A 48,746-nucleotide genomic window follows, 5' to 3' on the forward strand; every position below is an offset into this window, starting at 1 on the left:
TGCGAGAAATTCAGCGAGGGGAGGATCGGCATGACGTCGACTTCGCTGAAATCGGCCCGGCTCATCTCGTTCATGTGAACGTTCCTTGATGATCCCTGCTCCGCCGAAGTGCGACCGGATCAGCCGTTCTTCCTCTCGGCATTGCGTTGCCAGCGGGGCGCAGGAAAATTGATGACTACTGCGTCACCCGAGGGCGACCAGCGAGACATGGGCGCATTGGGTCGCTCATGCAAGCCCGGCAGTTTCACAATCTCGGCACTGTGTTGCAAGTTTGTGTCAGCAGCGGCAAGCCGCTCGAGAAGCTCCGGTATAAGTCCGTCCCCGTTCTGCTGTGCCAGCTTGTGCAGTCCGGTCATAAAATGCTTCTCGTCACTCATTGTTCGCACCTCGGTCATTCAGGGTCTGCAGCGCTCGCTCCAGACTGGATTTGCTGCCATTGCGGAGCGGTATGAAGGTCTTTCCGAACTTCTTGCAGCCGGACTTAACCCTCAGACACGCATCGTGGCTGATACAGTCGATAGGGCAGAACACGCAGTCGACCGATGGCAGCACGGTGTCGATACGCGATACCGCCTCCCTCAAACCCCCGTCGTGGTGAATGAGTTCCGCCCCGTGATTGCTTGCAATCTGGCGAAGGTGCGCGACCTGGCAGTCCCGGCCGCCGACATAGAGGAAGCTGCGGATTGTCCGCGACGTCGGTTCGTTGACCGCTACATCCTCCGTCCTGCCCGCAAGCTTCTGCGCCGCCTGCTTCTTACCCTTCTTCGCCATGAATGCTCCCGATGCTGGCCACACGATCACGGCAATCGCCGATCCTCACGAGTCGGGACCATAATAAACTTGATTTTTCGAGTAAAGATTAAACATGACTTTTCAGGTCATATTTTCACGTCACAACGCCGGCCCGTTCAAGGACCGGCGTTGCCGAGATGAATTTCCATGATCAATAAGGAAGACCGACATAGTTTTCGGCCATGGCCGTTTGCGCCGGTACCGAAGAAGCGAGGTAGTCCAGTTCAGCCTCCTGGACCTTTTGACCGAACTCTCCATCGTCGGGAAAGCGGTGCATCAGCATCGTCATAGACCAGGAGAACCGCTCCGCCTTCCAGATCCGCCGCAGCGCCCGCGCGGAATAGGCATCAATTCCGGCCTTCGATTTCTCGCCGTAGAACTCCTCAAGGCCGGCAAACAGGTAATGGACGTCCGAGGCGGCGAGGTTCAACCCCTTGGCCCCGGTCGGCGGCACGATATGACCGGCGTCGCCGACCAGGAACAGCCGCCCGAAGCGCAGCGGTTCGGCGACGAACGACCTGAGCGGCGCGATGGACTTTTCGATCGACGGACCTGTTACCATGCTCTGCGCCACATCCTCCGGAACCCGTCTGCGGATCTCATCCCAGAAGGCGTCGTCGGACCATTCCTCCACCTTGTCCGTCAGCGGCACCTGTACGTAGTAACGGCTGCGGGTCGGAGACCGCTGTGAGCAGAGCGCAAAGCCACGCGCATGGTTTGCATAGATCAGTTCATGATGAACGGGTGGAACGTCGGCGAGCACGCCCAGCCAGCCGAAGGGATAGACCTTTTCGTAGGTTTGCAGCCCCTTTCCCTGGACGGCGGAACGAGACGGTCCATGATAGCCGTCGCAGCCGGCGATGAAGTCGCAGTCGATACGATGCGTCACGCCGTCCCTTTCGTAGGTCACATAGGGCTTTTCGCCGTCGAATTCGTGCGGGGTGACGTTCCCGGCGTTGTAGATCGTCTTCGCGCCGCTTTGCTCACGGTGATCCATGAGGTCCCGTGTCAACTCGGTCTGGCCGTAAACCATGACCGAGGTGCCGGTGAGTTCCTTCAGCGCAATCCGGTGCCGCCGACCCGAAAACGACAGGCTGAACCCGTCGTGCAGGAGACCCTCCCGGTGCATCCGCTCCCCGGCACCGATCCTGTCCATGAGTCCGATCGCGCCGACCTCCAGCACCCCTGCCCTGATCCGGCCCAGGATATAGTCTCGATCGACCCGGTCGATAATGATGTTGTCGATGCCGGACTTGGACAACAGCGCGCCGAGCATAAGACCAGACGGCCCGGAGCCGATGATGACGACCTGAGTACGCATGCGAAATCCTCCCAATTTCATGACGAATGATAAGAGAAGCCGCATGGCGAACAATGGAGGATTCAGCCACAGACTTGGACAAATCAAACATGGCGAGATAAACTGAGGTCATGCGCAATGTGCCCACCTACAACCTCTATGGGGAAAACAGCGACGGCAGGCCGGAGTTCTGGCTGCACGCGGAATCGATCGCCAGCCGCAGCAGCCTCCACCGGTGGGAGATAAAGCCACACCGGCACGGCTCGTTGTTCCAGATCCTGCACATCCGCGCCGGAACGGGAGAGGTTCTGTTCGACAACCGCTGGCGTCCGCTGGCGGCACCGTGCGTGGTGGTCGTCCCGGAAAAGCACGAACATGGCTTCCGTTTCTCGCGAGATATAGACGGCGCCGTAATGACCATGGTCACCGACAGGTTTCCCGCCTGCCGGCCGGGTTATTATGGGAATGACGACTGGCTCGCCGCCCCGCACCACCTGCATGTTCCCGCCGGTCACCCGGACGGCACCTTCCTGATCGCGACGCTGGATCGCATCGAGCGGGAAATCCTGCTCGGGACCGCCGGCCCGGTTGCCCTGATCGAAAGCCTCCTCACGAGCGCCCTGCTCCTCATCCCCCGCATACTGGGTGAAAGCCCCGGAAGCGCCCTCGATCGCGATCGCACCCGCTTCGCCGAACTGGAACGGATGATCCGGGACGGATTTCGAATGCATCTTCCTGTCGAGACCTATGCACGTCGACTCGGCATGACCGCCACCCATCTTAATCGCCTCACCAATGCAGTTGCCGGCAAGCCGGTAAGCCGGCTGATCGACGAGCGGATTATGACCGAAGCCAAGCGCGACCTCGCCTTCACAGCGATCAGCATCAGGCAGATCGCCGAGAGCCTCGGCTTCGATGACCAGGCCTATTTCAGCCGCTTCTTCACCCGTCATGCAGGCGTCTCGCCACGTGCCTGGCGCGATCGGGAACGTGCGGACTGATGCCCGCAGAAACCCCGGCGCCACAGGCAATCTGGTGCGAAAAACTCCAAAATTTTACCGTTTGATAAAATTTTTATCCTGAGTTACCGTGTGTGCAATCGCACCTAAAAAAACAGAGGGAACTCAGATGCGACGACTGGAACCGGGCCTGAAGGCCGGGCGGCTCGATGCTGCCGACTATGCAAGAAATTTTTCCGATCTTCATCCACCCTTGGGTGATCACGAGGCACTGGTTGCATCCGACCGGTGCTACTTCTGTTACGACGCGCCGTGCATGACGGCCTGTCCGACCTCGATCGACATTCCGCTCTTCATCCGGCAGATCTCGACTGGCAATCCGCTGGGTTCGGCGAAGACGATCTTCGACCAGAACATTCTTGGCGGCATGTGCGCCCGCGTCTGTCCGACCGAGCAACTCTGCGAGGAAGTCTGCGTCCGCAATACCGCCGAGGAACGCCCCGTCGAGATCGGCCGTCTTCAGCGCTATGCGACTGACGTGGCGATCGCCGAGGGCCGGCAGTTCTACACGGCAGGCCCCGAAACCGGCAAAAAAGTCGCTGTGGTCGGCGCCGGTCCCGCCGGCCTCGCCTGCGCCCACCGGCTCGCCATGGCCGGCCATTTCGTCACGATCTACGACCATAGGGAGAAAGCCGGCGGTCTGAACGAATACGGCATCGCCGCGTACAAGACGACCAACGACTTTGCCCAGCGGGAAGTCGATTACATCCTGTCGATCGGCAATATCGATGTCGTCAACGGCGAGATGCTGGGGCGGGATTTCACGCTTCCGGATCTGCAGGCAAAGTTCGACGCGGTGTTCCTCGGCGCTGGTCTCGGCAACGTCAACGCGCTGAACATCCCGGGCGCGCAGATCAATGGCGTGGTCGATGCGGTCGAGTTCATCGCGAACCTGCGCGAAGCCAATGACAAGGCCGATGTTCCCGTCGGCCGCGACGTGGTGGTGATCGGCGGCGGGATGACCGCGATCGACGCGGCCGTTCAATGCAAGCTGCTCGGAGCAGAAAACGTCACCATCTGCTATCGCCGCGGCAAGGAACACATGAACGCCTCGGAGTTCGAGCAGGACCTCGCTGCCTCGAAGGGCGTTCACATTCGCCACTGGCTGCAGCCGAAGGAGATCGCCCACCATCACGGACACTGCTCGGCGATCACCTTCGAATACACCCATCTCGAAAACGGGGTGATGAAGGGCACGGGGCATACGGCAGAGATCAAGGCCGACCAGATCCTCGTCGCGATCGGCCAGAAGCTCGATCCGCTCGGCCTGGACAGCCTTCGCCTTGAAGGCGGCAAGATCGCGATCGATGGCGAGGGACGCACCTCCATTGCGGGCGTGTGGGCCGGCGGCGACTGCGCCACCGGCGGCAAGGACCTCACCGTCTCCGCCGTCGCCATGGGCCGCGACGCGGCCAAAAGCATCAACCGCTCTCTCGCCGCATCTGCGGCGGGCGTGACCGCTGTCGCCTAACCGATCGGGAGAGACACATGGCTGATATCAGAAACAATTTCGTCGGCATCAAATCGCCCAATCCCTTCTGGCTCGCCTCGGCACCGCCCACCGATAAGGCCTACAACGTCGAGCGTGCCTTTAAGGCGGGCTGGGGCGGCGTCGTCTGGAAGACGCTGGGCGAGGACGGCCCGCCGGTCGTCAACGTCAACGGACCGCGCTACGGCGCGATCTGGGGCGCAGACCGACGCCTGCTCGGCCTGAACAACATCGAACTCATCACCGACCGCCCCCTGCAGATCAACCTGCAGGAGATGAAGATGGTGAAGAAGAACTGGCCGGACCGGGCGCTGATCGCCTCGATCATGGTGCCATGCGAGGAGAATGCCTGGAAAGCGATCCTGCCTCTCGTCGAGGAGACAGGCGCCGACGGCATCGAGCTCAACTTCGGCTGTCCCCACGGCATGTCCGAACGCGGCATGGGCGCCGCCGTCGGACAGGTGCCGGAATACATCGAGATGGTTGTGCGCTGGTGCAAGCAATATACCCGCATGCCGGTGATAACCAAGCTCACCCCAAACATCACCGACATCCGCAAGCCCGCCCGCGCCGCCAAAGCCGGCGGCACAGACGCAGTGTCGCTGATCAACACGATCAACTCGATCGTTTCCGTCGATCTCGACAATTTCGCACCCAATCCCACGGTCGGCGGCAAGGGCACCCACGGCGGCTATTGCGGCCCGGCGGTCAAGCCGATCGCCCTTAACATGGTGGCAGAGATCGCCCGCGATCCGGAAACCCAAGGCCTGCCGATTTCCGGCATCGGCGGCGTGACCACCTGGCGTGACGCGGCCGAGTTCCTTGTCCTGGGAGCCGGCAACGTCCAGGTCTGCACAGCGGCCATGACGTATGGCTTCAAGATCGTTCAGGAGATGATTACCGGCCTGTCGGACTGGATGGACGCCAAGGGCCACCGGACTCTTGACGACATCACAGGCCGCGCGGTGCCTAACGTCACCGACTGGCAGTACCTGAACCTCAACTACATCGCCAAGGCGCGCATCGACCAGGACGCCTGCATCAAGTGCGGACGCTGTCACATCGCCTGCGAGGACACCTCGCACCAGGCGATCACTAGCATGGTGGATGGAGTGCGAAAGTTCGAGGTCATGGAAGACGAGTGCGTCGGCTGCAATCTCTGCGTCAACGTCTGTCCCGTGGAGAACTGTATCACGATGGTCGGGCTGGAGCCCGGCACGCTCGATCAGCGCACTGGCCGCCCTGTTGACCCTGATTACGCCAACTGGACGACGCATCCCAATAATCCAATGGCCGTTCAGGCCGCCGAATAATAACCTCCCGTCAAAACTGGCCCTCTTCGGAGGGCCTTTTCTTTGCCCGTTTCAGTACGGTCGCGCGCGTTTCCGATTCAGGAAATATTCAACTGTTGCTGCAAATTTAGGCTGCTTGGAGATGCTGTACGCATTTTCAACCCGATTTGAATGACGTTCGCGATACGCAGGGTTACGGGGAGCCGCAATGGCGGGACACGGCGGTCTATCAGCGCGCTGGGCTGAATTGCGTGCAATTCTGCAGTACTATTTTCCTGCGCTCATCGTCATAGCCGCGGTTGCGGTATCGATCGTCTACGCTGACACCCAGAAAAAGTTGGTCCATCTCGACAATACCCGAAATCAGGTTGCCGAGCAGTTGGGGGCGCTGCGCACCAATCTCGAGACCAACATAAACTCCAACGTGCAACTTATCAGGGGTTTCGTCGCCGCGCTGGAGACCGAGCCGAGCATGGACCGCGAGAGATTTTCGGCGCTCGCCGCCCGGATCTTCGACACCACCACACAGCTCCGCTCGCTGGCCGCCGCTCCGGATATGCGTGTCTCCTACGTCTATCCGACGATCGGCAACGAAGGCGTGATGGGCCTCGACTACCGAACCAACGAGATTCAGCGCAAGGGCGCGGAGCGAGCCCGAGACACAGGTCGCTACGTCATCACGGGTCCGCTCGATCTCGTCCAGGGCGGTCGCGGCGTGATCGTCCGCTACCCCGTCGTCTACGAGACGCGGAAGGCTGGCCGCAATTTCTGGGGCATCCTCTCTGCCGTGATCGACATCGAGCGACTCTACGAGGAAAGCGGCCTCAAGAACCCGGATCTGCCGATCGATATCGCCATTTCGACCGAGCTAGAGGATGGTCGACTGGGCAACACCTTCTTTGGAAATGCGACGATCGAGACCGAGCGTCCCGTCAGGATGACGGTGTCCATCGGCGAACTGCGTTGGCGGGTATCCGCCGTCCCGAAGGGTGGCTGGACGGACAGCGCCCCGGACATGTGGCTTTTCCGTGCCTTGATGTTGACCGTTGGGGTGCTGATCATGGCGCCTGTTCTCTGGGTCGCCAGCCTTCTGCGCGAGCGCCACGGCAACATCACCGTGCTGCGGCAGAGGGAAGAAGAGCTTCGGGCGCTGTCCCACCGCCTGGAAATCGCTCTAGAAGCCTCGAAAATCGGTGTCTGGGAACTCGATATCGCCTCCGGTGAACTGAACTGGGATGCGCGGATGCGCTCTCTCTACGGCGTCGAAAACGCGACGGTCGCCGAATACGCCACGTGGCGAAATATCCTGCATCCCGACGACGTCGAGGAAGCGGAGCGACAATTCGCCGAGTCCGTGGCATCCGGACGTGACTACTCGACCGAATTCCGCGTGATCTGCCCGTCCGGCGAAATCCGGCACATCCGCTCCTATGGCACGATGTACCGCGACTCCCGGTTCCGCAAGAAAATGGTCGGCATCAACTGGAACGTCACGGGCGATGTGAAGCTTCAGCAAGCGTTGATCGAAGCCAAGCGCCAGGCTGAAATCCAGAACCAGGAACTGGAGCGCGCCAGACAGCACATGGAGTACAACTCGCTCCACGACGCGCTGACGGACCTGCCCAATCGCCGCTTCCTCGACCAGCGTCTCAAGGAAATGGACGAGACGCCGGGTGTAAAAGGTCGCTACGCCCTCCTGCATATCGACCTAGATCGCTTCAAGGAAATCAACGACACGCTCGGCCATGGTGCCGGCGACGTTATCCTTAGGCACGCTGCGGCGAGGCTTCGGGAGAACATCCGCCGCGGCGACTTCGCAGCGCGTATCGGCGGTGACGAATTCGTCGTGGTCTGCGCGGGAACCGCCACCGAGAGCGACTATACCGAACTCGCCAAGCGCCTGATTGATGCGATCAATGCATCTGTCACCTATCACGGCCACGACTGCCGGGTGGGCGCAAGTATTGGTATAGCCGTCAAGCGCGGTCCGGAAGAGCGGGCCGACCAGTTGCTGGTCAATGCCGATATCGCGCTCTATGACGCGAAGCGGCGCGGCCGCAACCGCGTGGAACACTATACCGAGGCGATGAAGTCACTGGCCGTTGCGACCAAGCAGACGGCCGACGCCATTCTCAAGTCTGTGGAGCAGAACGGCTTCATTGCCTATTATCAGCCCCAGTTCGACGCCAGCACGCTGGCCATCTGCGGTGTCGAGGCACTCGCCCGCTGGGATCATCCAGAGCGCGGACTGCTGGGTCCCGCAACATTCCTTGCCGCCGCCGAGGACCTGAACGTCGTCTCGCAGATCGACGCGGCAATCCTCGACCAGACGCTCTTCCAGGCCACCCGCTGGGAAGCCAACGGTCTTGTCATCCCCAAGGTGTCCGTCAACATCTCGGCCCAGCGCCTGTTTGACGAAGGCCTGCTTGAGCATCTCGAACGCATCAATATCCCGAAAGGGCGCGTGTCGTTCGAACTCCTGGAATCGATCTCCTTCGACGACAAGAACGAAGCGGCGATCGTCGCGATCGAAAGGATTCGCCAGCACGGCATCGACATCGAAATAGACGACTTCGGCACCGGTTACGCTTCAATCCTCAGCCTGCTGAAGCTCTCGCCTCGCCGGCTCAAGATCGACCGCCAACTGACCCGTCCGGTGATCGAGTCGGAGGCCCAGCGGCGTCTGATCGGTTCGATCGTCGAGATCGGCCGGTCGTTGTCGATAGACATCGTCGCCGAAGGCGTGGAAACGATGGAGCACGCGACCATCCTTCGCGAACTCGGCTGCCAGACGCTCCAGGGATATGCGCTCGCACGGCCGATGTCGGCGAACGACTTCATGGAGTTCGCGCTCGACTACCAGAAGACCATGAAACCGCCGATCAAATCTGTCGGCTGACCACACTCTCGGATTTGCGGCGACATGGGCTTAGCCGCCGAGCACGCCAAAGCTTTGCGTGGCTGCGAATGCGCCGTAGGCCAGTCCGCCGAAATAGAGCACTGTCAACACCACCAGCAGGTATCCCGCCGCCACCACGGCGCCGTCGCGCTGCGAGATGCCCGCCGATAGCAGCAGGATCGCGACACCTGGCAAGGTGTTGGAGAACGGAATGAAACTCAACGGCATCATCAACAGAAAGCCGGAGAAAGTCAGGACGAGACCGTTGACACGATTGACGGGCGTGCCAGTCGTCAGCACGGAAAGGCGCGGCTTGATATAGCCGTCCATGCGACGCAGCACGCCGACGCCGCGCTCTAGCACCGGAACAAGCTTCTTGCTGTCGAGACGCCGGTCGGCCAATCGTTCGGGCAGCCAGGGCATCTGGTTGAGCGTGATCGCAATACCGATCAGGACGATGCCGGCGCCGAACACGGTTGAGACGCCTGGGATGGAGACCGGGAAAAGAAAGGGCAACGACAGCAACCCGCAGAGCAGCAAGAGGCCGCTCTCCCCCATCTCGCTGAGAATTTCCCGCAAGGTGACGTCCTCGCCGTGCATGGACGCGATGACGTCTTGAAGGACGTCGCTGGTCTTCTTCTCGGTGTCTTGAAAACCGATCGTCGTTGTCATGGGAGCCACATTCGGGTAACAGGCGGGGGAATTCGGCAATGAGAAGCCGACGATGAATCGAGAACGGCTTTGCGGTCAAGCTGGATCGTGGAGACGACGCCGATCGAAACGCAGCACAGAGATGGCCGACCTAACTGAAAGAGCCGCTTCTCCGAACAGCCATGTCATTCATGCCACGGGCCGGGAAAAGCTCCTGGCTCACGGAGCCATGCTGCTTTTCGCTGCACTGATCGCGGGTTCATTCTCATTCGGCGGCATCGCCGCGCAGTCGATGGAGGCGGGCCCCCTGACGCTGTGGCGGTACCTGCTGACCGTCGTCGTCATGGGCGTCATGGCCTTTGGCATCTTCAAGGCGCCGCTCGTTCTGCCAAAGCAGCCGTGGCGCTTTGCGATTCTTGGCGGCCTGATCGCTTTCTATATGCTGACGATGTTCACGGCGCTGGAGTTCACGAGCCCCGTACAGACGGGCGCGGTTTTCACTCTGATGCCGCTTTTGAGCGCCGGATTCGCACTGGTCCTGATCCGCCAGCCGACCCGTCCGGGCGTTCTGGCCGCACTTGTCATCGCCGCCCTTGGAGCCGTCTGGGTGATCTTCAGGGCAGATCTACAGGCCATTCTGTCCTTTGACGTCGGCACCGGCGAAATCATCTACTTCTTCGGCGTGATCGCCCATGCGGCTTATGTGCCGCTGATACGAAAATTCGGGCGCGGCGAAAATCCGGTCGCGTTCGGCTTCTGGGTCACCGTTTACAGCATCCCTTGGCTGCTACCGACCGGCCTGCTGCCGCTGGTCAGGACGGACTTCTCCGCCCTCCCCATCTCGGTCTGGGCGACAGTGGCCTACCTGTCCATCGTGACCACGGCCGTTACCTTCATGCTCCTCCAATATGCCTCGACGCGCCTGCCTGCCGCAAAGGTCCTCGGCTACGGCTATCTAACACCCACCACCGTCATCATCCTCGAGGGCATGATCGGGCACGGCTGGGCGAGCCCCGCTGTTTTCATGGGCGCTCTCGTCACGGCCGGCGGTTTGCTGGTGATGGGGCTATTGAGGGACTGACGGCCGCCGTTCACGTCTGCGGCTGAACCAGCAGGCCGCGGACGAACAGCTCTTCCAGATAACGCGCCGCATCCTCGAACCGGCTTTGCTGCTTTGCCTCCGCACCCAGCACCGCCTGCACCTGCACGTCGAAATCGGCATAGTGCTGTGTGGTCGACCAGATCGAGAATATGAGGTGGTAGGGGTCGCTATCGGCGACCTTTCCCGCCCTGGCCCAGCTGCGGATGACCTCAACCTTCTCGTCCACGAGTTCCTTCAGCGGCCCCCTCAGCACATCGATGATACGAGGCGCACCCTGGAGGATTTCGTTGGCAAAGAGTCGGCTTTCGCGCGGATAGTCTCGCGCCATCTCTAGCTTGCGACGAATATAGGAGCGTATTTCCTCCTCGGGATCACCTGCGGCGTCGAAAGCGCGAAGCGGTTCCAGCCAGTTTTCGAGCACCCTGTCGATCAACGCCCGGTGCATCGCGTCTTTCGTGCGAAAATAGTAGAGCAGATTCGGCTTCGACATACCCGCCACCTCGGCGATCTGGTCGATCGTGGAACCGTGGAAACCGCGAGACGAAAAGACGTCTAATGCCGCCTCCAGGATCAGCTCCTCCTTCTCCTCCTGAATGCGTGTCCGCCGCAAAGTCTTCGCCGCCCTCGGAATTGCCATGAAGCCTCTCGTAAGTGTCAGTTGCCAACCTTTAACCGGTTGATCTTTATCAAGATTACCCTGCATCTTTTTGCGGCAAATGCACGCGATTTCCGCTACGTTTTTTCGAGTTTTTCGTCTTGAGTACGCCGGTGGAAGCTGTAATGTTTACCAGTCGGTCAAATTATCCGGCAGATGCCTTCCGAAGGCAACCGCCGAGATGAAAACCTCCGAAAAGACCATCAAGGCAGCGGAGATGACCAGGGGAACGTAAAGGGAGAGACCACGCGCCGTCTCCCCCGCAAAGACAGGTGAGGATGAAGTCATGGTGGCAGCACCCGGCGAGAACATGCGCATCAACGGCGATCGCCTGTGGGATTCGCTGATGGAGATGGCGAAGATCGGCCCCGGCATTGCTGGCGGCAACAACCGCCAGACTCTGACGGACGAAGACGGTGAAGGCCGTCATCTGTTCAAACGGTGGTGCGACGAAGCCGGAATGACCATGGGTGTCGACAAGATGGGCACGATGTTCATGACCCGGCCCGGTACGGACCCTGATGCCCTGCCCGTCTATGTCGGCTCGCACCTCGACACCCAGCCGACCGGCGGCAAATATGACGGCGTGCTCGGCGTGCTGGCGGCTCTGGAAGTGGTTCGTTCGATGAACGACCTCGGCATCACGACCAAACATCCGATCGTTGTCACCAACTGGGCCAACGAAGAAGGTGCGCGGTTTGCCCCGGCCATGCTGGCCTCCGGCGTCTTCGCCGGCGTGCATTCTCTCGACTACGCGTATGCGCGCAAGGATCCGGACGGCAAGACCTATGGCGAGGAGCTGAAACGTATCGGCTGGCTAGGCGTGGAAGAGGTCGGTGCCCGCAAGATGCACGCCTATTTCGAGTACCACATCGAGCAGGGGCCGATCCTCGAGGCGGAGAAAAAGCAGATCGGCGTCGTCACGCACTGTCAGGGCCTCTGGTGGCTGGAGTTCACCTTGACCGGGAAGGAAGCGCACACCGGGTCCACCCCGATGAGCATGCGCGTCAATGCCGGCCTTGCGATGGCGCGCATCATGGAAATGGTGCAGGCTGTCGCCATGGAAAACCAGCCGGGCGCCGTCGGCGGCGTCGGACAGGTGAAGTTTTCGCCGAATTCAAGAAACGTGCTGCCGGGCACCGTCGTCTTCACGGTCGATATCCGAACACCGGACCTCGACAAGCTCAACCGCATGCGTTCCAAGATCGAGGCGGAAGCGGCAAAGATTTGCGACACGCTCGGCGTTGGATGTTCGGTCGAGGCGGTCGGCCACTTCGACCCGGTGACCTTCGACCCGACGCTCGTCGAGCGGGTGCGAAACGCCGCCGAACGCCTTGGCTACAGCCACATGAATCTCATTTCCGGCGCCGGCCACGACGCCTGTTGGGCCGCCAAGGTCGCACCGTCGACAATGGTCATGTGCCCCTGCGTCGGCGGTCTTTCCCACAACGAGGCCGAGGAAATCTCGAAGGAATGGGCCACCGCCGGTGCCGATGTATTGCTGCATGCCGTGCTGGAAACCGCTGAAATCGTAGCCTAGAGTGAACCCGTCGATGCAACAGCGGAACCCGGGGGATCAAGATGGCAGAGCGAAGCGGACCACGGGCGGCGATCTACCTTCTGCTCCTTCTCCCGTATCTGCTCCTGTGGTGGGTCCGCGATGCCCTGACGGAGAAGGCCACCCTCGTCTTCTGCGACGCTGGGGCCCTGACCGGACTGCGGGACGCGACCGCGACATGCGGCGTGGAGCCGACCACGACGGCCATCGCGGTTTCCGCAGCGATCGTGTTTCTTGCCATCGCAACGCTGCTTTTGCGTTACGCCGGCAACAGACACCGTGCCGGCGAACGCGAACGGCTGCTGCAGGAGAGAAGTGAACTGACGGCCCGCGTCATCCAGCTGGAGACGCGAATGGTCCATAACGCCACCGCCGATGAGGAGATGATCCCCTAGGCGGCCTTACCCGAACGACAAAACGACACGAGGCGAACAACCGCCCGCAAGACGAACAAGGGGAACGACATGAGCACAGTCATCAAGAACGGCACCATCGTGACCGCCGATCTCACTTACAAGGCCGACGTGAAGATCGACGGCGGCGTGATCGTTGAGATCGGCCCCAACCTGTCGGGCGACGACGTCCTGGACGCTACGGGTTGCTACGTGATGCCCGGCGGTATCGACCCTCACGTCCACCTCGAAATGCCGTTCATGGGCACCTATTCGGCCGACGACTTCGAAAGCGGCACGCGCGCCGGCCTTTCCGGCGGCACGACCATGGTCGTCGATTTCTGTCTGCCCGCCCCCGACCAGTCGCTGCTCGAAGCCCTCCAGATGTGGGACAACAAGTCGGGACGAGCGACCGCCGACTATTCATTCCACATGGCAATCACGGGCTGGAACGAGCGCGTCTTCGACGAGATGAAGACTGTCGTGCAGGACAAGGGCATCAACACCTTCAAGCACTTCATGGCCTACAAGGGTGCGCTGATGGTGAACGACGACGAGATGTTCGCCTCGTTCCAGCGGTGCGCCGAGCTTGGCGCCCTGCCGATGGTGCATGCCGAAAACGGCGACGTCGTCGCCTCGATGACGGCAAAGCTGCTCGCTGAAGGCAATAACGGTCCGGAAGCCCATGCCTATTCCCGTCCGCCGGAGGTCGAGGGCGAGGCCACCAACCGCGCCATCATGCTGGCCGACATGGCGGGTGTTCCGCTCTATGTCGTGCACACCTCCTGTGAACAGGCCCATGAAGCCATCCGCCGCGCCCGGCAGAAGGGCATGCGCGTCTATGGCGAGCCGCTGATCCAGCATCTGACGCTCGACGAGAGCGAGTACTTCAACAAGGACTGGGACCATGCCGCCCGCCGCGTCATGTCGCCCCCCTTCCGCAACAAGCAGCACCAGGACTCGCTGTGGGCGGGCCTGCAGTCGGGCTCGCTCTCGGTCGTCGCCACCGACCACTGCGCCTTCACCACCGACCAGAAACGCTTCGGCGTCGGCAACTTCGCCAAAATCCCGAACGGCACGGGCGGACTTGAGGATCGCATGCCGATGCTCTGGACCTATGGTGTGGCGACGGGCCGCCTGACGATGAACGAGTTCGTCGCGGTGACGTCGACCAACATCGCCAAGATCCTCAACGTCTATCCGAAGAAAGGTGCCGTCCTCGTCGGTGCCGATGCGGACCTCGTCGTCTGGGATCCGAAGCGCTCGAAGACGATCTCGGCCAAGTCCCAGCAATCCTCGATTGACTATAATGTCTTCGAGGGCAAGGAAGTCACCGGCCTGCCCCGCTACACGCTGACACGCGGCTATGTCGCGATCGAGGAATCCTCGGTGAAGACCCGCGAGGGCCACGGCCAGTTCGTCAAGCGCGAGCCGTTCACGGCAGTGAACAAGGCGCTGTCGACGTGGAAGGAACTCGTCGCACCGCGCAAGGTGGAGCGCACGGGCATTCCGGCGACGGGTGTGTAATGCTTACAATGTCAGCGGTGCCCGCCAGCCTGACGTCAAATCTGCACCAGCGCGTCCAGCTCCGGCAGCAGGACGACGCTCTCCTGCTCGTTGGGATCGGTGCGCGCGATGATCGCCGAGCAAGGTGCGTTCGACAGGTTGGCCGGCAGATGCGGAACACCGGCCGGGATGTAGAACATCTCGCCGGCGTGCAGGATGATGTGGTTCTCCAGCCGGTCGCCGTACCAGGTATGCGCCTGGCCGGAGAGGCAGTAGATCGCCGTTTCGTGGCTCTCGTGCAGATGCGCCTTGGCGCGCGCGCCGGGCGGCATGGTCAAGAGGTGCATGCAGATGCCCTTCGAGCCGACGGTCTCCGCCGCAATCCCCTCGAAGTAGCTGAGCCCCTGCTTGCCGTCATAGGTATGGCCGGGCTTCACGACCCGGCAGGTGGGTTTCGATGCTAGGTCCATGCGCGTCATCCTCCATGGCGGGATCTCCTCCCGCAAAACCTGATAGGCCGGATCCCGCCGGCGCAGCAATATTATCATCAATCGGGCGTTTCGCCTCAAAAACAAAAACGATCGGCTCCAGGCAATGACTGCTCCAGGCTTCTCCGTCGTGTCCGCCAAGGACCTCTGTCTTACCTTCCAGACCGGCGATGGTCCCGTCCATGCGCTCTCCAATGTCGACCTCGATGTCAGGAAGGGTGATTTCGTCTCCTTCATCGGCCCGTCGGGCTGCGGCAAGACAACGTTTCTGCGCGTGATCGCCGATCTGGAAAAACACACATCCGGCACGATCACAGTCAACGGCATGACGCCGGAAAACGCCCGCAAGGACCGGTCCTATGGCTATGTCTTCCAGGCAGCCGCACTTTATCCATGGCGCACGATCGAGAAGAACATAGCCCTCCCGCTCGAAATCATGGGCTTCACGAAGGAGGAGCAGAAGCGCCGGATCGAGCAGACCCTCGACCTCGTCAATCTCTCCGGTTTCGGCAAGAAGTATCCCTGGCAGCTGTCGGGCGGAATGCAGCAGCGCGCCTCAATCGCCCGCGCGCTGGCCTTCGACGCTGACCTGCTCCTGATGGACGAACCCTTCGGCGCGCTTGACGAGATCGTTCGCGACCACCTGAACGAACAACTCCTGAAGCTCTGGGCCCGCACCAACAAGACGATCTGCTTCGTCACCCACTCAATCCCCGAGGCCGTCTACCTCTCGACCAAGATCGTCGTCATGAGCCCCCGCCCCGGCCGTGTCACCGACATCATCGAGTCGACGTTGCCGAAGGAGCGGCCATTGGAGATTCGCGAGAGCGAGGAATTCCTGAAGATCGCCCACAGGGTACGGGAAGGGCTGAAGGCGGGGCATAGCTATGAGGAGTAGCAATCGATTTTCTACCAAGTTGCCCCTCATCCGCCTGCCGGCACCTTCTCCCCGCTGGCGGGGAGAAGAGACATGGAGCGCCGGCGGTGCCACGAGTCCCTTCTCCCCGTTCCAACGGGGAGAAGGTGGCGGCAGCCGGATGAGGGGCAAAGTTACTTTCCCGGAGCGCCGCCCATGAACCCGGCCTTCCTCCTCTGGCTCGGCGCCGCCATGGTCGTATTTCTCTCTGCGGCCACAGCGTCGCGGGCCTACATCGCCAGCGGCGACAGGCTCTGGGTTCTCCTTCTGTCTCTCGCCCTTTACTGCATCGGCAACCTGATGATGGTGAAGCTGATGCGCGAAGGCGGGCTGGGGCTCGCGATCTCCGCGTCTTCCGTGGCGCAACTCCTGCTGATCAACGTCATCGCCTTCCTCGTCTTCGGCGAACGTCTGTCGGCCACGCAAATGGCGGGCGTCGCGCTCGGCATTGTCTCGATGGCGCTGATGCTCTTCCCGCAGAAGGGAGGCGTCTGATGGGGACAACGTCTTCCTTTGTGCGTGACCGTCTCTTTCCGATCCTGACCGTCATAGCCGTCATCCTGGTGATCTGGCATCTGTTCGTTATCTATCTCAACGCGCCCTTCGTGCGCGACCAGGCGGCCCGTGCCGGCGAGGAGATCTCGTTCGGCCAGATCATGGAACGGACGTTCGCTCAGGAAAGGCCCGTGCTGCCGGCGCCGCACCAGATCATCGCCGAACTCTGGGACACCACGGTCAACAAGGCTGTCACCTCCAAGCGCAGCCTCGTCTACCACGCGTGGATCACGCTCTCCGCCACCCTGCTCGGCTTCGGCATCGGCACCGCGCTCGGTATCCTGCTGGCGATCGGCATCGTCCACAACCGGGCCATGGATCGCTCGCTGATGCCGTGGGTCATCGCCAGCCAGACCATCCCGATCCTCGCCGTCGCGCCGATGATCATCGTCGTCCTGAACGCGATCGGGATTTCCGGCGTGCTGCCGAAGGCATTGATCTCGACTTATCTCTCCTTCTTCCCGATCGTCGTCGGCATGGTGAAGGGCTTGAGAAGTCCTGACATCATCCTGCTGGACCTGATGCACACGTATCACGCCAGCCCCTCGCAGATTTTCTGGAAACTGCGCTGGCCATCATCGATGCCTTATCTTTTCACCTCGCTGAAGGTCGCGATCGCCATTTCGCTCGTCGGAGCCATCGTCGGGGAACTGCCAACCGGCGCCGTCGCGGGCCTCGGCGCCCGGCTGTTGTCCGGGTCGTATTATGGCCAGACGATCCAGATATGGGCCGCGCTTTTCATGGCAGCGGGCCTCGCCGCGATCCTGGTTTCGATCGTCGGGATGGCGCACACCCAGGTTCTCAAGCGCATGGGGGTCAAGCCATGAACGGTTATTTGACCTTTGCCGTCGTCTTCTGGCTGGCCGCTTGGGGGCTGAACGAATGGCTTGTACGACTGCGCCCTGCAGACGCGATGGCGCGTAAGCTCGTCAATGCCGCCGTTCCGCTGATCTTCGGCATCACGCTGCTGGCGATCTGGGAGTGTCTGGTCAAAGGTTTCAACATTCCGTCGATCCTCCTGCCCGCGCCCTCGATGATTTGGGCCCGCCTGACCACCTCGGTTCCAACACTTTGGGCCGACTTCCAGCAGACCTTCCTGAAATCGGTACTGACCGGCTGGGTGCTCGGCTGCGGTCTCGGCTTCATCGTCGCGATCCTCGTGGATCGTTCGCCGTTCCTGCAGAAGGGCTTGCTGCCGATCGGCAATTTCGTTTCCGCTCTCCCGGTCGTCGGCATCGCGCCGATCATGGTCATGTGGTTCGGCTTCGACTGGCAGTCCAAGGTCGCCGTCGTCGTGATCATGACCTTCTTTCCGATGCTGGTGAACACGGTTCAGGGCCTGTCGGCCGCAAGCCATATGGAGCGCGACCTGATGCGGACCTATGCCGCCTCCTGGTGGCAGACGCTCTTGAAGCTGAGGCTGCCTGCCGCATGGCCTTTCATTTTCAATGCACTCAAGATCAATTCGACGCTGGCGTTGATTGGCGCCATCGTCGCGGAGTTTTTCGGCACCCCGATCGTCGGCATGGGGTTCCGGATTTCCACGGAAGTGGGGCGCAGCAATGTCGACATGGTCTGGGCCGAGATCGCGGTTGCCGCGCTCGCCGGCTCGATCTTCTACGGTCTGGTGGCGCTCGCCGAGCGGGCCGTCACCTTCTGGCATCCGTCTGTCCGTGGTGGGCAGGCGTAACAACAAAAAGAGGGAACTGACAATGAAGAACAAAATCGCTTCCATGCTCCTCGCCGGCGCCGTGTCGCTGATGGCGATGCAAGCGGCCGCTGCCGAAAAGGTGACGCTGCAGCTGAAATGGGTCACCCAGGCCCAGTTCGCCGGCTACTACGTCGCCAAGGACAAGGGCTTCTACGAAGAAGAAGGCCTCGACGTCGAAATCAAGCCGGGCGGTCCGGACATCGCTCCGCCGCAGGTTCTGGCCGGTGGCGGCGCCGACGTGATCGTCGACTGGATGCCGTCGGCGCTGGCTACCCGCGAAAAAGGCGTGCCGCTCGTCAACATCGCCCAGCCTTTCAAGTCCTCGGGCATGATGCTGACCTGCCTCAAGGAAACCGGCATCACCAAGCCCGATGACTTCAAGGGCAAGACGCTCGGCGTGTGGTTCTTCGGCAACGAATATCCGTTCCTGTCATGGATGAGCACGCTCGGCATCAAGACCGATGGCTCGCCGGATGGTGTCACCGTGCTGAAGCAAGGCTTCAACGTCGATCCGCTGCTGCAGAAGCAGGCGGCCTGCATCTCGACCATGACATACAACGAGTACTGGCAGGTTATCGACGCCGGCATCAAGCCGGAGGAACTGGTGACCTTCAAGTACGAGGACGAAGGCGTCGCGACGCTGGAAGACGGCCTCTATGTTCTGGAGGACTCCCTGAAGGACGCCGCTTTCAAGGAAAAAATGGTCAAGTTCGTTCGCGCTTCGATGAAGGGCTGGAAATACGCCGAAGAGAACCCGGACGAAGCCGCCGACATCGTGCTTGAAAACGACGCATCGGGCGCTCAGACCGAACAGCACCAGAAGCGGATGATGGGCGAAGTCGCTAAGCTGACCGCCGGTTCGAACGGCGCGCTTGATAAGGCCGACTACGACCGGACCGTCAAGACATTGCTCGGCGGCGGCTCCGACCCGGTCATCACCAAGGAGCCGGAAGGCGCCTACACCATGGACATCACGGACGCTGCCCTGAAATAGGCGTACCGCAATCCCTGAAAAAGTCGGCGTCCGGACCAGTGTCCGGGCGCCTTTTTCTTGCGCCGCAGCAGAGATGCTGACATCGGTTGGCGTCATGTGTTGTAGTTTTTGCACGGAATTGTGTTTTGCGGAGAGGCAACGCGAAAAGTGCGAACCATAGACTTGCAACCGGTAGCCGCGTCACCATCTTGAGTGCCGTAGTGAGGCGGCATGACCGGCGGGTCCAGAGGGCAATTTCGTATCGCATTTGATGTAGGGCGATCCGCGGGCCCGTAACGCACGTAATGACAGTATTCTCGTTCAGACTTTACCGGAAGAGGCTCATGGTTCGCATCCCGATCTCCGCAGCAATAGCGCTGTTCGCTTTGTCCCTGACCGGCTTGCCGGCGGTCTCCCAGGAGGCGGCATCGGAACCTCAACAGAACCTGCCATCGATCGTCGTAAGCGAGGCCACGGTGCGTCCTCTGGTCGATCGCGTTCTCGCGTCGGGCACGATCCGGCCGGTCCAGGAAGTCTTCATACAACCGCTCGTGGAAGGTCTTTCGATCAAGACTCTGAATGTCGATGTCGGAGACCGGGTGAAGGCCGGCGATGTCGTGGCGGAACTCAATCGCGACACCCTCATTCTCCAGAAAAGTCAGCTCGACGCCAGCAAGGCAAAGGCGGAGGCAGCGCTTGCGCAGTATCGCGCGCAGGTGATCGAAGCGGAGGCAAACGCCGACGATGCCGTTCGCCAGCGCGACCGCGCAGTGACTCTTGGGCAAAAGGGCACGATTTCGACATCGCAGGTAGAACAACTGACCGCTGCCGCGGATGCCGCGCAAGCCAGGCTGAATGCCGCCCGACAGGCCGTGGCCGTGGGCGAAGCCGACATCAAGGTCGTCGAAGCGCAACTTGAGGACATCGACCTCAATCTCGGGCGTACCGAGGTCAAGGCACCTGTGGATGGCGTTATATCGGCCCGCGACGCAAAGATCGGCGCGATCGCGAGTGGATCGGCCACACCGCTTTTCACCATGATCCGCAATGGCGAGATCGAACTCGTGGCAGACGTACCGGAAGGCGAAATCGGCCGCATACAGACAGGGATGCCCGCCAAGGTATCCATCGCTGGCACCCGCGACTCCCTGCCTGGCAAGGTGCGCCTGGTTTCGCCGGTCGTCGATCCGACGACACGACTGGGTTCCGTTCATATCCTGGTCGATGAAAGCGCCGGTGCCAAATCGGGCATGTACGCGAGCGCCCAGATCGTCATCGAGGAAGTCACGGCGCTTGCGCTGCCGCAAGCAGCGCTGACGACCGAGCGAGCAGGTACCATTGCTCGCAAGGTCGAAGACAACGTCGTGAAGCAGGTTTCGGTCGAGATCGGCATTCAGGACGAGGGCTTCGTTGAGATCGTGAACGGTCTCGAACCGGGTGATTTGGTGGTTGCGAAGGCGGGTGCCTTCGTGCGTGATGGCGATAGGATCGTGCCGGTTCGCGAACAACCGGCAGCGTCGAACTAACAGGGGACACCTGACGATGAATTTCTCCGCCTGGGCGATCCGAAATCCGATAGCGCCCCTACTTGCGTTTGCACTGCTGGTGTTTCTCGGCATCCAGTCGTTCTTTGCGCTGCCGATCACCCGTTTCCCGAACATCGACGTCCCGGTGGTTTCGATCGCCGTGACACAGAGCGGCGCCTCGCCGTCCGAACTGGAAATGCAGGTAACGAAAGAGGTCGAGGACGCCGTTGCCTCGATCAGCGGCGTCGACGAAATCACGTCGACGGTGACGGATGGTCTTTCGTCCACTGCGGTCCTGTTCCGCATTGAAAAGCCAACCGAAGAAGCGGTACAGGACGTCAAGGACGCAATCGACAGAATTCGCGGTGACCTGCCGGCCTCGGTCGACGAACCGATCGTTTCGAAGGTGGAAGTCGAGGGACAGGCGATCCAGACCTTTGCCGTATCCTCGCCCAATATGACCCTCGAAGAACTGTCGTGGTTCGTGGACGACACCATCAAGCGTGCGCTTCAGGGCCAGCCCGGCGTTGGTCGGATCGACCGTTACGGTGGCGCCGATCGTGAAATCCGCATCGCTCTGGATGCCGACAAGCTTAACGCGCTGGGGATCACGGCACCCGATGTCAACGCCCAACTGCGTAGCGTCAACCTCGACCTCGGCTCGGGGCGTGGCCAGGTGGGCGGCAGCGAGCAAAGCATCCGCACGCTCGGCGACGCCCGCAATGTGGCGGAGCTCGCCGAGACGACGATCGCGCTTCCGAGCGGACGCTTCGTCAAGCTCTCGGATCTTGGCACCGTCCGGGACACGTATGAAGAGCCGAAGTCCTTCTCGCGGTTCAATGGCGAGCCGTCGGTGACCTTTGCGGTGTTCCGCGCCAAGGGCGCGAGCGAAGTCTCCGTCGCCGAAACCGTGGCAGCCCAGCTTGACCAGATCCGGACCAACAATCCGAACGTCAACATCCAGATGGTCGACGATGCGGTCTACTTCACCTACGGAAACTACGAGGCGGCGATCCACACCCTGATCGAGGGCGCGATCCTTGCCGTCATCGTGGTTCTGATCTTCCTCCGCAACTGGCGTGCAACGCTGATTTCGGCCGTCGCACTGCCTCTCTCCGCGATACCAACCTTCTGGGTCATGGATCTGCTCGGCTTCTCGCTGAACCTTGTCAGCTTCCTGGCTCTCACGCTTGCGACCGGTATTCTCGTCGACGACGCGATCGTGGAAGTCGAAAACATCGCCCGCCATATCAAGATGGGCAAGACGCCCTACCGCGCGGCGCTGGAAGCGGCTGACGAAATCGGTCTCGCCGTTATCGCAACGAGCTTCACCATCATCGCCGTGTTCGTGCCGGTGTCGTTCATGCCGGGCATACCGGGCCAATACTTCATCCAGTTCGGCCTGACGGTGGCAATATCGGTGTTCTTCTCATTGCTGGTGGCGCGTCTTGTTACACCTTTGATGGCCGCGTATCTCATGCGCGCCGAAGACGCGATGGACGACCATAGCGACAACGACAGCGCGCTGATGAAGGCCTATACAAGGCTCGTCACCGGAACGACGAAGCGCTGGTACATGCGTTACGCGACGCTCGGCGGCGCGATTCTCTTCCTGATCGGTTCGATGATGCTTCTGGCCCAGGTGCCCGGCAGCTTCCTTCCGCCCGAAGATGCATCGCGCATCACCTTGTCGATAGAACTGCCACCCAACGCCACACTGGACGAAACGGCGGAAACGACGACTAAACTCTACGAAACAATCCGCGCACTCGACGGTGTCGAAAGCGTGTTCGTGCTCGGCGGCGCCTCACCGAGGGGCGATCTGGAATTGCGTCGCGCGACGATCAACGTCATTCTTGGCAAGATCGAGCATTCGCTAGTCAAGACGCTCGTCAACAAGGGTCTGGGATCGATCCCCCTTGTCGGCGAATACCTGCCGAAGATGCCGGTTGAGGGTCGCGAGCGTCCACAATGGGACATCGAGAAGGAACTCTTCGCAAAGGTGAGTTCAATCCCGGATGTGCGGGTGACGAAACTCAACGATCGCGGCGAGCGCGAACTGTCGTTCAACTTCCTTGCAAGCAGCAGCGAGGAACTGGACGAGGCCGTGGCCAAGCTTGAAAGCCGCCTGCGTGCTTCACCGATCCTGGCCAACGTATCGTCGGAGGGCGCCCTGCCCCGCCCGGAACTCCAAATCCGGCCGCGCAAGGACGAGGCCGCCCGTCTCGGTATTACGCCGCAGCAAATCTCCGAGACGGTCCGCGTTGCTACCATCGGCGATGTGGATGCGGCTTTGCCGAAGATCTCGCTCGATGACCGCCTGATCCCGATCCGCGCCCAGGCGTCCCTCGACGTCCGTCGCGACCTGCAGGCGATCCGCAACCTCAAGATCAAGACAGCGACGGGCAATACGGTTCCCCTCTATACGGTCGCCGACATCGACTATTCAGAGGGGCCGAGTTCGATCAAGCGCAACAACCGCAGCCGCGTGGTGTCGATCGGCTCCGACGTGCCGCAGGGGACTGCCCTGGATACGGCCAGTGACGAGTTCAAACGCATCGTCGAGGAGACAGACCTGCCTCCGACGGTTCGACTCGCCGAGAGCGGTGATGCCAAGATCCAGGCCGAAATGGTCCAGGGCTTCGCGAACGCCATGCTGCTCGGCCTGCTTCTCGTCCTTGTGGTGCTGATCCTGCTCTTCAAGGACGTGATCCAGCCGTTCACCATCCTGTTCTCCCTGCCGCTCGCCATAGGGGGCGTGGCGGTGGGCCTAATCGTCACCAACAATGCGCTCTCGATGCCCGTTCTGATCGGCATCCTGATGCTGATGGGCATCGTGACCAAGAACGCCATCCTGCTCGTGGATTTCGCGATCGAGATGCGAAATCACGGTCTGGAGCGGGTTCACGCCATGGTGGAGGCAGGCCGCAAACGTGCTCGCCCGATCATCATGACGTCGATCGCGATGTCGGCAGGCATGTTGCCCTCCGCACTCGGTGTCGGCGAAGGCGGATCGTTCCGCTCTCCGATGGCGATCGCCGTGATAGGCGGCATTATCGTCTCGACGGTGCTGAGCCTTCTGGTCGTGCCCGCCTTCTTCCTGATCATGGATGACCTCTCGCGCGTCCTCGGTTGGGTGTTCAGCCGGATGGTCGGGAAGAAGGAAGAGGAGCAACTGGCAATGAACTCGGAGGAATTGACGCGTCTCGCCCAATCGAACCGCGAGAACCTCTCAGTGCTGGAAGCCAGACTCTCCGAAATCGAGGCCCGCAACCGCCCAGAACAGCGGCGCAGCGACCAGAAGAGCAATGTCGTGACACTTCCACCGCTCGCCGCGGAGTAGACCCGCGTACTCACCTCCTCAGAAGCCGGGCCTAGCCCGGCTTTTTTCTTGCCGCACCATACCGTATTTTCGCGAAATGCTCACAAACGGTTGATCGAAATCAACCCGCCGGCATCGCGGGCATCCTATTCTCAACGACTGAAATGGGCGACAGAGCACCGTTTCGAAGGCAACGATCGCCATGGGATCGGGAGATCGGCTTCTCCAGACGCTTGGTGTCGTGGGTCGCGCGAGGCGAAGCAGGTTCAAGGCAAGGCCAGACCTCGCCGCACCTGCGGTAAGGCCACCGGACATCGAAACGCGTGATCACGACCGGGATGAAGCGTGGCGCTGGGCGCCAGGGTGGGAGCCGTAGGAACGTGAACAAGATACTGAAGTTGAATACACGCGACAGAAACATCCTCCTGAAGACGCCGTTCATGGCCTCCCTTGGCCCGACGGCGCTCGCGCAGATGCTGGAGATCGCGACCGTCACCAACTACGAGGCCCGGGACCTGTTGTTCCGCGAGGGAGAGCACGCCGAATACTTCTTTTGCGTCCTGAGCGGCTATGTCCGCTTATACCGTCTGAACAAGGACGGCCGCGAGGCGGATATCCGGGTCTGCGGCCCTGGCGATACCTTCGCCGAATGCCTGCTCGCCGTCGGCGACACCTATCGCTACAACACCCAGGCCGCCGAGAACGTGACTGTCGCCCGGTTCGAGCTCGACAAGGTTCGCGCCCTTGCGGAGCAGGAAAAGGATGTGGCCAAGGCTATCATCCAGTGCCTGTCCAACTATCTCCGCTCGACCATGGATATCGTTGCCAACGACCGGCTTCAGACGGCGCCGCAGCGGGTCGCGCATTACCTCCTAGACCATTGCCCGCAGGACAGCCCCTCCGCCTCCATCAGGCTCCCGTTCCAGAAGAGCCTGTTGGCCGGAAAGCTCGGCCTGGCGCCGGAGGCTCTCTCCCGCGCCTTTTCCTCTCTGCGCCGCGCCGGTGTGACGGTGCGCGGCAGGGTCATTCAGATAAGCGACGTCAGTGCCCTCAAGCAGATCTGACGGACGATTTACTCTCCCTGGTAGACAGCTTTCGGCCGCCACTCCGGCGGCCTCTTTTTTTCAGATACCGCCGTGCGTCACCAGGAAGTCGACGATCTCACCAAGCCCATCGCCTCGCTTCATGTCGGTGAAGACGAACGGGCGTCCGCCGCGCATGCGTCGCGCATCCCCGTCCATCACATCCGTGTCGACACCGACATAGGGTGCCAGGTCCTTCTTGTTGATGACCAGAAGGTCTGACCGCGTGATGGCGGGTCCGCCCTTGCGGGGGATTTCCTCGCCCTGGCAGACCGAGATGACGTAAATGCTGAGGTCCGCAAGGTCGGGCGAAAAGGTCGCTGCGAGATTGTCGCCGCCCGACTCGATGAACACGATGTCGAGGTCGTCGAAACGTCGTCCGAGCTCGGCGATGGCCTGGAGATTGATCGAGGCATCCTCCCGGATCGCCGTATGGGGACAGCCGCCGGTCTCAACCCCGATGATCCGGTCGGATGTCAGCGCCTGCATGCGCACAAGCGCATCAGCATCCTCGCGCGTATAGATGTCATTGGTGACCACAGCTACCGAGTAGCGATCCCTGAGCGCCTTGCAGAGTTTCTCTGTCAGCGCCGTCTTGCCAGAGCCCACCGGCCCGCCGATACCGACCCTCAAGGGTCCGTTTTCCGATTTCATCGTCTTCTTCCTTTCGTCGCCCCGGCTGATCCTCAGGACCTGAACAGCCGCACAGGCTGCGTTTCATGACGAAGCGACATGATGTCACCTATCATGGTGCCGCTGCCCAGATCGCCTTCCTCCGCAAATACCAACACCTCGGCGATGCGTTTGAGCAAATCCTCGGTCGCCGACTGTATGGCGACCGCCTCCACCTGTCCGATCACGCCAAACCGGATGGCGACGGAGGTAGCCTGCGCGATATAGGCCTGCAGGAACGCAAGAAGCGCCCACTCCACCGGCACGCCATGAGCACCGGCGACAGCCCCAACCGCGACCGGATAGGGCGCGGGATCTGGCAATCGATCCAGCACCGCCTCCGGCCATGCCCTGACCGCCGTTACAAAGGAACTGCCAAGACCTAGGCTCTCCGCATGCCGTTCCCGCGAACCGGCAAGTGATGTGGCAAGGTCGGCTAGTGCGGCGAGCTCTACAGCGTCCTCCTGACATCGATGCGCGAGCGACAGAAACAGGGCGTCCGTCCGCGTCGCACCGATCTCTAGAGATGAGTGTACCCAATCCCGCAGCGAGGGCCCGTCGGACACCAGCCGGTCCGCGACCGCGCGCTCCAGACCGCCGGAATAGGCGAACGTGCCCACAGGAAAGGCGGGAGAAAGCCACGCCATCAGGCGAAGGAGAGCTTGTCGCTCCCCTATGTCGCCGCGCGGCGGGCTCTCACCCATGATGATGACCATGGCCGTGATATGCCCCGCGAACCGGTTGGAAACGCTCTTCCACCTCCGCGACCACCCCACCCAAGCCGATCAGCATCTCGCGGATCACATGATCGCGGAGAATGAGGATGCGATCGTCTTCGATTTGCGCCGACAGGTGACGATTGCCCAGATGCCAGGCAAGCTCGATCAAGTGAAGACGATCTCTTGCTCGTATTTCGAGCAGTTTTTCCGGCTTCGCCTCGATCTCCACAACGGTCCCGTCGTCCACCTCCAGCAAATCGCCATGGGCGAGCAGCACTGGCTCCTTCAGATCGAGCATGATCATGCTGTCATCCGCAAGATGCAGCAGCTTGCGCCTCAGATGTCGCTCGTCATGGGAGAGTATGATCTTGCCGGCCACGGGACGCATGCCCGCTCCGGCTGTCGAAATCGATGTTACGCGACGCATGGACTGTCCTTTTGCACTGCAGTCAAACATGCAAAATTCACGCCAGCGCCGCAACCGGCAAATGCCGTAGATCAGGAGAGCGACACGGCGGTTCTTGTCGGCGGGACGACCTCCATCGATCCCGCCTCCCCTTCGTCGCGACGGAAGGACAGCGCCAGCTCGCTCTCGTGCACCACCCGATTCCGACCGGCGGCTTTGGCAAGGTAGAGCGCCCGATCGGCGGACGAATAGACGATCTCTCCACGCCGTTCGCCGAACTCGGCGACGCCGACCGAGATGGTCGTGGAAATGGCAACATCCTCGAAAGCGACTCTCTGCTCGGCGATCCGCTGCCTCACCCGCTCGACAAGCTCGATACGGCTTTGCATATCGCCGCCACGGATCACCACGCCGAATTCCTCGCCCCCGAGTCGAGCGGCGACATGCGGAGCGCCGAACACTTCGCGAATGGCTGTTGCAACAGAACGGATCACCGTATCGCCAGCCAGATGTCCATGACGGTCATTGATCGCCTTGAAACGGTCGAGATCGAAGATGGCGAGCGAGGCGTTCTCTTCTCCCTGCGCCAGCAGCTCGGAAAACGCGCGTCGATTGAGAAGACCGGAGAGCATGTCGGTGCGGCTGAGACGTTCGAAACGCGCGCGGGACAAGGTCAACTCCCGCATGGCGCTACCAAGGGCGAGAGCCATCAGTCCGGACACGGCACCGCCGATCAACCACGAAAAAAGAACAGACAGCAAAACCGCGTTGCTGAAATCGGGCGCGAGGCCGAGCACATGGTTGACCGGCAGCACGACCAGGCAGAGGGCAAACGACAAAAGAACGGCACGAAAAGCCATCTTGAGGGCAAAACGCCGAACGCCGCCGCGCCGTTCGAATTCGGCGAGATCGACCTTCAGGGAAAACCATTTGTTGAGGCGTTTCACGGGGCGCTCCTCGTTCCTCCGACGGCCAACGGATAAGGAGCTTCTCTTGGCGTTCTCCTAATCGAAACGTTAAAAAGAGAACGATTTCGGACAAAGTTTTCAGGTCGCTTCTGAAGACCGCGTGCCGATATTTAAAGTAGTATATTCGAATAAAAGAATGCGCGTTGGATTTGTTGAGGAGCTACCGTAGCTTACGTATTTTGCCGATATTTCGCGGCGTCTTCGACGAACCTCTGCAACCGGATTTGACCGCAACACCACTTTTGGTATGCGTCTTTCTTTTCCACAGAAAAGCGCAGTTTACGCTTCGGTCCGAAGCCGAATTTCTTAATCTCTTAAAGCGTTGAGACGCTCAGCCGCGTATCGATTGTTAACGATAGCTAACTCCAAGGGAGGACATCTGGCCGGCGACTCACGCAGACCAATACCTCTGACGACATCCGCTGGATGCCGTCAGCCGCCAATGCCAGCGGAGTACCGATCAAAAGAGGAAATACCGCTGCGCCATCGGTAGCACCGTTGCCGGTTCGCAGGTCAGCAATTCCCCGTCCGCACGGACCTCGTACGTCTCCGGATCGACCTCGATCTCGGGCGTCAGATCGTTGAGGATCATCGACTTCTTGGAAATGCCACCGCGTGTATTCTTCACTGCGACGAGTTGCTTGCCGACGCCGATCCGCGAGGCGAGGCCTGCATCGATCGAGGCCTGGCTGACGAAGGTGACGGACGTGTTGGTGCGCGCCTTGCCATAGGAGCCGAACATCGGCCGATAGTGCACCGGCTGCGGCGTGGGGATTGACGCGTTCGGATCGCCCATGGGAGCCGCCGCGATCATGCCACCAAGCAGAACCATATCAGGCTTTACGCCAAAGAAGGCCGGGTTCCAGATCACGAGGTCGGCGCGCTTGCCGATCTCCACCGAGCCGATCTCGTGGCTGAGGCCATGCGCGATTGCAGGATTGATCGTGTACTTGGCGATATACCGGCGAACCCGGAAATTGTCGTTGTCGCCCGTCTCCTGCGCAAGCCGGCCGCGCTGGCGCTTCATCTTGTCGGCGGTCTGCCATGTACGGATCGCCACCTCGCCGACGCGGCCCATGGCCTGGCTGTCGGACGAGATGATCGAGAAGGCGCCGATGTCGTGCAGAATATCCTCGGCCGCGATCGTCTCCTTGCGGATACGGCTTTCGGCGAAGGCGATGTCTTCCGGAATGGATGACGACAGGTGATGGCAGACCATCAGCATGTCCAGATGCTCGGCAATCGTGTTGACGGTGTAGGGACGCGTCGGGTTGGTCGACGACGGGATAACGTTCAACTGGCCGCAGATCTTGATGATATCGGGCGCATGACCGCCACCCGCACCCTCGGTGTGGAAGGCGTGGATGGTGCGGCCGCGGATCGCGCCGATCGTATCTTCCACAAAGCCGCTTTCGTTCAGCGTATCGGTGTGGATCATCACCTGAACATCCATCTGGTCGGCGACCGACAGGCAGCAGTCGATCGCGCCGGGCGTCGTGCCCCAATCCTCGTGCAGTTTGAGAGAAGTTGCGCCGGCGAGCACCATCTCCTCAAGCGCGCCGGGCAGAGAGGCGTTGCCCTTGCCGGCGAAAGCCAGGTTCATCGGGAAGGCGTCAGCTGCCTCGATCATGCGGGCGATATGCCAGGGACCGGGCGTGCACGTGGTGGCAAGCGTACCATGCGCCGGCCCCGTGCCACCGCCCAACATGCAGGTGAGACCGCTCATCAGGGCCTCTTCGATCTGCTGCGGGCAGATGAAATGGATATGCGCGTCCATGCCGCCGGCCGTGACGATCTTGCCCTCCCCGGCGATCGCCTCCGTACCGGGGCCGACGATGATGTCGACACCAGGCTGCGTGTCCGGGTTTCCGGCCTTGCCGATCGCGACGATGCGGCCGTCCCTGAGGCCGATATCGGCCTTCACGATTCCCCAGTGATCGATGATCAAAGCATTGGTGATGACAGTATCGACAGCCCCGTCCGCGCGTGTCACCTGGCTCTGCCCCATGCCGTCGCGGATGACCTTTCCGCCGCCGAACTTCACCTCCTCGCCATAGGTCGTGTAGTCCTTCTCGACCTCGACAAAGAGCTCGGTATCGGCGAGCCGCACCTTATCGCCTGTCGTCGGACCGAACATCGAGGCATAGGCCGCGCGGGACATCTTGTAGGGCATGGTTCAGGCTCCTTGGGAGGGGGAGGATGAGGACGGCAGGCGCTGCAGGCGCCCGGCGGCGATATAGGTTTCGATCAACCGGCGTTCCGCCGCGAAGGGATGGCCATCCCAGCCGGTATGGCCGAAACCGGCAATGACGATCTCATCTCCGGCGAAGCCGAAATCGCCAAGAATATGGGTCACGACCACCATGCCGCTGCTCGGCACCACATAGGGTCCCGGCTCATGGGCGGCGAGCGCCACGTCCGCAGCCTCGTGCACGGTCGCTGGAATGACGCGGTGCGCCTTGCCGGACTCTTGAGCGAATGTTGCAAAGTCCGCCGTCCGGTCGTCACAGAAATCGTCGAGCTCGGGATTGGTGATCGCGAGTTGCGGTCGCAACGCGGTGAACTTCTCAGGATCGCGTACGGACCAGATTTCGCGGGACCCGACGACGGCAGGACTACCCCGCCATTGTTGCGACGTCACCATCGCATGCGCGGGACGGCCGGTATTGCAGACGGCAACGACATCGGTTCTTCGACCGGCCGGGCCGAGATTCCGACTGTCGTTGAAACGGATGACGAGGTCGGACAGGTCGATCATCCTGTCCGATCCATCCGCCACCGGTCCGTTTCCAACGATCATGATGCGCCTGCCCATTCAGTTTCCTGCCGTCTCAGTAATTTTCGACCAGGCTTTTCAGCTCCTCGGTCCGCTCGCGGGTCATTTCCGCCAAGCATGAGGAATACACCATCGGCGCCATCGAACCGCCCTGCACACCGAGTTCCTCCACGTCGCATTGCGTGTCTCGATACTTGAGCCAGGCCCGCTGGCTGGCAAGCAGAGCTTCCTCGGCACGCGCAATCATGTTGAGCGTCTTGAACCCCTCGTCCCAGTCCTTGGCGGCTTCCTTCGTCAACACCCACTGCGCGTTCAGAGCGGCATCCGCTTCCTCGTAGTCTTTTTGGGCGCAAACATTCATATCGTGTTGGGTCATGGCATTCTCGCAATCCACCTGCGGCTCGTCTTCGCCGACGGCGGGACCCTCAGCGAGCATAACGCAGCCACACAACAATAGCGGCAATACGTACTTCAGCATTCTTTCTCTTCCCGCTCTGGATCGCACATCTTAGAGCGCTCCCATGACCTGCTGCCGGAACCCATAGACCGCGCGCTTGCCCGACAGCGGGATCAGCGTCACCTGTCGCGTTTGGCCCGGCTCGAAACGAACGGCAGTACCTGCCGGAATGTCGAGCCGCATGCCGCGCGCCTTGTCGCGCTCGAAGGACAGCCCGGCATTGGTTTCAAAGAAATGGTAGTGACTGCCGACCTGCACGGGCCGATCGCCCGTGTTGGATACCTCAAGTGTCACCGTCGGCAAGCCACTGTTAAGTTCGATGTCGCCGTTCGCGGCAATGATTTCACCGGGGATCATGGCTTCTCCTCACTCCTAAGCGGCCGTACGGGGCTGACATCCCTCGGCCTTGAAAATTCGTACTGTCGATGCAGGATTGTTGACGAGCTTACTCGCCGGCCGGATCGGTCTGCGCACAAGTTCGCCGCCGCAATTCGGGCAAACGCCCTCAAGCACACCCGTCGCGCAATCGACGCAGAAGGTGCATTCGAAGCTGCATATCAGCGCATCCCGGCTCTCCGGAGGCAGGTCGCGGTCGCAGCATTCGCAGTTGGGACGAAGATCCAGCATGGTCTCACCTGATCGGTTCGTGCACGGTCACCAGCTTGGTGCCGTCCGGAAAGGTCGCCTCCACCTGCACGTCGTGGATCATCTCGGCAACCCCTTCCATAACCTGGGCGCGGGTTATGACATGCGCACCGGCCTCCATCAGGTCAGCCACCGCCCTGCCGTCGCGCGCGCCCTCGACGACAAAGTCGGTGATCAGCGCGATTGCCTCGGGATGGTTGAGTTTCACCCCCCGCTCCAGCCGGCGCCGCGCCACCATGGCCGCCATGCTGATCAGCAGTTTGTCCTTTTCCCTCGGCGTCAGGTTCATGACCGCTCCACTTGTTTTTCAGGCTCTTACAGATTCCAGACTTTCGGCACAGACGCGCCGCCGCGCAAGACGGAAATGACCGGGATCAAGGTTTTTCTGAGTGTGAACCCATCCTCGGCGACGAGACGCACGACGAGCTTGCCGTTCCACTCACTCGCACCGCCAAAGCTGTTGCCAAGCGCGCTACGCACTGTTGCCAGATAGGCTTCACTCTTGGGACCGGCATAGAGAACTGTCGCGAACGCAACATGACCGCGAAGCACCGGCGCTCGGGCGACAAGCTCCGCCACCGCCCCTTGGAGGCGCAGGTCTTCGGCATGGATGAGACGTCCGTCGCGCCGGATGCGCCAGCGGTCACGCACGAGGCCGGTCTCCATGGCCTCGCCCATCGCCTTGCGCCCGAGCAGAATCGCCTCGACGGCAAGAAATTCCGCATCAATGGCCAGATCGACGTCAAGATGACGCGTCAGGGACGAACGGTCGAAGAGAATGGACTCCTGCGGCAGCCAATGGACGCGCGCGCTTTCGCCGACCTCAATCCGGGTCCTTATCTCTGCGGTATCCTCGGCGGCCTTGTAGATCTTCTCGCACGCCTGAGTCGTGGCGGTGACGAACGTGCCGGCGCCGGCGCTCACATCCCAGTTGAAGCGATCACCGCCGGTCATGCCGCCGGCGGTGTTGATGAACACCGCCTCCATCTCGTTCGAAAACGTATCGGGGAGCCGAATCTTGGCGGCCCCCTCCTGATAGAGCTCGGCGATCCGGCTGCGTCCGCCGAGCGCCTTTGCTACAAGTCGCCCACGACCGCGGGCTCGCTGCTGGCTGATCCGAGCGGCTGGTTGCACGTATTCCCCTGTCCGCCCGTCGAGTCCAGGCTGGCGTTCTTGGCGGTCGGGCAGCCCGCTTGTCCCGGCTGGCCCGCAAGCAGGCCGCCACCCGAAGTCTGGAAGAAGTCCCACATTCTTCCCGTCGCATCAACCTCACGACTCGGCTGATTGTCGGTCGAGGCGAGTTGGAATAGCAGCTTCTGGCTTGGCCACGAATGCCCTGCATCGGCGATCACATAGGACATGACGCCGACACCATTCTTGCATCCGGCATAGCTGGAGACGCTGATCTCCTCACCCTCGGCAGTCATCGGCTTCATGTCGCAGCCATTGAGCTCCGCCCAGCGCCCCACCGCGACCTTGCCACCATATTGCCAATAGGGCTTTCCGCCACCCGAGAACGGATTGACGTCATCCTTGAGACCGGAAAACGCGATAATCGAGATCGGCCTGGCAGGTTTGCAGGTATCCGGACGCGGGCGCCAAACACCCTCTTCCTGTTCCGGATAACCGGCGCGCAATCCCATCATGAAACCAGCCGCGGCAAACTCCGAATTACCATTGCAGATGAACTGCGACAGCATCCGCCCTCCGCCTGAATAGCCGGTCGCATAAATCCGGGTCGGGTCCACGCAGAAGGTTTCCTTGGCATAGGCGACCGCGTCCCGGATGAACTGCTCTTCGTCGAGACCATTCTCCTCGCTGACGCCCGGCAGAGGTTTCACTCCCGGCACGTTCCAGGCATGCGCACCCTTGAACGATCCGTCTAGGCTGCCCTGAAGCGCGATGACGATGAAGCCCTCGCGCTCACCGATCTCGTCCCAGTGGCTCCGGTTCATCTGGCCATCAGGATGGCTATTCGACCCGTGGAAGTCGAACACCAGTGGCATCTTGCGCTTTCCGTCATAGGCCGACGGAACGAAATAGACGGCGGAGCGTTCTACACCGTCAGACATGATCTTAAGGTCATGGCGACCCGACTGGAAAACCGGGCCGCAGCCAGCGGCAAGAGCCGCAGAATTGACGAGTGTCACAAAAACCGTCGCGAGCACGACGCGAACCCACGCCGGCTGACGGAAAAAAACCGCGCTGGTTGTCATCGATATGCCTTCTGTTCGCAGATGTGCGGAAAGTACCACGACACCGTGCAGCATCAAGCGTACATTCTTGTCAAATCAACAAGCCAGCCCTGCAACATCAGACGGTCAGATGCCTCCGCGCCTCCGCCGTATCCAGCGTTTCCGCCGGCCCTTCATGCACGATCTCGCCGCGATCCATGATGTACACGTGGTCGGCGAGTTCCCTGCAGAAATCGAGATATTGCTCGACCAGCAGGATAGCCATACCGGTGGAATCCCGAAGATACCGGATCGCCCGTCCAATATCCTTGATAATCGACGGCTGGATACCCTCGGTCGGCTCGTCCAGGACCAAGATCTTCGGCCGCGTCACCATGGCCCGCCCGATCGCCAGTTGTTGCTGCTGCCCCCCGGACAGATCGCCACCGCGTCGGCCCAGCATGGTCTGCAGGATCGGGAACAGGCTGAAAATCTCGTCGGGAATGAACTTGTCCTTTCGCGACAGCGGCGCGAAACCGGTCTCGAGGTTTTCCCTGACCGTGAGCAGCGGAAAGATCTCCCGCCCCTGCGGCACGTAGCCGACACCACGCCGCGCCCGATTAAACGGCGCCAGCCCGTTGAGCGCCTCTCCCTCGAAGCTGATCGATCCCGCCGAAATGGGATACTGACCGGTCACCGCGCGCAACAGCGACGACTTGCCGACGCCGTTGCGTCCGAGAACGCAGGTGATCTTGCCCATCGGAGCGCTAAGGCTGACGCCGCGCAAGGCCTGCGCTGCGCCATAATGAAGATTGACGTTATCGACTGTCAGCATTGGAAAGCTCCAGCGGCTGGACCTGAACGGAAGATGGCCCTCATCATTACCGCCCCAGATAGTTTTCGATGACCTTCGGATCGCTCGACACGAAGTCGATCGACCCCTCGGCCAGAACAGAACCCTCGGCGAGGCAGGTGACCTTGACGCCGAGATCGCGGATAAAGCCCATGTCGTGCTCGACGACGACGACCGACCGGGTCTTGGCAATTTCCTTGAGCAGCACCGCCGTCTCCACAGTCTCCGCATCCGTCATGCCGGCCACCGGCTCGTCGACGAGCAAAAGTTGCGGCTCCTGCGCGAGCAGCATGCCGATTTCCAGCCACTGCTTCTGCCCGTGGCTGAGATTGGCGGCATAGTCGTCCTTCCGACCGGTCAAACGGACCGTTTCGAGGATTTCCTCGATACGGCCCTTGTCTTCTGGCGACAAACGATAAAACAGCGTGGCGAAGACACCGCGCTTGCGGTTGAGCGCTAGTTCAAGATTGTCCCAGACGGTATGGCTTTCGAACACCGTCGGTTTCTGGAACTTGCGACCGATCCCGAGCTGGGCGATTTCGGCCTCGTCCTTCTTGGTCAGGTCGACGGTGCCGTTGAAGAACACCTCGCCCTCGTCGGGACGGGTTTTTCCGGTGATGATATCCATCATCGTTGTCTTGCCGGCGCCGTTCGGGCCGATGATCGCCCGAAGCTCGCCGGGCTCGACCACGAAGGAAAGGGAGTTCAGGGCCTTGAATCCGTCGAAGGAGACCGAGACCCCATCGAGATAGAGAAGGCTGGTAGGCTTCTGGTTCTGGATCGTCGTGTTCATTCCGCCGCCTCGCGCTTCATCTCGACACCGATGCCGGCCTCGGCCGCCGCCGACGCCTTCGCCGCCTGGGCATAGTCCTTGCGCCGGGCCATAGCCTGCTGGACCGTCCCGACAATGCCCTTCGGCAGGAAAAGCGTAACGGCAATGAACAACCCGCCCAGCGCATAGAGCCAGAGTTCCGGGAAGGCGCCGGTGAAATAGCTCTTGCCGGCGTTGACGAGAACAGCGCCGATGATCGGGCCGATCAGCGTTCCCCGTCCTCCGACCGCCGTCCAGACGACGACCTCGATCGAGTTGGCCGGGGCAAATTCGCCCGGATTGATGATGCCGACTTGGGGCACGAACAGCGCCCCGGCAATGCCCGCCATCATGGCCGAGACCACGAAGGTGAAGAGCTTGATGTTTTCAACCCGGAACCCGAGGAAGCGGACCCGGCTTTCCGCATCGCGGACGCCGACCAGCACCTTTCCGAACTTGGACCGCGTAATCGCAGAGGCGAGCACGAGGCAGATGGACAGCATGATCGCAGAGAGCGCGAAGAGCACCGCACGCGTTCCGTCCGCCTGCACGTTGAAGCCCAGGATCTCCTTGTAATCGGTCAGACCGTTGTTGCCGCCGAAACCCATGTCGTTGCGGAAGAAGGCGAGCATCAGGGCATAGGTCATCGCCTGGGTGATGATCGACAGGTAGACGCCGTTGACACGGGAGCGGAACGCGAACCAGCCAAACACGAAGGCGAGCAGCCCGGGAACGAACAGCACCATCAGCATGGCAAACCAGAACATGTCCATCCCGTGCCAGAACCAGGGCAGTTCCTTCCAGTTGAGGAACACCATGAAGTCTGGAAGGATCGGGTCACCATAGACGCCGCGCGAGCCGATCTGCCGCATCAGGTACATGCCCATGGCATAGCCGCCAAGCGCGAAGAAGGCGCCGTGGCCGAGCGAAAGAATACCGCAATAGCCCCAGACCAGATCGAGCGCCAGCGCCAGCAGCGCGTGGCAGAGATACTTGCCGAACAGCGAGACGGCATAGGTCGGAATGTGGAAGGCGCTCGTCTCGGGCACCAGCAGGTTGAGCGCCGGCACCAGAAGCGCGAAGGCGAGGAGGATTGCCACCGCGACGACGATCTTGCCTTCCAGCGCGCGAAGAATGAAGCCGGTGATCATGCTTCCACCGCCCTTCCCTTGAGCGCGAACAGGCCGCGCGGTCGTTTCTGGATGAAGAGGATGATCAGGACCAGGACTAGGATCTTGCCGAGAACGGCACCGACCGATGGCTCGAGGAACTTGTTCAGCACACCGAGAGACAACGCGCCGACCAGCGTGCCCCACAGATTTCCGACACCCCCGAAGACCACCACCATGAAGCTGTCGATGATGTAGCTCTGCCCAAGGTTTGGCGACACGTTGTCGATCTGTGAGAGCGCAACACCCGCGATCCCGGCGATGCCGGAGCCGAGCGCGAAGGTGAGCGCATCGACCCAGGGGGTGCGGATACCCATGGAAGACGCCATCCGGCGGTTCTGCGTCACGGCGCGCATGTTGAGCCCGTAGGCGGATTTCTTCATGACGACGAGAAGGGTGAAGAAGATCGACAGGGCAAAGACGACGATCCAGAGACGGTTCCAGGTGATCGTCATGCCGCCGACCGGGAAGGAACCCGACATCCAGCTCGGATTGCCCACTTCCTGGTTGGTCGGCCCGAAGATCGAGCGGATCGCCTGTTGCAGGATCAACGAGATGCCCCAGGTGGCGAGCAGCGTTTCAAGCGGACGACCGTAGAGAAAGCGGATCACCCCGCGCTCGATCGCAAAGCCGACCGCGCCGGTGACCAGGAAGGCAACCGGAAGTGCGATCGCGAGCGACCAGTCGAAAAGGCCGGGATAACTGGTGCGAATGACCTGCTGGACGACGAATGTCGAATACGCGCCAAGCATCACCATCTCGCCGTGCGCCATGTTGATGATGCCCATAACACCGAAAGTGATGGCAAGCCCAATGGCTGCGAGCAGAAGAACCGACCCGAGAGAGACGCCATACCAGACGTTCTGCGCCATGTCCCAGAAGACGAGCGTATCTTCGATGGAAGCAATTGCCGCCTCCAGGTCGGGGCGAAGTTCTTCATCGGCCGAACCGAGAGCGCCACCCAGAACGGAAATAGCGTCGCGGCCACCCTTGCTTTTCAGAGTCTCGATCGCTGCGCGCTTGTCTTCGATCGGGCGATCGGATGTCAGCAGCGATACGGCGCGGGCCTCTTCCATGCGCGCCTTGACCTCTGCATCGGTCTCCTTGGCAAGCGCGGCCTCGACGAGGTCCAGATTTTCCGCGCTTGGCGACTGCAGAACTTGCTGCGCGGCTTGCAAACGAATGGCGCGGTCAGGGCTCAGCAGTGTGAGACCGCCGAGCGCGGACCTGATGGCACGTCTCAGGTTGTTGTTGACCTTGATCTTGGTGACTGCCGATTTTGCAACCTCGGCGACGCCCTCGCCGGTTAGCGGATCGATCAGCGACAGCTTTGATCCAGCCGGCTTGGCGATGAAAACGACATTGTCCGACTTGCGGAAATAGAGATCGCCCTCGGCGAAGGCTTCCAGAGCCGGCACGACGCGGGTATCCCCGGTCGCGGCAATCTGCATAAGAAGGTCTTCGGCCTGCTTGAAATTGGCCTTTGCCAGTTGATCGATCAGCGACTTCGGGTCAGCGCTCTGCGCCAGTGACGGCGCGGCCAACGACAGAAAAAGGAAAAATAGCGTGAAGAAACGGATGAGCATTGTCTTGTCCCCCGGATGACGGGCGGTGGAGCGCAGAATGGCCTCTCATCCGCCTGCCGGCACCTTCTCCCCGTCAACGGGGAGAAGGACGATTGTCGCGCCCTCACTGGCCACAGCCGGCATGTCTCCCGGCCAAATCCCTCTCCCCGGTTGCGGGGAGAGGGTCAAGGTTGAGAGGCTGAGAGCAAAGATCAGCCGATCAGCTGCCCTTGCCGCCGCACTTGCCGGTGGCGACGTTGAAGTTGCCGCACTCCATCGGCTTGCGCCAATCGGAGATCAGGTCCTTCGAGTCCGGCAGGTAGTCCGACCACTCGTCACCGACGACCGAAGGCGTCTGCTGCACGATTTCGAACTGGCCGTCGGCCTGGATTTCTCCGATCAGCACCGGCTTGGTGATGTGGTGGTTCGGCATGACAGTCGAGTAGCCGCCGGACAGGTTCGGCACGGCAACGCCGATGATTGAGTCGAGAACGGCATCCGTATCGGTGGTGCCTGCAGCTTCGACGGCCTGAACCCAGGCATTGAAGCCGATATAGGCGGCTTCCATCGGGTCGTTGGTCACGCGCTTGTCGTTCTTGGTGAACGCATGCCAGGTCTCGATGAACTCGGCATTGGCATCGGACTCGACGGACTGGAAGTAGTTCCAGGCGGCCAGGTGACCGACGAGCGGACCGGTATCGAGACCGGCAAGCTCTTCTTCACCCACCGAGAAGGCGACGACAGGGATGTCTTCGGCCTTGATACCCTGGTTGGCGAGCTCCTTGTAGAAGGGAACGTTCGCGTCACCGTTGATGGTCGAAACGACGGCGGTCTTCTTGCCGGCCGAGCCGAACTTCTTGATGTCGGAGACGATCGTCTGCCAGTCGGAGTGACCGAAAGGCGTGTAATTGATCATGATGTCTTCTTCGGCAACGCCCTTCGACATCAGGTAGGCCTTGAGGATCTTGTTGGTCGTCTGCGGGTAGACGTAGTCGGTGCCCGCGAGAACCCAACGCTCGACGCCTTCGGTCTCGGCCAGATAGTCGACCGCCGGGATCGCCTGCTGGTTCGGAGCGGCACCGGTGTAGAAGATGTTGCGCGAGGATTCTTCACCCTCGTACTGGACCGGGTAGAAGAGGATAGAGTTCAGCTCTTCGAATACCGGAAGAACAGACTTGCGCGAGGACGAGGTCCAGCAACCGAAGACGGCGGCGACCTTGTCCTGGGAGATAAGCTGACGAGCCTTTTCGGCAAACAACGGCCAGTCCGATGCCGGGTCGACGACCACGGCTTCGAGCTTCTTGCCAAGGACGCCGCCCTTCTTGTTCTGCTCTTCAACGAGCATCAGCATGGCGTCCTTCAGCGTCGTCTCCGAAATCGCCATCGTGCCGGACAGCGAATGCAGCACGCCGATCTTGATCGTGTCTTCCTGGGCGAACGCGCCATGGAAGGCCGTTGCCGACAGCATGGCGGCAGTCAGCGCGCCGATGAGATGTGACTTGAGTTTCATTGCTTGAACCCCTCTCCTTGTTTCGCAACTGGTGGGTTAATGCGTTTTAACCGTTGCTGAGGGGACTATCCGACGCTGCAGTGCAAAACCGTATACGTAATTTGACGTAGGCCAGGGGGAAAGCTGCGCAGGCCGGGCGCGCCTGTTTTGGGAGACCACCTTTTGTCGTCGGCATGTCATAGTATATTGACGCTTAGGCCATCGAAGGGACATGGCATGACTTTCAACGGGAAAAGATGAATGCCGCTTCCGCGCCGCAGGCAGAATTTGAAGACACTGACCGCAGACTTGCATAAGCGACTGGACGACAAGGTTGGCGCTCTCGACAGTATCGAGGGATACGCGGCCTATGTTGAAGGAATGTTGAGATTTCGCCGTGAGATCGAGCCGAGAATAGAAGCATCCAACTTGGCTGACGTGTTGCCTGGCTTCCTTCCAATCCTGATCTCGAAGGAACTGGAGCGGGATGTTGCCAGCATCGGCGGCCGCGTACCCGCAAGCAACAACCTGCTCCCCGACAAGGGCATCGCATTCAGCCGCGATGAACTTCTGGGTGTACTCTACGTGCTTGAGGGTTCGGCACTTGGTGCCCGTATCCTCGTTCGCCGTGCGGCGGGCCTGGGGCTCGGCGAGAACTCTGGCGCCGCCCATCTCGTAAAACAATCTTCGAGCGCCGGGAACTGGAACGCTTTTGCCGCGTTATTGGAAACGGTGAGGAATGTGGACGAGGACGCGATGGCAAATGCGGCCTTGGCAACCTTTGCTACAGCACTAAGCGCCTTCGAGACCCACTAAATGCATTCTCCTCTACCTCCTCAAGCCGTCAACCTGACGAACTGCGACCGTGAGCCTATCCATATCCCTGGAAGCATCCAGTCTCACGGATGCCTTCTCGCCTGTGACGCCGTCGCTGCGCGCGTCTTGCGGCACTCGGCAAATGCCGCTGAGATGCTCGGCTTTTCGGGCAACATGATCGGCGCCAATCTGAATGACGTAGTCGGAAGCCAGGCAAGTCATGACCTTCGCAATGCTCTGGCCGCAGCGCCCCAGGCGTCGCGACCAGCACTTTTGCAGCGGGTTTTGCTGGAAAACGGCAAGTTCTTCGACGTCTCCCTCCATCGTCACGCAGGCCACGCGATCATCGAGTTCGAGGCGTGCGACGAGGTTTTCGTTCCGCTTCATCTTGCACGTGAACTGATTGGACGCATCCGGCAGGTTTCTCGAACCGACCAGCTTTTGCGCCTGTCCGCTACGCTCTTGAAGGCGGTGCTTGGCTATGACCGGGTGATGATCTACCGTTTCGACGCCGACGGCGCTGGGAAGGTCGAGAGTGAGGCGAAGCGCCCCGATCTGGAGAGCTTTCTTGGCCAATACTTCCCCGCCAGTGACATCCCGCAACAGGCACGGGCGCTCTATGTAAAAAATCCGATACGCATCATCTCCGACGCCAGTGGCAGCAGGATTCCCATAGAGCCGGTACTCGACCAGTCCGGCGAGCCGCTAGACCTCTCGTTCGCCCACCTACGCAGCGTCTCGCCGATCCATCTGGAATATCTTCGCAACATGGGCGTCGCCGCATCGATGTCGATCTCGATCATCGTTGAGGGAGCGTTATGGGGATTGATCGCATGCCACCACTACAGCCCGAAAAACCTTAGCCTCCCTCAACGCGTCGCGGCGGAAATGTTTGGGGAATTTTTCTCCATGCATCTGATCGGACTGCTGCAGCGGCAGAAGCTTGACGTCGTAACGATGGCGCGCCGCGCCCTCGATCGCTTCTTTCTTCGGGCCACCGAGTATGGGGACGTGGCGGAGCTTCTGGTCGAAGTCCTCCCGGATTTCAAATCGCTGCTGCCCTGCGACGGCATCGGCGTTCTGATCAACGGGAAATGGCATGGGCTCGGTACGACGCCGCCTGCCGATGCCATTCCATCGCTTGCGGAACATGTCGCGGCATTCGGAGAGCACAGGATCTGGGCGACGCATATGCTGGCCGATATCCACCCGCGCGCCGATGTTTATTTCCAGGATGTCTCCGGTCTTCTGGCTATTCCCCTGTCGCGCGTAACGGACGATTGCCTGATGTTCTTCCGCAAGGAACGCCTTCAGACACTGAACTGGGCAGGAAACCCCGAAAAGTCGTACGAAACAGGCCCCATCGGCGATCGCCTGACACCGCGTAAGAGCTTCGACATCTGGAAGCAAACCGTCGAGCGCCAGTCCGAACCCTGGAGCGAGGCCGACCGGGAAATTGCCGCCGCCATTCACTCCGCGACCGTCGAGGTGGTGCTGCGCCAGAGCGAGCTGATGCAGGAAGAGCGCGACAAGGCGGAAGTGCGCCAGCGACTGCTGAACGAGGAACTGAATCACCGCGTCAAGAACATCCTTGCCGTGATCAAGTCACTCATTGCCGGCCCGGCGCGCGAAAGCGCGACACTTGTCGACTACGTGACCTCGCTGAAGGGTCGAATTCAGGCGCTCTCGCACGCGCACGATCAGGTCATTCGTGGCAGTGGCGGCGGCGAAATCGGCCGGTTGCTGGAGGCTGAACTGTCGCCGTACCGCACCGATATCAACCGTCTTGGCCTTGAGGGCCCAACGGTCTTGCTGGACGGCAGAGCCTATGCCGTGACTGCCCTCGTCATCCATGAGCTCTGCACCAACGCGGCCAAATACGGCTCGCTCTCGCGCTCCGGGGGAACGTTGGAGGTGAGCTGGGAGCTGCTCGATCAAGGCGATCTGCAGATCCGCTGGACGGAAAGCGGCGGTCCGCCGGTGGACATACCAATGTCGCGCGGCTTCGGCTCCGCACTCATCGACCGCAGCATCCCCTTCGACTTGGGCGGCAAGAGCAAGGTTACCTATGATCCAGGCGGTGTGAAAGCGACGCTTGTTATACCCGGCCGCTTCCTGAGCGTGCCGCAGGACCAGACACCAAACATATCACGATCACCCGCGACGATGGGCGATACCGAAGTGCAACGGAGAACTGACATGTCCCTCCTCCTCGTCGAGGACCAGATCCTCATCGCCATGGATGCCGAAACCATGCTCGCCGACAATGGCATCCAAGACGTCGTCACCGCCAATTCCAGCGACATGGCGCTAACGCACTTGAAGACCTTCACACCGGACGTCGCGCTGCTGGATATTAATCTGGGCAGCGGCACCTCCGTTCCGGTGGCTGAGGAACTGGTTCGCCGCGGCATACCCTTCATTTTCGCAACCGGCTACGACGACCGTACCGCACTACCCCAAGAACTACTCTCGGTCCCTGTTGTCCGCAAACCCTACGACGCCGACGAACTGATCAGCGCGATCAACCGGCGGCTGGCCGACCGCATCGCCTGACACCTCGCGAACGCCGGCGTGGCCCGTGCCGCAGATCCCTTGCATTTCGTGCCATTCTCGTAACAATGCCCAATCTCTATTCAGTCTCTCGAAGGCGCTAGATTTTAGGCATGCCGGCACGTCAACGCATCATTCCCGTCCGACGCGAATACAATCGCTGGGTCGCCAACCAGACGCTTGAAGATTATGCGCTGCGCTTCACCGCCAAGAGCGCCCGCCAGTTTTCATCGAGCCGGATTTCCCAGACCGCGATCGGCGCGATCTCGTTTCTTGCCCTGGAAGCGATCGGCGGAACGATTACCATTGCATACGGCACGACCAACGCCTTCTTCGCGATCATCGTCGCCGCGGTCCTGATGCTGTTGGTCGGCGTGCCGATCAGCCGATACGCGATCCGCCATGGCGTTGACATCGACCTTCTGACGCGTGGCGCCGGCTTCGGCTATATCGGCTCGACCATCACCTCGCTGATCTATGCCAGCTTCACCTTCATGCTCTTCGCCATCGAGGCGTCGATCATGACCAAGGCGCTGGAACTGGCCTTCGGCATCCCGCTCTGGCTCGGCTACATTATCTCTGCTGTCGTCGTTCTTCCGCTGGTGACCTACGGCATACGGATGATCTCGAAGTTCCAGCTGATCACCCAGCCCTTCTGGATCGTGCTCAATATCCTGCCCTTCGTTTTCATTGCATTTCTGGACTGGGAAAAGATCGACCTCTGGCGCGCCTTCGCCGGCGTCGGCCATTCGAATGCCGGGCTTGGAGATACCGCTCCCTTCGATCTCCTCGAATTCGGTGCCGCGTCCGCCGTGATCCTGGCGCTCATGCCGCAGATCGGCGAGCAGGTCGACTTCCTCCGCTTTCTGCCGCCGGAGGGCGCGCGCAAGCTGCACCACCGTATTGCGATCTTTCTCGCCGGCTCCGGCTGGGTGGTGCTTGGCGTACCGAAGCTGCTTGCCGGCTCTTTCCTCGCCGTTCTGACTCTCTCCACCGGCGTGCCGATCGGCGAGGCGGCGGACCCGGCTCACATGTATGTGGCGGCCTTCGGCTACATGATCCCGAACGAGACGGCAGCAATGCTGCTGATGGCAGGTTTCGTTGTCATCTCTCAGCTCAAGATCAACGTGATGAACGCCTATGCCGGCTCTCTCGCCTGGTCGAACTTCTTTTCGCGTCTGACCCACAGCCATCCGGGCCGCGTCGTCTGGCTCGTCTTCAATGTAGCGATCGCCCTCCTCCTCATGGAGCTTGGCATCTATGGCCTGCTCGAGGAAACGCTCGGCATTTTCTCGATCATCGCCATGAGCTGGCTCTGCGCGATCTCCGCCGATCTCTTCGTCAACAAAAAGCTTGGGCTTTCGCCGCCCGGCATCGAGTTCAAGCGCGCTCATCTCTACGATATCAATCCCGTCGGATGCGGCACGATGCTGTTCTCGGCGAGCCTGGCGCTGGCTGCCCATTTCGGTGCCTTCGGCTCGCTGATGGCGTCGCTTTCCACCTATGTGACGCTCGTCGCGTTTGTCATCTCACCACTCATCGCGTGGGCGACGGACGGCAAGTTCTACCTCGCCCGCAAGCCGCGGCAGAGCTGGAAAAATCTCACCGGCATCACCTGCTCCATCTGCGAGCATCCCTTCGAGCCGGAAGACATGGCCTGGTGCCCGGCCTATGCCGCTCCGATCTGCTCGCTCTGCTGCACACTCGACAGCCGCTGCCACGACATGTGCAAGCCGCACGCGAAGCTCAATGCGCAGGCCGGGGTTGTCGCCCGAGCCTTCCTCTCGGATGTGCTGCTGGAGAAGTTCTCGACACGCCTGGGGCGGTATGCGCTTACGGCAATGATCTCTATTTCTATCATAGGCGGCATCCTCTCGCTGATCGCGCACCAGGTGAACGTCGCCACGCCCGACATGGCCGAGGTGGTCAACCGCACCATCACCGTCGTCTTCTTCATCTTCGCGATCATCACCGGCATTGTCTCCTGGTTCTACGTGCTCGCCCATGACAGCCGCGTCGTGGCGGAGGAGGAATCATCCCGCCAGAACACGCTGCTGCTCAAGGAAATCGCCGCACACCGCAAGACGGACGCTGCCTTACAGAATGCGAAGGAAACCGCAGAGGCCGCCAACCGGGCCAAGAGCCGCTACGTGGTCGGCCTCAGCCACGAGCTGCGAACGCCACTCAACGCCGTGCTCGGTTACGCGCAACTGCTGGAAAAGGACGAGAGCATTCCGCAGCCTCGCCAGTCCGCGATCCGCGTGATCCGCCGCTCCGCAGACCACCTTTCGGGTCTGATCGACGGGCTGCTGGACATTTCCAAGATCGAGGCCGGTCGGCTGCAGGTCTATTCCAACGAAGTGAACTTTCACGATTTTCTCGACCAGATCGTCGACATGTTTGCACCCCAGGCCGAGGCCAAGGGGCTGAACTTCATCCACGAGCGTCCGTCCGGACTGCCGCAATATGTGCGCACCGACGAGAAGCGCCTCCGCCAGATCCTCGTCAACCTGCTGTCCAACGCCATCAAGTTCACCGACGCGGGCACAGTCCGTTTCCTTGTCGCCTATCGCAATCAGGTGGCGACGTTTACCGTTTCGGACACGGGTCGTGGCATCGCCGAACGCGACCTCAAACGCATCTACGAACCCTTCCAGCGTGGTGAGGCGGACAACATCCGGCCCATGCCTGGTCTGGGCCTCGGCCTGACGATCACCAAACTGCTGACGAACACGCTGGGCGGCGAGATCGCGGTGGAAAGCGAAAAGGACAAGGGTACAACCTTCCGGGTCCGCCTGATGCTATCGACCGTAGACCGGCCGAGCACGGCGCCGGCGCCGGAGCGCAAGATCGTCTCCTACACCGGCTCGCGACGCACCATCGTTGTCGTCGACGACAACGAAGATCATCGCGAACTGATGCGCGAGGTACTTGCTCCTCTCGACTTCATTGTGTTGACGGCCAATTCGGGTCCGGACTGCCTGACACTGATAGAGGGCGTGAGACCGGACCTGTTCCTGGTCGATATATCCATGCCGGGTATGAACGGCTGGCAGCTTGTCGAGCGGCTTCGCGAGGCGGAGCAGAAGGCACCGATCTTGATGCTGTCGGCCAACATCGGCGATGGCACGGCGGCCGTCGGCACCGATGGCCACAGCGACACGATCGCAAAACCCGTCAACGTCAAGCGCCTTCGGGATAAGCTCGCCATGCATCTAGGGCTTGAATGGCTGTACGCCGACGACATGCCATCGGCGTCAACGACAGAGAAGGCGATCATAGCGAAAGGACCGGGGCGGCCGCATGTCGAGGATCTGCTTCGGCTGGCTGAAATCGGTTATGTGCGAGGCATCGAAGCCAAGCTTGCCGACCTGGCGAAGGAACCGGAAAACGCGGCCTTCACCTCCGCGGTGGGGAAGTACCTCGAGACATTCGACATGCCGGGTGCCATGCGGTATCTGAAGTCGCTTGAGGCAGAGGGGGCCAAGGACGGTGGCTGAGATTGGCGGACCGCGCGACATTGTCTTGCTGGTGGACGACAGCCCGGAAGCCTTGGGCTTTCTCACCGAGGCGCTGGAGCAATCCGGCTATTCCGTCCTGATCGCCACCTCGGGCCAGGCGGCGCTTTCGATCGTCGAACGGATCAGCCCCGACCTGATCCTGCTTGATGCCGTCATGCCCGGCATGGACGGGTTCGAAACCTGCATGAAGCTCAAGGCGAACCCCTCGGTTGCGCAAGTGCCGGTGATCTTCATGACAGGCCTGACGGAAACCGAGCACGTTGTGCACGCGCTGGAATCCGGTGGTGTCGACTACCTCACAAAGCCTATTAACATCGACGAGCTGAGGGCCCGCATCCGCGTCCACCTTTCGAACGCCCGCTCCGCCCAGAGCGCGCGCGTCGCGCTCGACGCCGCCGGGCGGCATTTGCTAGCGATGAGGTCGAACGGGTCGGTTCTCTGGTCCACGCCTCAGGCAACACGCCTCGTTAACGCCGCGACCGGCCGTGATGACGGACTGGACGCCATCTCCAGAACCGTACGACAGTGGATGGAACGTCGGCAACAGCCGGGCTTCTCGCGCGACGCATCGTTCATGGTTGATGCTGCCCCTTCGCTGCAGATGACCTTCCTTGGCGCAATCAGCAACGACGAATACCTCTTCCGCCTGACCTCCGCCACGAAACGGGATGACGACGTGGCGCTGAGAAACGCATTCGGACTCACACAGCGGGAATCCGAGGTGCTGATCTGGATAGCCAAGGGCAAATCCAACCGCGATATCGGTGAAATCCTCGGCCTGTCGGCTCGCACCGTCAACAAGCATCTGGAGCAGATCTACGTAAAGCTCGGGGTTGAGAATCGTGCATCCGCCGCGGTCAAGGCGGCGCAGACGTTGCACGAGGCCTGATTGCGCCGGGGCTCCTCAAGAGCCTAACAGCTACAATGGCCCGTAAATCCCGATCTCATCGGGAGCGCCAAGAAGTTCGGACGCATCGGCATGGTCCGCAACGGTGCCGTACTCTTTCTCAAGCGCTTTCGTCACCTTGTCGTTCGCCTCGGAATCGCGCGCGCTGTTGATGACCTCGTCGATCGACAGACCGAGCTTGTCGAGGCCGAGATCCCGCTCAATGCTGGCAATGGCCTGCTGGCCGTTTGGCTGCATCCGGATGTTGCTGAGGGCAGCCTTCATTGCCGAGACGAATTCGTTCGCGTTCGCATAGTCGTCCTTGTCGACACCGAGCGCCTTGCCGGTGCGCTCGATGAGATCGAGCTTCATCTCGGCAATGCTCTGGTGGTTGACGCTGAAAAGCCTCTCGGAAAGCTTGATTTCCGCCTTGTTCCCCTGCCCATCCGACCCGATGAGGTCAGGCAAACCGTTGGCAACGGCGATCATGGCATCGGAGACGTCGGCCGAAGCGGGCGCTGAACCGCCAGTCGAAGTGGTCTGTTGGAGAATGAGCAAAGCGGCAGAATTGGTGGTCGAAATCGAGGTCATTGCACTTCCTTCGATCGGAGCGCCATCGCGCGAAACGCCTAAATCATGGTCGTGGGATGGAATATAGCGGACCAGAAGTAACGTGAACGCGATTAAGCATCCGTTAACCCGCAGCCTGGCCCCTTGGGCCGGACCAGTGTCCGCGCCCCCATGTGGGCGGCCGAGCGTGCAACTTTCCTTCTGATACGCTGTCAGACCGATAGATGCGGCGGGAATACATACGCCCATAAAAGCAGAAAGCCCGGTCTTGCGACCGGGCTCAGACTGCTGACAAACCCGCCGATTTTTGCTTGGCGGGTTTTCTTGTTTTTAGGTGCGCGGTCAGGTGGTGTTTTGGTCTTAGGTTTTCGTGATCTTAATCGGACCTGTGCCCTTATACCCAGGCTCGGTCCGGGGCCTTGCTCACTGCCATGGCGATCTTCTTGATGTTTTGGGCGCTCGCGGCCA

Annotated in this window: 46 protein-coding genes (1 of these 46 running past the window's edge); 20 read left to right on the forward strand and 26 right to left on the reverse strand. The window is 61.0% G+C overall.

Annotated elements, in window-relative coordinates; genetic code table 11:
* The 4 genes from J5J09_RS15815 to pobA form a co-directional block, all read right to left on the reverse strand.
* On the reverse strand, positions 1-74 hold the start of the coding sequence (locus J5J09_RS15815) for a VOC family protein (RefSeq protein WP_208552102.1). It extends 310 nt beyond the left edge of the window; only the first 74 of its 384 coding nucleotides appear in the window; it begins with the start codon at positions 72-74; its stop codon lies beyond the left edge, outside the window.
* Between the two features lie 45 nt (positions 75-119).
* Positions 120-377 (reverse strand): hypothetical protein, encoded by a 258-nt coding sequence (locus tag J5J09_RS15820; protein ID WP_208552103.1) that lies wholly within the window; start codon positions 375-377, stop codon positions 120-122.
* Positions 370-771, reverse strand: coding sequence for a DUF2325 domain-containing protein (locus J5J09_RS15825; protein ID WP_208552104.1), 402 nt, complete (start codon positions 769-771; stop codon positions 370-372). The genes J5J09_RS15820 and J5J09_RS15825 overlap by 8 nt, the downstream gene beginning before the upstream one ends.
* A 172-nt stretch (positions 772-943) precedes the next feature.
* Complete coding sequence (gene pobA / locus J5J09_RS15830) at positions 944-2,113, reverse strand: 4-hydroxybenzoate 3-monooxygenase (protein ID WP_208552105.1); 1,170 nt, start codon at positions 2,111-2,113, stop codon at positions 944-946.
* 110 nt (positions 2,114-2,223) lie between these two features.
* On the opposite strand from pobA, the gene J5J09_RS15835 reads away from it, so the two are divergent.
* The 4 genes from J5J09_RS15835 (at position 2,224) to J5J09_RS15850 (ending at position 8,791) form a co-directional block, all read left to right on the forward strand.
* Positions 2,224-3,093 carry a helix-turn-helix domain-containing protein gene (locus J5J09_RS15835; protein ID WP_208552107.1) on the forward strand — a complete coding sequence of 290 codons (870 nt, stop codon included), beginning with the start codon at positions 2,224-2,226 and terminating at the stop codon, positions 3,091-3,093.
* Between the two features lie 127 nt (positions 3,094-3,220).
* A complete protein-coding gene (locus J5J09_RS15840; RefSeq protein ID WP_208552110.1) occupies positions 3,221-4,582 on the forward strand; it encodes an NAD(P)-dependent oxidoreductase in 1,362 nt (453 codons plus the stop codon).
* A gap of 17 nt (positions 4,583-4,599) precedes the next feature.
* A complete protein-coding gene (gene preA / locus J5J09_RS15845; RefSeq protein WP_208552113.1) occupies positions 4,600-5,913 on the forward strand; it encodes an NAD-dependent dihydropyrimidine dehydrogenase subunit PreA in 1,314 nt (437 codons plus the stop codon).
* Positions 5,914-6,100: 187 nt separating this feature from the next.
* Positions 6,101-8,791, forward strand: a complete 2,691-nt coding sequence (locus J5J09_RS15850; protein ID WP_208552116.1) for an EAL domain-containing protein — start codon at positions 6,101-6,103, stop codon at positions 8,789-8,791.
* Between the two features lie 30 nt (positions 8,792-8,821).
* On the opposite strand, the gene J5J09_RS15855 is transcribed toward J5J09_RS15850, so the two are convergent.
* A complete protein-coding gene (locus J5J09_RS15855; RefSeq protein WP_208552126.1) occupies positions 8,822-9,463 on the reverse strand; it encodes an exopolysaccharide biosynthesis protein in 642 nt (213 codons plus the stop codon).
* 121 nt (positions 9,464-9,584) lie between these two features.
* Between J5J09_RS15855 and J5J09_RS15860 the strand changes: the two genes are divergently transcribed.
* Positions 9,585-10,523: a DMT family transporter gene (locus tag J5J09_RS15860; RefSeq protein WP_208552130.1), complete on the forward strand. Its 939-nt coding sequence runs from the start codon at positions 9,585-9,587 to the stop codon at positions 10,521-10,523.
* A 10-nt stretch (positions 10,524-10,533) separates the two neighbouring features.
* Here the strand turns inward: J5J09_RS15860 and J5J09_RS15865 are convergent, their stop codons facing one another.
* Entirely contained in the window at positions 10,534-11,181 is a 648-nt protein-coding gene (locus J5J09_RS15865) for a TetR family transcriptional regulator C-terminal domain-containing protein (RefSeq protein ID WP_208552132.1), read from the reverse strand.
* Between the two features lie 304 nt (positions 11,182-11,485).
* Between J5J09_RS15865 and J5J09_RS15870 the strand changes: the two genes are divergently transcribed.
* The 3 genes from J5J09_RS15870 to hydA all read left to right on the forward strand — a co-directional run bounded on the left by J5J09_RS15870 (position 11,486) and on the right by hydA (position 14,676).
* Entirely contained in the window at positions 11,486-12,739 is a 1,254-nt protein-coding gene (locus J5J09_RS15870; protein ID WP_208552133.1) for a Zn-dependent hydrolase, read from the forward strand.
* Positions 12,740-12,780: 41 nt separating this feature from the next.
* The gene (locus tag J5J09_RS15875; RefSeq protein WP_208552134.1) at positions 12,781-13,152 is read left to right on the forward strand and encodes a hypothetical protein; all 372 of its coding nucleotides are present in this window, start codon (positions 12,781-12,783) and stop codon (positions 13,150-13,152) included.
* A 69-nt stretch (positions 13,153-13,221) separates the two neighbouring features.
* On the forward strand, positions 13,222-14,676 hold the full coding sequence (gene hydA, locus J5J09_RS15880; protein ID WP_208552138.1) for a dihydropyrimidinase: 1,455 nt from the start codon (positions 13,222-13,224) through the stop codon (positions 14,674-14,676).
* 35 nt (positions 14,677-14,711) lie between these two features.
* Here the strand turns inward: hydA and J5J09_RS15885 are convergent, their stop codons facing one another.
* Entirely contained in the window at positions 14,712-15,125 is a 414-nt protein-coding gene (locus tag J5J09_RS15885; RefSeq protein ID WP_208552144.1) for a cupin domain-containing protein, read from the reverse strand.
* A gap of 124 nt (positions 15,126-15,249) precedes the next feature.
* On the opposite strand from J5J09_RS15885, the gene J5J09_RS15890 reads away from it, so the two are divergent.
* From J5J09_RS15890 to J5J09_RS15925, 8 genes are all read left to right on the forward strand, one after another.
* On the forward strand, positions 15,250-16,041 hold the full coding sequence (locus J5J09_RS15890; protein WP_208552145.1) for an ABC transporter ATP-binding protein: 792 nt from the start codon (positions 15,250-15,252) through the stop codon (positions 16,039-16,041).
* Between the two features lie 174 nt (positions 16,042-16,215).
* Positions 16,216-16,554, forward strand: coding sequence for a hypothetical protein (locus tag J5J09_RS15895; protein WP_208552146.1), 339 nt, complete (start codon positions 16,216-16,218; stop codon positions 16,552-16,554).
* Positions 16,554-17,441, forward strand: a complete 888-nt coding sequence (locus J5J09_RS15900; RefSeq protein ID WP_208552147.1) for an ABC transporter permease — start codon at positions 16,554-16,556, stop codon at positions 17,439-17,441. Before J5J09_RS15895 ends, J5J09_RS15900 begins: the two co-directional genes overlap by 1 nt.
* Positions 17,438-18,304, forward strand: coding sequence for an ABC transporter permease (locus tag J5J09_RS15905; RefSeq protein ID WP_208552148.1), 867 nt, complete (start codon positions 17,438-17,440; stop codon positions 18,302-18,304). Before J5J09_RS15900 ends, J5J09_RS15905 begins: the two co-directional genes overlap by 4 nt.
* A gap of 22 nt (positions 18,305-18,326) precedes the next feature.
* Positions 18,327-19,319: an ABC transporter substrate-binding protein gene (locus J5J09_RS15910; protein WP_208552149.1), complete on the forward strand. Its 993-nt coding sequence runs from the start codon at positions 18,327-18,329 to the stop codon at positions 19,317-19,319.
* Between the two features lie 323 nt (positions 19,320-19,642).
* Entirely contained in the window at positions 19,643-20,824 is a 1,182-nt protein-coding gene (locus tag J5J09_RS15915) for an efflux RND transporter periplasmic adaptor subunit (RefSeq protein ID WP_208552151.1), read from the forward strand.
* Between the two features lie 16 nt (positions 20,825-20,840).
* A complete protein-coding gene (locus J5J09_RS15920) occupies positions 20,841-24,167 on the forward strand; it encodes an efflux RND transporter permease subunit (RefSeq protein ID WP_208552154.1) in 3,327 nt (1,108 codons plus the stop codon).
* Between the two features lie 317 nt (positions 24,168-24,484).
* Positions 24,485-25,210: a Crp/Fnr family transcriptional regulator gene (locus J5J09_RS15925; protein ID WP_208553607.1), complete on the forward strand. Its 726-nt coding sequence runs from the start codon at positions 24,485-24,487 to the stop codon at positions 25,208-25,210.
* A 60-nt stretch (positions 25,211-25,270) separates the two neighbouring features.
* On the opposite strand, the gene ureG is transcribed toward J5J09_RS15925, so the two are convergent.
* The 17 genes from ureG to urtA all read right to left on the reverse strand — a co-directional run bounded on the left by ureG (position 25,271) and on the right by urtA (position 39,953).
* Complete coding sequence (ureG, locus tag J5J09_RS15930) at positions 25,271-25,882, reverse strand: urease accessory protein UreG (protein ID WP_208552156.1); 612 nt, start codon at positions 25,880-25,882, stop codon at positions 25,271-25,273.
* A gap of 32 nt (positions 25,883-25,914) precedes the next feature.
* On the reverse strand, positions 25,915-26,616 hold the full coding sequence (locus J5J09_RS15935) for an urease accessory UreF family protein (RefSeq protein ID WP_246745857.1): 702 nt from the start codon (positions 26,614-26,616) through the stop codon (positions 25,915-25,917).
* Positions 26,597-27,046 (reverse strand): urease accessory protein UreE, encoded by a 450-nt coding sequence (locus J5J09_RS15940; RefSeq protein ID WP_208552158.1) that lies wholly within the window; start codon positions 27,044-27,046, stop codon positions 26,597-26,599. Before J5J09_RS15940 ends, J5J09_RS15935 begins: the two co-directional genes overlap by 20 nt.
* Positions 27,047-27,117: 71 nt before the next feature.
* Complete coding sequence (locus J5J09_RS22885; RefSeq protein ID WP_208552160.1) at positions 27,118-27,972, reverse strand: GGDEF domain-containing protein; 855 nt, start codon at positions 27,970-27,972, stop codon at positions 27,118-27,120.
* Positions 27,973-28,453: 481 nt separating this feature from the next.
* Entirely contained in the window at positions 28,454-30,166 is a 1,713-nt protein-coding gene (ureC, locus tag J5J09_RS15950; RefSeq protein WP_208552161.1) for an urease subunit alpha, read from the reverse strand.
* A 3-nt stretch (positions 30,167-30,169) separates the two neighbouring features.
* On the reverse strand, positions 30,170-30,793 hold the full coding sequence (locus J5J09_RS15955; RefSeq protein WP_208553609.1) for a Urease operon accessory protein: 624 nt from the start codon (positions 30,791-30,793) through the stop codon (positions 30,170-30,172).
* A gap of 31 nt (positions 30,794-30,824) precedes the next feature.
* Positions 30,825-31,247, reverse strand: a complete 423-nt coding sequence (locus J5J09_RS15960; RefSeq protein ID WP_208552162.1) for a lysozyme inhibitor LprI family protein — start codon at positions 31,245-31,247, stop codon at positions 30,825-30,827.
* A gap of 30 nt (positions 31,248-31,277) precedes the next feature.
* Positions 31,278-31,583, reverse strand: a complete 306-nt coding sequence (locus J5J09_RS15965; RefSeq protein WP_208552164.1) for an urease subunit beta — start codon at positions 31,581-31,583, stop codon at positions 31,278-31,280.
* A gap of 15 nt (positions 31,584-31,598) precedes the next feature.
* On the reverse strand, positions 31,599-31,853 hold the full coding sequence (locus tag J5J09_RS15970) for a DUF1272 domain-containing protein (RefSeq protein ID WP_208552165.1): 255 nt from the start codon (positions 31,851-31,853) through the stop codon (positions 31,599-31,601).
* Between the two features lie 4 nt (positions 31,854-31,857).
* Positions 31,858-32,160 carry an urease subunit gamma gene (locus J5J09_RS15975; protein ID WP_208552166.1) on the reverse strand — a complete coding sequence of 101 codons (303 nt, stop codon included), beginning with the start codon at positions 32,158-32,160 and terminating at the stop codon, positions 31,858-31,860.
* Between the two features lie 26 nt (positions 32,161-32,186).
* Complete coding sequence (locus tag J5J09_RS15980; RefSeq protein ID WP_208552169.1) at positions 32,187-33,005, reverse strand: urease accessory protein UreD; 819 nt, start codon at positions 33,003-33,005, stop codon at positions 32,187-32,189.
* Complete coding sequence (locus J5J09_RS15985) at positions 32,948-34,087, reverse strand: polyhydroxybutyrate depolymerase (RefSeq protein ID WP_208552171.1); 1,140 nt, start codon at positions 34,085-34,087, stop codon at positions 32,948-32,950. Before J5J09_RS15985 ends, J5J09_RS15980 begins: the two co-directional genes overlap by 58 nt.
* A gap of 97 nt (positions 34,088-34,184) precedes the next feature.
* Positions 34,185-34,880: an urea ABC transporter ATP-binding subunit UrtE gene (gene urtE / locus J5J09_RS15990; protein ID WP_208552172.1), complete on the reverse strand. Its 696-nt coding sequence runs from the start codon at positions 34,878-34,880 to the stop codon at positions 34,185-34,187.
* 46 nt (positions 34,881-34,926) lie between these two features.
* Positions 34,927-35,691: an urea ABC transporter ATP-binding protein UrtD gene (urtD, locus tag J5J09_RS15995; RefSeq protein ID WP_208552173.1), complete on the reverse strand. Its 765-nt coding sequence runs from the start codon at positions 35,689-35,691 to the stop codon at positions 34,927-34,929.
* Positions 35,688-36,860 carry an urea ABC transporter permease subunit UrtC gene (urtC, locus tag J5J09_RS16000; protein WP_208552176.1) on the reverse strand — a complete coding sequence of 391 codons (1,173 nt, stop codon included), beginning with the start codon at positions 36,858-36,860 and terminating at the stop codon, positions 35,688-35,690. The genes urtD and urtC overlap by 4 nt, the downstream gene beginning before the upstream one ends.
* Positions 36,857-38,464 carry an urea ABC transporter permease subunit UrtB gene (urtB, locus tag J5J09_RS16005; protein ID WP_208552178.1) on the reverse strand — a complete coding sequence of 536 codons (1,608 nt, stop codon included), beginning with the start codon at positions 38,462-38,464 and terminating at the stop codon, positions 36,857-36,859. Before urtB ends, urtC begins: the two co-directional genes overlap by 4 nt.
* Positions 38,465-38,663: 199 nt before the next feature.
* Positions 38,664-39,953: an urea ABC transporter substrate-binding protein gene (gene urtA, locus J5J09_RS16010; protein WP_208552185.1), complete on the reverse strand. Its 1,290-nt coding sequence runs from the start codon at positions 39,951-39,953 to the stop codon at positions 38,664-38,666.
* A gap of 240 nt (positions 39,954-40,193) precedes the next feature.
* Between urtA and J5J09_RS16015 the strand changes: the two genes are divergently transcribed.
* The 4 genes from J5J09_RS16015 to J5J09_RS16030 all read left to right on the forward strand — a co-directional run bounded on the left by J5J09_RS16015 (position 40,194) and on the right by J5J09_RS16030 (position 47,711).
* Complete coding sequence (locus J5J09_RS16015; RefSeq protein WP_208552188.1) at positions 40,194-40,748, forward strand: biliverdin-producing heme oxygenase; 555 nt, start codon at positions 40,194-40,196, stop codon at positions 40,746-40,748.
* On the forward strand, positions 40,749-43,304 hold the full coding sequence (locus J5J09_RS16020) for an HWE histidine kinase domain-containing protein (RefSeq protein ID WP_208552191.1): 2,556 nt from the start codon (positions 40,749-40,751) through the stop codon (positions 43,302-43,304). It abuts the gene before it with no gap.
* Between the two features lie 110 nt (positions 43,305-43,414).
* Positions 43,415-46,801 carry an ATP-binding protein gene (locus J5J09_RS16025; protein WP_208552193.1) on the forward strand — a complete coding sequence of 1,129 codons (3,387 nt, stop codon included), beginning with the start codon at positions 43,415-43,417 and terminating at the stop codon, positions 46,799-46,801.
* The gene (locus J5J09_RS16030; protein ID WP_208552195.1) at positions 46,794-47,711 is read left to right on the forward strand and encodes a response regulator; all 918 of its coding nucleotides are present in this window, start codon (positions 46,794-46,796) and stop codon (positions 47,709-47,711) included. Before J5J09_RS16025 ends, J5J09_RS16030 begins: the two co-directional genes overlap by 8 nt.
* A 30-nt stretch (positions 47,712-47,741) precedes the next feature.
* On the opposite strand, the gene J5J09_RS16035 is transcribed toward J5J09_RS16030, so the two are convergent.
* Both J5J09_RS16035 and J5J09_RS16040 read right to left on the reverse strand, forming a co-directional pair.
* Positions 47,742-48,299 (reverse strand): hypothetical protein, encoded by a 558-nt coding sequence (locus J5J09_RS16035; RefSeq protein WP_208552196.1) that lies wholly within the window; start codon positions 48,297-48,299, stop codon positions 47,742-47,744.
* Positions 48,300-48,490: 191 nt separating this feature from the next.
* A partial coding sequence (locus J5J09_RS16040; protein ID WP_208552197.1) for a hypothetical protein occupies positions 48,491-48,746 on the reverse strand: 256 nt, incomplete at its 5' end.

It is taken from the genome of Ciceribacter sp. L1K22 (assembly GCF_017599385.1).
Classification (GTDB): Bacteria; Pseudomonadota; Alphaproteobacteria; order Rhizobiales; family Rhizobiaceae; genus Allorhizobium.

Coding starts and splice junctions, on each gene's coding strand:
- J5J09_RS15820 (WP_208552103.1), bottom strand. CDS start 377: ATGAGTGACGAGAAGCATTTTATGACCGGACTGCACAAGCTGGCACAG.
- J5J09_RS15825 (WP_208552104.1), bottom strand. CDS start 771: ATGGCGAAGAAGGGTAAGAAGCAGGCGGCGCAGAAGCTTGCGGGCAGG.
- pobA (WP_208552105.1), bottom strand. CDS start 2,113: ATGCGTACTCAGGTCGTCATCATCGGCTCCGGGCCGTCTGGTCTTATG.
- J5J09_RS15835 (WP_208552107.1), top strand. CDS start 2,224: ATGCGCAATGTGCCCACCTACAACCTCTATGGGGAAAACAGCGACGGC.
- J5J09_RS15840 (WP_208552110.1), top strand. CDS start 3,221: ATGCGACGACTGGAACCGGGCCTGAAGGCCGGGCGGCTCGATGCTGCC.
- preA (WP_208552113.1), top strand. CDS start 4,600: ATGGCTGATATCAGAAACAATTTCGTCGGCATCAAATCGCCCAATCCC.
- J5J09_RS15850 (WP_208552116.1), top strand. CDS start 6,101: ATGGCGGGACACGGCGGTCTATCAGCGCGCTGGGCTGAATTGCGTGCA.
- J5J09_RS15855 (WP_208552126.1), bottom strand. CDS start 9,463: ATGACAACGACGATCGGTTTTCAAGACACCGAGAAGAAGACCAGCGAC.
- J5J09_RS15860 (WP_208552130.1), top strand. CDS start 9,585: ATGGCCGACCTAACTGAAAGAGCCGCTTCTCCGAACAGCCATGTCATT.
- J5J09_RS15865 (WP_208552132.1), bottom strand. CDS start 11,181: ATGGCAATTCCGAGGGCGGCGAAGACTTTGCGGCGGACACGCATTCAG.
- J5J09_RS15870 (WP_208552133.1), top strand. CDS start 11,486: ATGGTGGCAGCACCCGGCGAGAACATGCGCATCAACGGCGATCGCCTG.
- J5J09_RS15875 (WP_208552134.1), top strand. CDS start 12,781: ATGGCAGAGCGAAGCGGACCACGGGCGGCGATCTACCTTCTGCTCCTT.
- hydA (WP_208552138.1), top strand. CDS start 13,222: ATGAGCACAGTCATCAAGAACGGCACCATCGTGACCGCCGATCTCACT.
- J5J09_RS15885 (WP_208552144.1), bottom strand. CDS start 15,125: ATGGACCTAGCATCGAAACCCACCTGCCGGGTCGTGAAGCCCGGCCAT.
- J5J09_RS15890 (WP_208552145.1), top strand. CDS start 15,250: ATGACTGCTCCAGGCTTCTCCGTCGTGTCCGCCAAGGACCTCTGTCTT.
- J5J09_RS15895 (WP_208552146.1), top strand. CDS start 16,216: ATGAACCCGGCCTTCCTCCTCTGGCTCGGCGCCGCCATGGTCGTATTT.
- J5J09_RS15900 (WP_208552147.1), top strand. CDS start 16,554: ATGGGGACAACGTCTTCCTTTGTGCGTGACCGTCTCTTTCCGATCCTG.
- J5J09_RS15905 (WP_208552148.1), top strand. CDS start 17,438: ATGAACGGTTATTTGACCTTTGCCGTCGTCTTCTGGCTGGCCGCTTGG.
- J5J09_RS15910 (WP_208552149.1), top strand. CDS start 18,327: ATGAAGAACAAAATCGCTTCCATGCTCCTCGCCGGCGCCGTGTCGCTG.
- J5J09_RS15915 (WP_208552151.1), top strand. CDS start 19,643: ATGGTTCGCATCCCGATCTCCGCAGCAATAGCGCTGTTCGCTTTGTCC.
- J5J09_RS15920 (WP_208552154.1), top strand. CDS start 20,841: ATGAATTTCTCCGCCTGGGCGATCCGAAATCCGATAGCGCCCCTACTT.
- J5J09_RS15925 (WP_208553607.1), top strand. CDS start 24,485: ATGAAGCGTGGCGCTGGGCGCCAGGGTGGGAGCCGTAGGAACGTGAAC.
- ureG (WP_208552156.1), bottom strand. CDS start 25,882: ATGAAATCGGAAAACGGACCCTTGAGGGTCGGTATCGGCGGGCCGGTG.
- J5J09_RS15935 (WP_246745857.1), bottom strand. CDS start 26,616: ATGGTCATCATCATGGGTGAGAGCCCGCCGCGCGGCGACATAGGGGAG.
- J5J09_RS15940 (WP_208552158.1), bottom strand. CDS start 27,046: ATGCGTCGCGTAACATCGATTTCGACAGCCGGAGCGGGCATGCGTCCC.
- ureC (WP_208552161.1), bottom strand. CDS start 30,166: ATGCCCTACAAGATGTCCCGCGCGGCCTATGCCTCGATGTTCGGTCCG.
- J5J09_RS15955 (WP_208553609.1), bottom strand. CDS start 30,793: ATGATCGTTGGAAACGGACCGGTGGCGGATGGATCGGACAGGATGATC.
- J5J09_RS15960 (WP_208552162.1), bottom strand. CDS start 31,247: ATGCTGAAGTACGTATTGCCGCTATTGTTGTGTGGCTGCGTTATGCTC.
- J5J09_RS15965 (WP_208552164.1), bottom strand. CDS start 31,583: ATGATCCCCGGTGAAATCATTGCCGCGAACGGCGACATCGAACTTAAC.
- J5J09_RS15970 (WP_208552165.1), bottom strand. CDS start 31,853: ATGCTGGATCTTCGTCCCAACTGCGAATGCTGCGACCGCGACCTGCCT.
- J5J09_RS15975 (WP_208552166.1), bottom strand. CDS start 32,160: ATGAACCTGACGCCGAGGGAAAAGGACAAACTGCTGATCAGCATGGCG.
- J5J09_RS15985 (WP_208552171.1), bottom strand. CDS start 34,087: ATGACAACCAGCGCGGTTTTTTTCCGTCAGCCGGCGTGGGTTCGCGTC.
- urtE (WP_208552172.1), bottom strand. CDS start 34,880: ATGCTGACAGTCGATAACGTCAATCTTCATTATGGCGCAGCGCAGGCC.
- urtD (WP_208552173.1), bottom strand. CDS start 35,691: ATGAACACGACGATCCAGAACCAGAAGCCTACCAGCCTTCTCTATCTC.
- urtC (WP_208552176.1), bottom strand. CDS start 36,860: ATGATCACCGGCTTCATTCTTCGCGCGCTGGAAGGCAAGATCGTCGTC.
- urtB (WP_208552178.1), bottom strand. CDS start 38,464: ATGCTCATCCGTTTCTTCACGCTATTTTTCCTTTTTCTGTCGTTGGCC.
- urtA (WP_208552185.1), bottom strand. CDS start 39,953: ATGAAACTCAAGTCACATCTCATCGGCGCGCTGACTGCCGCCATGCTG.
- J5J09_RS16015 (WP_208552188.1), top strand. CDS start 40,194: ATGCCGCTTCCGCGCCGCAGGCAGAATTTGAAGACACTGACCGCAGAC.
- J5J09_RS16020 (WP_208552191.1), top strand. CDS start 40,749: ATGCATTCTCCTCTACCTCCTCAAGCCGTCAACCTGACGAACTGCGAC.
- J5J09_RS16025 (WP_208552193.1), top strand. CDS start 43,415: ATGCCGGCACGTCAACGCATCATTCCCGTCCGACGCGAATACAATCGC.
- J5J09_RS16035 (WP_208552196.1), bottom strand. CDS start 48,299: ATGACCTCGATTTCGACCACCAATTCTGCCGCTTTGCTCATTCTCCAA.